Raw genomic sequence first — 57,671 nt, forward strand, 5'->3', positions numbered from 1 at the left:
ACATTGGGTACCGCAGAAGCTGCATATTCATAGCTGCTGAGAAGTTCCATCATAGATTTTTGATCCAGTTGCAGATATGACTCCCAGCTCCTGGCTACATTGTTGCCTACTGGAAATACTGTTTTTTCATGCATCTTAGATCCTACGATAATGGTATTACCATTATCATTTTGTGGTAAATGCAGTCGCTCCAATAGGGCTTTAGCTGCAAATTCTTTACCCAGATCGCGACCATTGAAAACGGTTTTGTTTTTCATATCTATATAGGTGATCCCAAAGATCACTCCTTCTTTTCCTATCCTCGGGATCAGTCTGATATCATCCCTTTTCAAAAGATCAGACAGTTCTTTCAGGGAACTGGGCCGTTTGGATTTCAGCGTAAAGAGCACTGCAGCAGCAAGCGTTTTTTTATGCAGCTGCCTGGTAATATTGTTTTTTATAAACCGCTTTTGAAGATTCTTTAAGGTAGCCTGATTATAAAATGAACTGGCCTTTACCGGCTTACCCACTGTTTGGCCATATTGATCTAATATCCGGTATTGAAGGCCATCATGCGCCAGTAACCGGCTCCCCTCTTCCCCAGTATCAACCCGCACATTATACAAACTTAATACAGCATTTAACTCGGCAATAGAAGTATATTTATACTGATCCAACACCTGTATTAGTACTGCAGATATAGCTCTTTTTGTAGGCAACCTACCATACTGAACCTTTCCAAAATCGGCAGGTTTTAATTCAAATGGCTGTTTCTTTTGGTCTTCTGCGCGTACCAGTCTATACTTAGTTTCGATCTCTTTTCTGGCAGGTTCTGACCTTTGAGAACCGATATTATGGAGGCTTATCCTTTCCCCATCATAGGTTATATTAGTGGAAACTATATGCATATGCTCATGACCACTATCCTTGTGCCGGTAAACCAGGTAAGGTTGTTTTTCAAACCCAATCTTTTCCATATAATCAGTTGCTATCTGACTCATTTTATCATCAGTCAGCCGTTCTTCAGGTGAAAAATTCAGAGATATATGGACTGTATTGGTCTTCACATCAGGTCTTGTTGAAGTTAATTTAAGTAACATTTTCAGCCTTAAATCAGGGCATTCGGCACACTTTTCTGAGGGCATATTGGAGACCTTTAGTAAAGAAGCATCCTCACTTTGTACCTTGTTTTCATTATAGAAAAAGGCCCTTCGCATAGACTTTCCAATACCAATTACAGCAACCATTTCTCACCCGTTTTGGACACATAATTACTGACCTCATTAATCTGACTGGCCATAAGATTCCACTCCTTTTCGCATGAGCGAACCCACAAACGCACACCTAAATCAGAACTGGTGGTATGCAACTTTTTAACCATCTGATTGTAGTTATTGGCAATACCATTCAGGTCATTTTGAAGTTTGATCAAGATCGCAAGCACTTCCTGCAAGGAAGCATTTCTTACTTCTTTAATCATGGGTTTGCCCATTAAGATCTTCCTTGAGTAGGTACTTAATTTCCGCTCACTGGTCTGTTGGAATTGCTTATTAAGCTTCTCATATTCTTCAGTATTTAACCGTAGATGAAGCCATTTGTCCCTGATTTTTTTTTCCTTTTCCATCACTATATCTTTTACACAAAATCAAAATATGTCTTAATAAAGACCTCCCCACGAGTTCCGAGTAAGGGGAGCAAATATCCCGATTGTGATACATCGGTACATCTTGCCGTTTCCGGGCGAAGACAGGGAAACCCAACGCAATAGATTTAATCATTAGCGCCCCTGCTATTTTACAAAGTTAGAATGCCTGTGATACAAAACCGAGTGTTAGCCGAATATCGGCTAACAGCAAAAGTCAAAAAATGATGACCTTTGCAAAGAACCTTAAATGTAGTGTTATGGAAAATAGAGAATGGAAATGGTTCTATCAGCTGATGCTGTCTGGGCCTGGTATGGAGGAAACGGTAAAACACAGCTTTGCCTTAAGCAGAAGTCTAACCTTATTGTTGTCCCATATTTTGGAGTCTGGACTAAAAGAGCGGAAGGGGGATTTAATTGAATGTTATCCCGAAGAATTGATTCAGGAACTAAATGAGTTAAGAATTAATTTGCTGGAAAAATCGAATCTTCTTAAGCTAACGGAAAAATTGGCTCAAAGAAAATGAGAAAGGGCGGGAACAAATGTTCCTGCCCTTTCTTATAAAATTATCAAATTATTCTATTGCTATTATTTTTGCATCTTGGAATTTTGGTTTGGCACTATATTTTAAGAAAAAAGTAAACCCAATATCGACCAAAATATCACTGCCAATGCAGTCCAATTTAAACAATGCTCTAAAATGAGGGTACATATTCCAATAAAGTAATTGGAGAAATGCTGCAGGCCTCCCATTCCGCGGCGGTTAAATCTTCTTGCGGCAATTATGAGCCTGACAATTATTGCTACTGCAAGAAAAAAGGTGTGTTTATTTGTGATCAATGTTTCCATGTCATTGCGGTTTAAGGTTACCTGCCTGTTCTTTTAGTTTGACCAGTTTTTCGTAAATATCCCGCCAGTAGTGCTGCCGGTATTTGTCATTTTCGTGTGGCGGAACATAGTGCATATCTTTAAAGTTCCCGGCCTGTTCTATTGCTTTTTCAAGATCGTCTACTACAATCTGAAAGCCATTCAGATCAATTATTTTCATATGCCTTTAATATTTCTTCGATTGAAAACTGATCTGTAAAAAATTCTTCGCTAGAATAATCCGCCCATCCTTTATAGGTTCCATTGCCGAAGGCATCAATACATATACAGCTGGTGCCTATTGTTGACTGTGGCGTATGCAAGTGGGCAATTTCATTTTGGGTGGCTTCCAGAAAACACCAACCCATTTGCTGTTCAAATCCCTCCACGATTTCCGAAAGTCCGTAGTCTGCATCAAAGAATTGAATTTCGGCATTGAAGAATTGTGCTGCATAAAAGGTGTTGCAGTTTTCAAACGCTTTAAAAAAACGGATTCGTTTAGCCTGTTCTTTTCGCCACTCAAGGGATATAGTAATTATCGCAAAGGAGCAGTTATCCCAGTCACTGTTTGTTTGAGCGCGAACGATTATATAATCAGTTGGAATATGTGATAAATTCATAGTTTTATTTTTAATGGTTACTTGATGTTTTAAGGATAATTAATACCAATGATCATAATTTCCGGTCCATACCATAATGGGATCAATTTTAGATTCAGATAAAACCCGATCTAGGTTTTTTCTTAAGGTTTTGCGATCATAATCCGTAGAAATATCAGGATCAATATACTTGGCTTCCGTATCTTCAATCCATCTACAAACTGCTATGGCTGCTATTGCCTCCTGTACAGTAGCATTATAACCGATACTGGCATGATAGGTACCATATTGTAGCCAGTGTAACCGCTGCGTTATTACCTCAACGGTTACAGGTCTGGGTACATCGGCAATAAAGTTCAAACCTGCTTTTCCTGAATTGGCATAGTCTACCAATTCCTGCAGATAATACCGGGGGTTAAATTTGGGCACTTTATCGCCGCGATATTGCTCTTTGAGCACTTGGTTCAATTCAATAATAAATGGTTCATTTTTATATTGATCTTTTAATTCAATTTTCATATACACTGTCATAGAAAATAGTTTTGTAACCTGCCAGCTTGAAAGGCTGGCAGGTAGGTGGATTAATTAAAGGCTAATACTTCGCTGCCATATCGTTCAAATCCAATACAGAGTTCAAAGGCTTTCTGTACCCTGTCTTTTACTGTACCGCCTAATACTATGTTATCGAGTTTGGCCTCATTACTGCCGAAATTGTGTACATTCTGATAATATCCTGTTACGGCATTATAGGCACCGAACAAAGTACCTTTTGTTGTATCCATCAATTGGCTGTCTGCGGTCATCGCATAGGCAAAGGCTTGGTCAACTGTATTTTTAAAGCGTGTAGATAATTCACCTTCTGCACCTTTGGCAAGATGTTCCAATGTTTCTTTATTAGGGCAAAGGACAATTTGAATTAACCTTTTTACGGCTTGGTCTGTGATCCGAACGGTTGACCAGTGGTTAAACAACACTTCCATTTCTTTTCCGTTCTTTGCGGCAATACCCATAATCCGATACGCCTCCTTTAGGCGGGATTGAGCATTTTGGGTATGCTTGATACGTACCACATTTGATTTGTTAGCCATCGCCGCATTTAAGGTGTTTTGGCAAACAATGCGTACATGTGTAAATGCCGCTGTTATACTTCCACTGCCATCATGAGAAGTGGTCAGGAATATGTATTGTTCGGTCAGATCGTCACCATTGCCCACGCGGATTGTATCAGGTAGTTTGGCAGTAATGAAAATGCGCTCCCCGTTTCCTAATACTCCTGCTGTTTCATACAATACGCCTTTACCCTCAGAAACTATCGCATCAAAAAATGCAAAGGCTTCTGTATTTTGTACCACATGATAATCCTTGCCTACCACACCTAGAGGAAATTTGTTATCTGTCCTTATTGTAGCGAATGCTTGCGGTACAGGTATACCACTATAATCAATTATGCTTCCGTCTTCTGATATACTAACCTTATCACTAACCGTTTGCAAGGGTATTTTTTCTACTTCGTAATCTAAGCCTGCGTAAATGATGGCCTCTTTACTGGAAGGATAGTTTTCGACAACTTGTCCCAGTCCGTGCCACGCTTTTTGTTTAACGGAAAAAAATGAGTGTTGTCCTGTGATGTTATTAAAATTGATATTATGTGACATGATAAAATGATTTAAGATGTTTAAAAAATGAAATTGAATTAAAACTGTAGCTTGTACTTCTGCCTGCCTTAAGGTTTGTCTCTGGCCCTTTTTAGGTAGTTCCCTTTTGGGTTTCTGGGAGTGGTTCCTGTGCTGTTCATTTTCTTACGTTTAAAAGTTTACATAATGTTTATTGGTATGCTTCCTTTTTTTTTGCCACCGACCCGCGGCTGTTTTTTTCAAAAGAAAAACCGAAAAAAAGAAAGCAAGCAAAGAATGGTGGGCGGCTAGCGAAGTGCTATAAGTCCCGAAGGGTGGAATGCGTAGCAGGCCATTATGCGCACGCAGCGAAGCAGAACAACATTAGCTTAGCTGCCCTTTTGGTCGGTTATTTTGAAAAAACATATCGAACCTTTCCACTCAAAATAAAAACAGCCCCCAATGGGGGCCGGTGAGTGCATTAGCTGATCTGTATAAAAACCAAAAACCAATTACAGTTGTTACTGCATTAACATTATTGGCTTGATATGGAAATCTGGCAACTGGAAAAATTAAGAGAAAAAGGATTCAAGGTCCTCTACCGGGACCGGGATAAAGATTATTTCGTTCCCCGAACTGAACCGTATGAATGGCTATTGGAAACCATAAATGAAACGCCTTTGCGGGAGGATGAAATTATTGAGATAAGCGGCGCAATAGAACATTACAAAGAGTATAAAGAACTATTGTCCTATATCAGGGTGGTGTACGTAAATGGGGAATTTGTCTGAATCCTGCTATCTGACTGCGCAGGTGAATTTTTAAAATTGGTTACGTTTTTCGTAAATTAGTATAGAGAGTATTTACATGAGCAATTTGTTTAGCCTTGAGCGCTTTGTCTGGCAAAAAGAAGGTGTAACCCTGAAGATCCGAGAATTAGAGGTAGGGTCAGAAACCGTTTTTCATATCATCTTTAGTGATGACAGGAAACCATTAGTACTTACCCGCATGAAGAGCTTTGCCGGTGCTTTATGGACAAGCATTCCCCAGGGCCGTAAAGAGGCAGAGGACATTGGAAAGATTATTGAAGATCACTTTAAAAAAGGATAGTTATGTGTTATTATAACGGACAGAAAGTAAGCCGCGCGGAATTTATCCGTTTAATGGATTTGGAAAAAGCAGTGATGAATTATGATTTCCTCAATAAGGATATCCATGATGGATTTTCCTATGGAAATATTGCAGTCATTAAGCCAACAGAAGATAAATGTAATTTCGATATTGTCCAGATGGAATGGGGTTTTATTCCACCATATACCAAAAACAGAGAAGCAGTCGATAAAATGCGATTTGGCTATAAAAATGCACATGGTCAATTTGTAAAGCCTTACACAACTTTAAATGCGAGGGGTGATGAATTGTTATTTGTTGATCCGAATACCGGAAAGGAAAAGATGTTCCGCAAAGCGGCCTTAGAAAGAAGATGCCTGATCCTTTCCTCAGAGTTTTACGAATGGCAGCATATCTATCCGACAAATAAACGAACCGGGGAACCGCTGAAAACTCCAAAGAAATACCCATATCATATTGGACTAAAAGATAAAGAGTATTTCTTTATTGCTGCTATCTGGCAGCCCTGGACAGATAAAGAAACTGGAGAAACCGTAGATACTGTCGCTTTGGTGACCACTGAAGCCAATTCTTTGATGAAGCAAATCCATAATTCTAAAAACCGGATGCCAACGATGCTTCCCGATGAACTGGCCTGGGAATGGATGATGGGTGACCTTTCTGAAGAGCGTATTACAGAACTGGCTAATTATCAGATCAGCGCAAAGGAAATGGAGGCATATACGGTAGAGAAAGACTTTAAAACAACCGGAACTCCCGGTAAAGCATTTGTTTACGCAGAAGTTCCGGAGTTACAATATGAAGTATAAAATTATATCATCCTATGGTTAGGTTCATCTTTTGTATTCCTGACAAGGCCGATACCGGCAAAAAAGAAGATCAAACCGATCACGCCCACTACCGCAAGGGTCGTGTAATCCTTGCTTTTACCGATCAGTTCATATCCGGTATATATTAAACCGACTATTCCAAGAATGGTCAATATTGTTCCAAATGTACGTTTGACGTTCATAGCTTGTGTTTTTAGTTTATAGTTAGGAATTTCTGTACCTTTTACTTCTGGTACTTTTCAATAACCTGTTTAAGGTTTATACCTTTACCCAATACTGGTTTAAAAATATCCCCTTCGCTATTCATCCGCTCAATGGCATTGAAGATATTAAAATCACTAATTTTTAAACCTTTCTTTACCTCGACCCAATGCAAAGGCATGGATACTGTTGCTCCCGGTTTAGGACGCACAGAGTATACTGAGGCAATAGTGGCATGAGGTCTGTTTTGAAGAAAGTCCAGATACATTTTCCCCTTCCGATCTTTTATAGCACGTTCCAAACTGGTGTAATCCGGAAGTTCCCTGTTTACCATAGTAACAATTACCCGTGCAAATTCTTTTGACTGTTCATAGGTGTATTTATTACCAAGGGGAATGTAAATATGCAGCCCTGTTGAGCCGCTGGTTTTACAGTAGCTCGGTACACCCATATCGTCAAGGATACTTTTGGTGACTTGTGCAGCTTCCACCACCTGATCGAATGAATTTTTATCAGGATCAAGGTCTATGATACAAAATGTTGGGTGCTCCGGCTTTTTTATAGTACTGTTCCAGGGATTCATTTCAATACAACCAAGATTCGCCATATACAACAAAGTGGCTTCATCTTTCCCGACTAAATAGTGCTTATCTTCTTCGTCTGTATCGCTATGGTAGAGATAAGTCTCTGCCCAGTCGGGTGCCGAATCTGTTACATTTTTAAAATAAAAGCCTTTTCCTTCAATCCCATTTGGAAAGCGGTTCATACTTTGGGGCCGGTCTTTTAAATACGGTAATATAAACGGAGCTGCCTGGTAGTAATAATTAATAAGGTCCCTTTTCGTTATTCCCTCTTTAGGCCAGAATACTTTGTCCAGGTTGGTAAATTTCAACTCATGACGATTTACCTTTCGTACCTGGGTTTTATCAGTAGGGTTTAAAAGCGTTTTCCGCTCTCCTTTACCTCTGGGGGTCACCAATTTATCCGAACTATCATCTACCAGTTTTTCTGTTGGGGCTTCCTGTTCCAGGATAACTTTTTTTGCGCTTTTATCCTCCCGCATGCCATCAAAAGAAGGGTGACGCATGATACCGTCACTTGTTAATTCAGTAAAGCTGACTTCACAAACAAGTTCCGGCTTCAGCCAGGTAACGGTAGCATGGGGCGGGTTGTGTCTGAAACGCGAAGGTTTATTCACATCAGGTTCGGCTGAAAAAGGAGCTTTGGATACAATAAGTGGCTTGAAAAGTTCCATCATTTCCTTTTGCAGCTTTTCATTAAATCCGGTTCCCACCTTCCCGGTATATATGAGATCTTTCCCTTCATATACGCCTACCAGGATGCTGCTAAATAATTTACTGGAATCATCATTTAGTGTATATCCACCGATGACCACTTCCTGCCGTTTATTGGCTTTAATTTTTAACCAATCTTTTGACCGGTTATGTACATGGTAAATACTGTCTTTTCTTTTCGCCATGATGCCTTCTAAACCCAGTTTCTTGGCTTCCGCTAAAAACTGTATTCCGGATGTCTCAAAATGTTCACTGACTAAGATACTGCTACTGACAGGAAGCACTGCTTTTAAAATGGCTTTACGCTCAAGAAGGGTAAGTTCGGTAAGATCCTGTCCGTTATACCACAGGATATCGAAGACATAATAGACCAGGTCTCCATCTGCCTCACTTCTCCAGTTCTGCAGGGAGCCAAAATTGGCCGTACCGCTTTCACTGAGCACAACAACTTCCCCATCGAGTATGGCATTTAATTCCAGCTCTTTGAGCGTATCATAAATGGGGTAGAATTTTTCATTAAAACTTTTATCATTGCGGGATTTTAATTCCACTTCGCCTTTGTTCATAAAAGCGACGGCACGATAACCATCCCATTTGACTTCATATATCCAGTCCTCATCATCAAAAGGCTTGTCAACCAGGGTAGCCAGCATAGGCTCAATATGAGAATAGAATTTTTGCTTCTTTGTATTTTTAAGTATACCCTCGATATCCTTATTCTTCGCTGTCTTTTCCGCTGGGACGGCTTCAAGCTGATCGTTGATGAGTTCTGCAGCTTTAGCTTTCGTTGTACGTTTATCTTTTACCGTACTGTCTTTTTTGATAATATTTTCTCCGTACACCTTATCCGGAGACTTTTCCATCTGGGCGATGGTCTTTTTAGAGATTACTGATTTATCTTTCTCTGTAATATCCTTGTCGCTGGCATATTTATCATCCAGCTTCATCAGGAGCCAGCCGTTTTCGCCCCTGCCATGTGCTTTTACTAAAGCGAATTCTCCCTTTAGCTTTTTACCATGTAGGGTAAACTTTAGCTTTCCGGAGTGCAGCTGGTGCAATAGTTCCTTTTCTTGCTTTGCAACATCAGTATCCTTCAACTCTACAGGCTCATAGGTACCTTCATCCCATACGATAACGGTACCTCCACCATATTGCCCTTTTGGAATGATACCTTCAAAGTTCCTGTAATCATATGGGTGATCCTCAACCATCATCGCGAGCCTTTTTATATCAGGGTCCGTAGAAGGCCCTTTTGGCACTGCCCAACTTTTAAGCACACCATCCATTTCTAAACGGAAATCATAATGCAGGTGTGAAGCATCGTGTTTCTGAATGACAAACCGCAGTTCTTTGCCACTAGGTTTTCCTCCAAAAGGTTCGGGGGTCTTTTCCTCAGAACGCTTTTCACGGTATTTAGATAAGCCCATAGCTGTAGTATTTAGAAGTTTTTAGTAAGTTTTGGATGAGTGGTGCTTATTTACCATGCTTTTTTTTCAGGTATTCGGTAAGCACTTTTCTGTCGTTTGAACCTGTTGCCCGAATCGCACCGGTAACAGCCTGGGAGGAAACACCCATCTTTTCCTTAAAATATTGGATTTCGTAATTTTCTGATCCGCTTACTTTATTGCGGTCGGAAGCTCCTTTTTTAGATTTATTATCTGCCATAAATTTTTATTAAAGTTCAAATTACCCTTCTCATAGTATAACACAGGCTGTCCTGCAATGGTTGGCTTAATTAGAGACAAGGGCAGAATTTACTCATGAAAATAAGTCTTAATGCCTAATAATAACTACTTAATCAAAATCTTACATTTTCTTTTACAGTTTAAAATTCAACCTTATAAAATTTAGATAAAAAAATCCACGAATTTATATTCGTGGATTTTTAAAGTATTAAAATTTTGAGTTTAATGTAAATCCCAAATACAGTGTTTTTGTTAAGCGTTCTTTATTTCAATTGCTTTTTTAAAACCTGTATTTTCATCAAAAATAATTAATGGCATGTCTGCTTTTGGCATCCAAACTCGTCCAAACTCAATTGCCGTTGCAATTGGCATTGCGGGGAAAATATTTAATTCCATTCCTGAACCGTACTTACTTTTTATTTCATTAAGTAACTTTCTAACTGCTACACTAAAGCTCGCAAGTTGACTTTTATTTTTTAAATAATCATTAAACGGCTCACCTATAGTCAATGTATAAATAGAGCAATCCTCTCCCATTACAGAAGTAATTCTATCATTTGTGATCGTTGCACTTAATGAAATATTAAGGGCAACTTTTGGACAGCTTGGTTTTTCAGGGTGTGCTACTATATATTCGCAATCCTCGCCGTGGTTAGATAGATTCCAAGATTTAGGATCTCTAACAGGTTGATGAACATCAATGTGTTGAATATCATTAAGCATCGTACCCAATTTAATTAGTAGCGGCATGGGAGCAAATGCAAAGAGAGACAAATGTTTAATTTCGTTCTTTCTCAGCTTTGGCCGGAGTTGTTCGTTAAATTGTGTCTCTAAATTGTCGGTTTCAGTTTGCCAGAAAATATCATTTCTATCACGCTGTGGACTATTTGACAATCCAAGATCTATCGCTGCTGGTTGCGCAGGATAATGAGTTGGAAGTAGAGATTCACGAACAGATTCATAAGTCAACATTGGCGTGTGTGCACCCACATTTGCCTTATAAGTTACTATATGACTTTGCATGTCATGAGATATATCTGCACATGTAGCAATACGTTTTTCATGCTCCTTTTTCATCTCAATTAACAATGATTCAGGATGACCTTCGACATCAATTTTGTCAATTAAGCGATGATGAGTGTCACAAAGCAACATCAGATTATTGATATCTTGCTTTAATTCGGCAGACCTTGTTAAATGGCCGCGGGGGCCACCGGGTTCATCAGCAACAATGTGGGCAATATAAGATTGATTAAACTCGCCTTTAGTCAGAGCATCTTCAAATAGAGAAGTATTACATCCTCTATATTGACATCTTCCGGCTGATTTTCCCCATAGAATAAATTTAACCGCTTGCGGAATATAAGATACACTCATAGTTTTAGTTTATTATTTTAAATCATCAATTTTTGTTTGGTTGTTATAAGGGTGAACTCCCCCGCCCTTCCAGTCATCGTCTGACCCAAGCCAAAGTTCGTAGTGGTATAACCATTCATAAGCCCATAAAACTACTGTTTTAGTAAGCGGCATTGATGGATTCCATTGTTTTCCGTCTGGATAATATAGACACAATCTTTGCTTCTTTTGATCGTATACGTGAGGAAGTTTCTTTGCGTTTTTCGACAATGGTAGAGGCAAAGGATGAATCACGTAAAAACGGGGTGGCTTTCCTATATCATATTCAAGTTTTACCTCGTACTGGTCACTTAAAGGAGATGGCTGTATTTTATGTTTCCAAATAAGCCCTTTGTCTCGTAAATTAGTTACTGTCGATTGTGGAAACATGCTTTTTAACATTCCCACTTGCACGCCGATACTAAGTTGTTTAATCTTATTTGCCATAGAATGTGTGAGGCTTAATTGCAGCTGCACCTAATGCTGTAATCCCGACATTGACATCAATTCTACTTTTGCCTTCTTCGGTCAATAAGCGAGCATTATCGGCAATGCTATTAAATGTTTTTTCCAGGAGTGGTGCACCTAAAGATTTTGAAAATGATTCCTGAATTCGGTGAAGTCCAGTTAAGCTTAAGGCCTCCTCAAGATCACTTTGGACTTGTATAATCCATTTGTAAAAATTCTGCTCCCTTTTGGGATAATCCGCCCATTTATCCGCAAAATTCTCTTCAGAGTTAACTGGATTTTTAACCCATTTAATATTTCTCCCATACTTTTCGGAATATTCTTCTGTTATTAGTCCAGCCATTTTTTGTGTAATGTTTAGTAACGCTTCGAGAATATCTGTTTCCTTTTGGTATGCCTTTGATGCAAGGGTTGTGATAAGAATTGAAATTGGCTTATCAATATCACCATCAAACATCATATCACGATGGCGTTTTAATATTTGAATTACTCTTTGTAATGGTAATTTATCTTTAGAGTATTTCGGAATCGGTTGAATTGATTCAAGGAGCAGTGCTGATTTTGAAAGTTCTAAACTAGCCTGATTGAAGAACCAGTTTGCATAACCAAAAGGATTACTTTTCATCCAATTTAAATGATTAGCTTCACTTTTGTAATTAGGTTCAAGGTTATCTGTTATCCTAAGGGCTAAACCGTTTGCTTCTTCCATATCGTTATCAGAAAAGGCTTTTTCTAATAATACGCGGTATCCGCTGTCAACTATACATGGTAGAATATCAAGGTGATAATTCGCATCTTCAGAATAAACTAATGTCCAGCATCTTCTTCCTTCTGGACTTTTCAACATCTTTTTATAGGTGCCATGCGCCTTTAACTGGTCGCCAACTGCTTGCTTTAAGTCATATTGTGTCCATGACTCCTGTTTGCCGACCAATTGGCAAACCAAATCAATATCCAAATCATCTTTTTCATGGACGGGTTGAATCATTGTGCCAAGCATAAATGATCCTTGAGGAAGTATTTCTGGCGCATATTTACCAAGTAATGATTCATGTTTAGCCAAATGGAGGCCAACTGCGTCATAACTCTTTGAAATTGCATTATGTTGAGATTCGCTAATATCAAGATTTTTGCCTAACTCCTCTAGGATATTGTTAAATTGAAGTTTTTGTTGAGATGTAAGTTTTCCAATCATAAAATTTTTAATTGATTAAATATTTGTATATCAAAAAAATATCCACTTACGTTAATTAGTCATTTTGTCATGAATTAATTGTAATACTTTAATCTTCTTTGAAAAAAAGATTATTATTATAGTTGTAATTTTTGACAATATGGCGCAAAAGAAAATTAAATACTCCTCGGATCAGCTTTCAGGGGCATCTTAGCACATTGGCTAACCTCAATGGCCGGACAACCAAATTCTGTTACCACTTTGCCTTCGATCAGGTATAGCCCCCATCCGCGCAAAGGATATTTAGCCATTGACGGGGGAAAATGTACGGTATCAAAAAACACACCGCTTTCATCGAGGAAAGTGCCGAACTTCATATACGTTCCATGTTTTGTCCGCACGGTCTTATCGGTTACAAAATCACCCACCATCCGTATGGTCTGTCCTACATACTTACCCAGATCTTCCGCTTTACAATGGCCTCGGAAGGCAGACCGCGCCAGGTCAAAAGATGTTCCGGACACAATAAAGCCAATCAGTTCAATTTCATCATAATAATCCTCCAGCACGGAATGCTCCAGTTTTGGAAGTATGGGTTTGCGGCTCATGGACTCAAAAAGCACCATTCCCTTTTCCGGTTCTTTTTTTTCTTTGCTCAGCAACAAATGCGCCTCCCAGAGCAGTTCCTTCTTATTGACTCCTAAAAAGCGGAAAGCACCTACCCGGATCAGGATCACAATCTGCTCCAGACCTGCTCCTGTCCGTAAAGCAAAATTTTCCAGACTTGTGTACGGGCCATTCCTGTGCCGTTCCTCACTGATCATTTTGCCAACTCCGGTCTCCATATTCAGCAGGCAATCAAATCCGAGGTAAATATCCCGACCTTTAATGGTCGTCTGGTAATAGGAGGTATTTACACAGGGCAGGCAGATGTTTGCGCCGGATACCCGCGCCTCGTTGATATACACCTTCCGGTTATAGAATCCCCCATAGTTATTCAGTACAGAAACCATAAACTCCAGTGGGTAATAGGTCTTTAAGAATAGACTCTGGTAACTTTCTACCGCAAAAGAGGCAGAATGCGCTTTGTTAAACGAATAGCCCGCAAAGCTTTCCATCTGCCGCCATATTTCCCTGCTGACGGTTTCGGGATATCCCCTTGCTTTACAGTTGGCGAAGTACTTATCTTCGATTTCAATCAGGTGATCCTTACTTCGGTACTTGCCGGACATCATACGGCGCAATACATCGGCATCGGCCATATCCAGGCCCCCATAAGCATTTGCGATCTTCATCACATCTTCCTGGTAGACCATAACACCATAGGTTTCTTCCAGCTGTTCTTTAAATACCGGGTGCGGGTATTGTACCAGCGTGGGGTCATGATGCCGTTTAATAAATTCAGCCATCATACCTGATGAGGCTACACCGGGCCGGATAATGGAAGAGGCCGCAACAAGGGTCAGGTAATCATCACAGCGCAGTTTTGTAATCAGTTGCCGCATTGCCGGACTCTCAATATAAAAACAGCCAATGGTCTTCGCACTGCGGAGCTGGTCTGCAATTTTCGGGTCTTTAAAAAACCGTTTTGGATTGTCTGTACTGATGGTTTCCCCGCGGTTCTCCAGGACAAGCTTTCTGCAATCCTTGATATGGCCGAGGCCGCGCTGGCTTAAGATATCAAACTTTTCAAAGCCTATTTCTTCGGCTACGTACATATCATATTGAACGGTCGGCAGGCCCTTTGGTGGATAATCCAGTGCGGAGTAACAAGTCAGGGGTTGCTGCGAAATCAGCACCCCTGAGGAGTGAATCGTCCTCTGGTTCGGAAAGTCTTCCAGGCGGTTATAGACACTCAGGATCATATGGGTCACCTCATTTTTATTGAGCATGTTGGCCGGTTCATGGACAAGGCGGTCAATTTCGGCTTTAGGTAAACCGTAAATCTTGCCAAGTTCCCGAAGAATACTCCGATCACGGAACGTACTCATGGCCCCCATTAGGGCCGTATTGGAACTTTTATACCGTTTGAAGATGTAGGTGTAGATATCGTCGCGCTCATTCCAGGCAAAATCAATATCAAAGTCTGGCGGACTTTGCCTTTTGGGGTTCAGGAACCGTTCAAAGGGAAGATTGAGCTCTATCGGGTCAACGTCCGTGATGCCCAGGCAATACGCTACCGCGGAGTTAGCGCCTGATCCCCGGCCTACATAATGAAAATCCCTCCCTTTGGCATACCGGCAGATATCATTGGTAATAAGAAAGTAACTGGAAAAATGGAGATTTTCAATGATATCCAGTTCTTTGGCAATACGTTCAGTGGCTACCTTATCGTCCTTACGGTACCGGTTTAGAAATCCGTCACGGGTAAACTGCAGCAATAGTTCTTTATCACTGTACCGGCTCCCGGTGAAGGTTTCCATGTTCTTGATTTTCTTAAAGTCCATATCAAAGGAACACTGCGCCATTAACCGATTGGTGTTCGCAATCAGTTCGGGTAACTGGTTATACAGTTCCAGTAATTTCGCCCTGGGAATAAAGACTTCATCCTTTGCTGCGGCCTGATGGGGCTGTAACTGGGAGAACAGGATATTGTGATCAATTGCCCGCAGCTGGCAGTGCAATTTAAATTCTTCGGCAGGATAGGTCACCGGGGCCAAAATCACATACCGCTGGTAATTAGATTTCGGTTCCAGAATAATCAAGTTCCGCTCGGATGGCCGGATACCGATGTATTCATAATCCCGAAGCTCTTTAACGGGTATCTTTCCGAAGGGATAAATGATAAACACGTGATTAAACTCCGGCGCACGCTGCGGTATACTGAATTCCTTTTCATTGGCTTTGGTCCGATATTCGTTTATCTCCATGAATCCGGCTGTATTTTGGGCAATGGCGACAAAGCGTAGCTCATCACCCTGTCTGAATTCCATACCTGCCAATAAGTTAAGCCCGGATTTCCTGCCTTTCTGGATAAAGTCAATGGAGGCTGAGCTGTTGTTGATATCGGTCAGTACACCGCAGTCATAGCCGTTGGACATCATTTGGCGGATCAGCTCTTCCAGGCTGATCGTACCATAGCGCAGGCTATAGTTACTATGTAAATTGAGTAGCATGTTTCCCCCCTTTTCCTTCTAAACAAATGCCTTTCATTATATACTCCACCCCGAAACGTTTGCGGATATGATCCATTGCCTGCATCAGGTGCATCTCTTCCAGGGTATCATTGAAAATATCAACCTGGTAATTGCCAGTGATCAGGTTGCTGAACTTTACTCCGATCAGGCGGATCAGCATCCTGCGACTGTAAAGCTTTTGAAACAATTCCATTACTTTGGCGGTAATCTGCTTATCAGAATTAGTATAGGAGATTTTCACCTGTTGTGTATGGGTATCAAAATTGGAATAGCGGATCTTTAAAGTAATGCAGCCGGTAAGCTTCTGGTCAGTTCTCAGCTCAAAAGCCAGTTCATCGACCATGCTGACCAGTGTTTTACGGAGTAAAGCCATATCCGTCGTATCGGCCTGGAAGGTGGTTTCCTTACTCATTGACTTCTGTTCGCGGAAGGGTACCACTGGACTTTTATCCAGTCCGTTTGCTTTGTTCCAGATGGTTACGCCGTTTTCACCCAGTACTTTCCGCATGGTAAATACTTCCATCTCCTGGAGGGTATAAATCTGGGATATACCCATGTTGCGTAGCTGGGTATAGGATTTTTCGCCTACCATAGGGATCTTACGGATGGATAAAGGAGCAAGAAATGACTTTTCGCAGCCATCATCGACTTTCTTTTCCCCACAGGGCTTAGCTTCCCCGGTAGCTATTTTTGATACCGTTTTATTTACGGACAGACCGAAACTAATGGGCAGACCCGTTTCCTTTATGATCTTACCGCGCAGTTCCTGGGTCCATTTCCAGCACCCGAAAAAGCGGTCCATACCGGAAATATCCAGGTAATGTTCGTCAATACTGGCTTTTTCTACTACCGGGGCGACCTCCTCGATAATTTCGGTAACCATATTGGAGTACTTACTGTACTGGTCATAGTCTCCCCGCACGAGAATGGCTTCGGGGCAGAGCTGTCGTGCCAGGCGCATCGGCATGGCCGAATGAACGCCATAGCGCCGGGCCTCGTATGAGCAGGAAGCTACTACTCCCCGGTCACCCGTACCCCCAATTAATACCGGTTTGCCCATTAACTCCGAATTGAGCAACCGTTCTACAGATACAAAAAATGTATCCAGATCACAGTGAACAATATGCCTATCCATAATTTTAAAACATTTTTTTATTACTTTTGTTCAAATAATGAACAAATTTGATGTTGATAATATAAACATGTAAAAATGAATACACAAAAAATATATTTTTTCTCTAATATGAGATTTCTAAGAGAACGCCGCAAACTCACGCAGGAACAGCTTTCTACAATTTTAGGTGTAAACAGAATAAAATATACCAATCTGGAAAATGGTAAAACAAAATCTCCGCACATGGAAGATTATTTGAAGCTATCGAGCTATTATCGGATCGGTATTGACACGCTCTTAAAGGTTGATCTGTCCAAAATTGGGGAACTGAAACTCAGGGAGCTTGAAGGCGGTGACGATATTTACATAAAAGGGGGCAATATTCGTGTCGTGGCGATAACGGTGGATCGGGATAATAGAGAAAACATTGAGTACGTGCCTGTATCTGCCAAGATGGGATACAGTTCCGGGGGATACGCTGATCCGGAATTTATTAAAAATGAACTTCCCAAATACAGTATGCCTAATATGCCGCGAACTGGATCATTTAGAACCTTCACCGGTCAGGGAGACTCTATGTTACCTATTCCAGACGGTAGCGATATCACGGGTAAGTATATTGAAGACTGGTCAAGGTTGCCCCCGCGCACGGCAGCTGTTGTCGTATTGAAAGCGGAACAGGATCTTGTGTTTAAGTTTGTGACCATCCGGGAAGATGGAACCGTACTACTGGAATCTTTGAACCCAGTATTTGAACCCTATACTGTTCAAATCAATGAAATCGCAGAAATCTGGCAGTTTTACTGCTTTACCTGCAGACAGATACCCGAACCGCAAACTGATCTGAATATCGTATTGCGGGAACTGAAAGATCTGCGCTCTGCCGTTATTGATAAATAAATAAGATCACACCAGGAAGCATGGCATCCGGTTCTGCATTATTGCGTCCTTGCTAAAATATCTGTAGATTAGATGGAATAATAGTTTCATGTACAAATAAGCTACGTTATGATGAAGATATTGTTTGGCATGATCCCTCTTATAGTAGGATCTTGTAATGATGTAAATGATTTTTACCAGGGCCAGGTAATTGATGAGCACAATAAACCGTTGGAAAATGTGCTTGTTTCTGAGGATAACACGAAAAAGGGAACCCAGACTAGGACAGATAGAAACGGCTATTTTAAATTAGCCCGCACACCGCAGTGGCTGGGTACGTTGATTTTTTATAAAGCCGGTTACGAAGTGGACTCTATTCCTACCGTAGCACGGCAATCCGGGGAAAGGGTTAATTACAGCTTTATCAAGAAAGACGATACCACAACCATTGTCCTGGAACAGGTCAAATAACTGTCGGGTTCAATTATGAAACTGAATTTATAGCTACAATATGAGAACGGAAGTTTTAGAACTAAAGGTAATGGGCAGAATGCCCAATGAGTCGATGAACGACGATGAACAAACAGATAAGCTTGTTGAACAATATGACGAATTGTTATCTGCCATAGAAAAGCCACTGACCCTTCAGGAAGGCGAAGTTTTAATTTCCCTATTTCCCGACAATACATTTTACGATTTGCACTGGGATCTGCTGCAACTGATCGAAAGCCTTTATGGCAAAGTCGATAATGAACAGTATCTTAATTTAATCAATACCTGCCCCAGTGCAGAATGGAAAGAAGCACTCCAGTCCAGGTATCAAAATGCGCAAAGTAAATCCTAAGTCTATACACAGTGCACATAGTTCTTTTGTGCGATCTTGTTATTCTACCGGAATAGCTACCCACTCTTTAAAAGCTTTGGCTTTAAGTTGGCTGACAACCGTATTTACCGGGGGCACCGGCTCAACCAGCACTTCTAATTTACCGTATTCCTTTGGCTGATAACTATTGCACGTATCCTTTCTGGCAATCAGTTGCCGGTTTAACCGGAAAAACAGTGTTTCACTTAAGAGTTTCTCCAGTTCATCCAGGGTATAATCAGTAATCAACTCTCCCCTGCCAGGCACGTTTACCACGACTTTCCCCCCTACAATATAGGCCATTTGTATATCATCTCCTTTGATATGGAGCACGCTTACCCCGGAGTATGCTTTAATTAAATTGTCTATTGCTATTTGTTCCCCTTCCCCGGCTGGTACACTACCGGCAAACTCTTTTTCTTTCTGTAACCTGTAGGCATGGACAAAGTAAGGCACCAGGATAAACAACAGATTGAGCAAAATCAGCAGAACAACAACCAGCGGAAAGACAAAAACAAGGTAGTCGGTCTTAAAAATGTTTACGTTATTGATGGCAAAGTATAAAGCGGCCATCAGGAATACTAAAATACAGGGAAGGATTAAACCACAGATGACCTGGAGTATGATCCTCATACCGGTATGGTTATGCAAAGGATAAGTTTTGCTGAGCCACTTATTGATTCTATATACCAGTTCCGTTACCGTAAATGCAATAAGGAAGGTAACGCCAAATTCGTAATAGAATTCAACAGTCAATAATCGCTCGAAGATACTTTTGATACTGCCCAGCTCAGAGACGTACAGGGATGCGGCCAGTACAGCAATAATTCTAAATGAAAATCGGTCTAAAATTGTGGTTTCTTGGGTCATAGCCAACCCCTTGCAAACAAATTGCCAAATTGTTATATTAGTATATTTAATAATTTAATATAGATCTTAATTATGCCTAAACTAACACCAGCAGGGGTAGCCGAAGTTACCGCATCCCTTTATGCCCTTACAAATGCCGAACTCATTGTACAAACAGACCTGATTGCCGGAGATTACGTGTCCTGGATGCAGGACAAATTCGATCTTTTGCCCAGTGAATTAGAATACATCACTACTGCACCAATTGAAGTAATCAAATTCTGGGGTTATTCCTTTGCATCTGCACTGGTGACCCGTGGTCCGATAACCTTTCCTACCTTACCCTCCAATCCTGAACCACGCCGTGCAAAGGAACTCCGCGAAAATATGATCGGAGACCTTAAGTATGATAATGCGTCAAAGCAGCTAACGGGCGCAGTACAAACAACAATATCTTTTAGGCTGTTATAGCACAAGAGCCGGTTAATCCCGGCTTTTCTAATTTATACCACAGGTAATCAACATTTTACAGAAAACAACCTAAAATATAATTGCATTTAACGAACACTATTGCCATATTTGAGTTGTAAATGCTACTGCCATACCTGTTCTACAGGAACCTAAGATATTCCCATTTAATTGCCGCTGCAAAACAGGAAACCATTAATCCTTAATCATCATTATAAAATGAGCGCGCCCATTTTACTTCATGAAAAAGACTTAATTTACCGTATTAAGGATGGTGACCAGGCAGCCTTTGAGCAATTATATTTTCATTATGCTAAACGACTAAGCCTACGGTTGCTACATCTGCTTAAATCCGAAGAACTTGCCCAGGACATCTTACAGGATGTTTTTCTAAAGGTTTGGGAAGTTCGGGATCGAATTGATCCCGAACTATCTTTTGGAGCCTTTCTTTATACTATTGCCGGTAACTATTGTAAGAATAATTTCAGGAAAGCACTATTACAGCAGGTGTACCATACTCAGGCGGGATTTGAGGAAGCCTACTCCCCCATTGAGCAACATCTCAATCAGAAGGATGCAGCCAAAGCTCTGTCCGTTGCTATGGAGAAACTCACTCAGCGGCAAAAGGAAGTCTTTACCCTACACAAGATCGAAGGCCGCACTTACAAAGAGATCAGCGAACTATTGGGTATCAGTCCGAATACCATAAACCAGCTAATTCAACAGGCCAACAAACAATTAAAGGCGAGCCTCCTTGGTCATTCCCTCCTTATAGCCGCAATTTTATTGAGCTAATTTTCAGACTATTAGAAATTATTTTCACTTTTTTACCATTTCATATAGCTAATTGATCAGAGATGTTGGTATTGCTTATATATACCTAATCAGAAGATCATGGAACCAAATATCAAAGTGCTATTTGACAAATACACTGCCGGTAAGGCAACCAGCCAGGAGATCCTTGAGCTTCATGATCATTTTGGTTTGGAACAAGGAAGTACAGAACTGGGTAAGTTAATTGCCGAGTACATTGTTTCAGAAAATACGACAGAAAACGATGAGGAGCTGCAGGTTGCCGACCGAATGGTTCATGCCGCCTGGCAAAACATCCATACGGTTATTGGATCACCTGCAATTGCAAAGAAGAAAAAGCTACCGTTTAAATGGCTGGCAGCAGCTGCGGCACTCCTGATCTTTGGTACAACAATGGTGTACTTCATGCAGACTAAAAAAACGATTGAACCACAGTTAACCAGTATATACGGTAATGATATTATGCCGGGGACAAATAAAGCCACTTTGACGCTATCCAATGGTCAGCGCTATGAACTAAAGGATTTAAAGGAAGGATTGCAGATTAACGAATCCGGAATTAGTTATTACGACGGTGAGGCCATTGCAGCTACCGATCAGGTTATTAATGCCTCTATTCATGTCCCTAATGGCGGTAACTATAAGGTGAATCTACCGGATGGAACAAAGGTTCAGCTTAATGCCGGAACTGATTTTATCTACCCAATACGTTTCGATGGCAAAGAAAGACTTGTTCAGCTATCTGGTGAAGGATACTTTGAAGTTAGTCATGATGCAGCAAAACCATTTAAAGTATTATCCGGGGATCAGGTCGTAACCGTACTCGGAACACATTTTAATGTACAGGCTTATAAACATGAAGCTATAGAAACGACCTTACTGGAAGGTAGTGTATCGGTATCTTCCTCAACGAATATAGACAATAAGGCTATGCTTGTTCCCGGTCAACAGGCAAGTTATCTGAGCGGAAGGATTAAGGTAAGAAAGGTTCCTGCAGAGGACTATATAGGTTGGACAAAGAATCTGTTTATATTTAACCACCTATCATTACCTCAGATTTTTACACATCTTGAAAGATGGTATGATGTTGAAATTATTTATCCATCAAATTTATCTAAGGAAACATACTTAATGGAAATTCCAAAGGATAGAAAACTATCTGAAATTCTGGAACCTATTACCGATCTGACAGGAGTTTCTTTTACAATACAAGGAAGGAGGATTACGGTAAAGCAGCGATAAAGACGTTTCATATGTTTGCCAGGATACCATAAAAATGCCGGATGCTGTTAGCGCAGCCTCCGGCGGGTATCGGGTAAAAAAATAATAATTCTGACAAACTAACATTTTAACCCGGATACAAACTTACTCATTGTTGTCTTTATTGTCAACATCGAAAAGCCGTATCCATTAACCAAAAAATTATGAATGGTTTATTTCATTCTATGGGTGGAAGGTTTTTCAACCTCCAACAAAGCAAACAGAAGGTTCCCTCCTATGCTCAATCGTTCAGGGTACTCACCCTTTGTATTTCTTTATTTGCAGCGAGCACCACTGTAAAAGCTCAGGATATTAATCTGACGGTCAAAAATGAGCCTTTAGAACAGGTTATAAAAAAGCTTCGGGAACGAACTGACTATATCATAATGGCACCTTCCTCAATAATGTCAAAGACAAAACCTGTTACTATTAACCTTAAAAGGGTCACGATTGATCATGCCATGCGGGAGATTTTTAAAAATCAACCGGAAGACCTTGATTATGAAATCAAAGGAAAGAATATCATTATTCGCCAGCGAGGGTATATAAAGGACAAAAAAGTAAAATCAAATGAGGCCCAAAAGCCAATTACCGGTAAAATACAGGATAAAAATGGTCAGGCTATTTCCGGAGCTTCCGTTCATTTGCCGGATGGCAGTATCGTAATTACCGATTATGCTGGGTTCTTTTCTATTGCAGAGCTGACCTCGGATGAAGTATTCATTACAATGCTGGGATTTGTAGTACAAAAAGTAATACTTAAAAATGATAGAGAAAATATCATCGTACTAAAGCCAAGTCAATCTATCCTGGATGAAGCTGTAGTAATGGGGTATGGCGTAACTTCTAAAAGGTTCAATACCGGCTCAATTGAACGTATCGGGGCAGAAGAAATCTCGACACAGCCAGTTTCAAACCCTTTAGCAGCTCTTGCCGGTCGAATTCCCGGAATGACCATTACGCCAACTAATGGCAATCCCGGATCTGGTTTTAAAGTACAGATACAGGGGCAAAATGCTATGGCCATCGGAGCAAATAAAAATACTGTAAACTCTGAACCCTTGTACATAATTGACGGGGTTCCTTACGCTCCCAATAATAGCGCAGTAAATCAGGGTACATCTGCCATCTCAAACAATGGGGCTGGATTAAGTCCATTCAATTTTCTCAACCCTTCCGATATTCAAAGCATCGAAGTATTAAAGGATGCCGACGCTACAGCAATTTATGGCTCCAAAGGTGCTTATGGTGTAATCCTTATTACTACTAAAAAAGGTACGGTTGGTAAAACCCAGGTTAACCTTAGTATTTCTTCTGGATTTAGCAAAGTTCCGAAGATGTTAACATTTCTAAATACTGATCAGTATTTAGAAATGAGAAAAGAGGCATTTGCAAATGATAATGTTACTGCCGATGAGAACAACGCGCCGGATCTCCTTCTTTGGGATCAACACAAATACACTAATTTCCAGAAAGAATTTATTGGGGGCACAGCTCGTTACAATGATATTCAAGTTTCTGCAACAGGCGGCAATGCTACAACTCAATTCTTAATCAGTGGTGGACAACAAAACCAAGGAACAGTTTATCCAGGCTCAAAAGGAGACAAAAAATCAAGTGGTCATTTTAACCTGAATCATAAATCCGAAGATGATCGTTTCCAGTTATCGTTGACGACAAGTTATGTGCTGGATAAAAACAATAATATTAGTTCGGATCTTACAAATCTGGGCGTAATAATTCCTCCAAATTACCCCGATCTATTTGATTCAAATGGCAATTTGCTTTGGGAGTATAAAGGAGTTCCCTTGTATTATGATAATCCTTATGCCTATCTCAAAACATCTTATACTGCCAAATCCTCAAATTTAAACTCCAGCTTAAATCTAAGCTACCGGGTCTTACCAGAGGTAAAACTGATGCTAAACGGTGGATACAATGCCATTCAGATTAATGAAACATCGCTGTATCCTATAACTTCAATGAATCCGCTATATAATCCAACCGGGTATTCAACTCTTGGTAATAATGCACTCAAAAGCTGGATTTTAGAACCACAGGCAGAATATAAGCTTGCAGCAAAAAGTAGTCAATTTACGATTCTATTAGGATCAACCTTTCAAAAGAACTGGTCAGAGGGCTCATTTATTTCGGCCTACGGGTACCCTTCGGATGATTTATTAGGCTCCATTGCGGCAGCCACATCCTCAACACTGACCAACAATAATTCTGATTACCGATATAGCGGTGTATTTACGAGACTTAACTACAGTTACAAAAATAAATTCATTGCTAATCTTTCCGGTAGACGCGATGGCTCAAGCCGTTTTGGCCCCGGAAACAGGTTCGGAAACTTTGGGGCAATAGGTCTTGCCTATATTTTTACGGAAGAGCATTGGGCTAAATCAAACCTTAAGTTTTTATCCTTTGGAAAGTTACGGTCAAGTTACGGAATAACAGGTAGTGACCAGATCGGAAATTATCAGTTTATGGATACATGGAAGGTTAGTACCAATCCTTATGGTTCTATAAGTGGCTTATATCCGACCCGTCTGGCAAACCCCAATTTCAAATGGGAAAAAAACAATAAATTTTCTGCAGCACTTGAATTAGGTTTTCTTAAGGACAGATTGATTTTCACAACGAACTATTACAATAATATCAGCGGAAACCATCTCTTGTCTTCAACAATTCCTTACACTACCGGATTTACAAGCATCCTGGAGAACTTCCCTGCAAAAGTTAAGAATTATGGATGGGAGTTTTTGATAAACTCAAACAATATTAAAAACAGCTCCTTTTCCTGGAGTACTACTGCTAATCTAACAATTCCACACAATAAGCTACTTTCCTTCCCTGATTTTGAGCACTCTGCTTACTTCAATACCTATGTTATAGGAGAACCTTTAAACATAATCCGGGGATATGCGGTGAGTGGTGTAAATCCACAAACGGGTGTATTTGAATTAATGGACGTACCCACTGGTCAAACTACAGGAACGAATGACTTGATTAATCTGGGAACAACAGATCCAAAATTTTACGGCGGTTTGGGCAATACATTTAATTATAAAGGGATCGGTCTCAACCTGTTCTTTGAATTTAAAAAGCAAACAGGAAAAAGCTTGCTATATGATATATACACGAGCAGCTCATGGCCTGGGATGATGCAAAATTTTCCGACGGAAATTCTCTCTCGCTGGCAGAAACCCGGAGACATTACAGATTATCAAAAATACTCAGCAAATTACGGAACAGATGCGGCTGTTGCCTCGGAATTAATGTCACGTCCTAACAAATTTACCTATACAGATGCATCATACATACGTTTAAAAAATGTAGAGGTATCCTATAATCTGCCACAGAATCTTTTGCAGGCCATTCGGCTCAATCGTTTGATGGTCTTTGCAAGGGCACAAAACCTGTTAACTATATCGGGGTATAAAGGTCTTGATCCCGAAACACAGAGTTCAATGACATTGCCAACTCTACGTACCATAACATTTGGACTCAGTGCATCATTTTAATGCTACCATTATGAAAAAGTTTAATAAATATATTTACTGCTGTCTGGTAACAACAGTTATCTTACAGGCAAGCTCCTGCTCTAAATTCCTGGAAGTAGAAACACCCGTCGGAGAAGTATCTTCATCAACTGTATTCAATTCTGAAAGTTCAGCTCAGGCGGCAGTTGTTGGTCTTTATAGTCAGGTGATGGTTACAAACAATTATTTTCTCAATGGCGGTTTATCATTATATGGAGGGCTCTATGCAGATGAGTTATATAATACATCAGCAAATTCGAACTACGATCCTTTTAAATCCAGCAGTCTTACCAGTGCAAATTCCATTGTTTCCAATAATTTATACCGCTTTGCGTATAACTACATCTATCAGGCCAATCTCATTTTAGAAAATCTGCCTGAAGCCCGTATTTCAGATAACAATAAACTGCGCTATACCGGCGAGATGTTTTTTATGCGTTCACTGTGCTATTTTTACCTGGTTAACCTATGGGGAGATGTCCCCTTAATACTTAGTACCGACCAGGAGGTTAACAGGATAGCAACACGAACAAACAAGCTTGATATATATAAGCAACTGATCTCTGATCTTTTACAGGCTGAGATTCAGTTAAAAGACCAAAGTACGGATGTCGAAAAATCCAGGCCAGATCTCTATGCTGTTAAATTACTACTTTCAAGGGCCTACCTCTATCAAAAGGACTATCGAAATGCCTTTGCAAAAGCCGACGAAGTAATTCAATCCGGCAAGTATAGTCTTGAACAGGACTTAACAAAAGTATTCCTTGCGGGAAGTAAAGAGACAATTCTTCAATTCAGACCTCTAGGACCTAACTTTAATACTGCTGAGGGATTTACTTTTCTGCCCTCCAGTTCGACTGCAAGTCCAACGATTAGTCTGTTTGCAAATTGGATGAAAACCTTTGAAAGCACGGACCAAAGGCAAACACAGTGGGTAACAAAAAGAACCTCCGGTTCTGTAAACTATTATTTCCCGGCAAAATATAAGATTAGATCAAATGCGGTTAAAACGGAATTCAATATTGCTCTGCGACTGGCTGAGGCTTATTTGATCCGCTCTGAATCCAATTTCAGATTAAACAATTATGAAAACGCGATTACCGATCTTAATGTGATCCGTAAAAGAGCCGGACTGACTGATCTGCCTTTGGATTTACCCGCAAACCAATACGAAGAAACATTAATGCAGGAACGATCTCATGAATTTTTTGCTGAGTGGGGACACCGCTGGCTTGATTTAAAACGATGGGATAAAGCTGCTGTGATTCTGTCCTCTGTCAAAACTGAGTGGAATGCTTACAAAGAGTTATTTCCAATACCCAATTATGAAATAATCCGAAATACTAAAATGACTCAAAATGAAGGCTACAATGATTAAAACTATAATATTGGCTTTAATGATATTAAGTGCAAATATTCTTTATGCTCAAACAAATAATAAACTGGGGCCGGGGGATACACTTCCCGGTACAATATTTCCGATTCGCAATTATTCATCTTCTTCCATAAACCTCGATGACTTTAAAGATAAACTCATCATTATTGATGTATGGGATGTTACCTGCGGTGGTTGCATACTTGGTATGCCTAAAATGGAGCAATTACAGGAAAAATATAAAGACAAAATAAAGGTGATCCTCCTAAGTGACGATAGCTGGGAGGCAATAGAAAAACTGAAAACACATGCTGATATTGTAAAGAACACAACACTCCCCATGATCACCGGGGAATCTAAGCTTTTGTCGAAAATCAACTACGTGTATCTGCCAACTTATATTTGGATTAAAGATGGGAAAACAATATTAAATATTACAGATAGCAAAACATTTTCTGAAGCCAAAATTGAGGAGTACTTAGCAACCGGACAATTAAAAGCCGAAAACAAAAAGGAAATCGATACCAAAACGAATAAAGGCCCACTATTAAATACTTTGTATCCATACATAAATGAAGACTTTGCATTTTACAGTTTCTTATGGAAACAAGGAGAATATCGTACACACACTGTAATTACTATATCACGTAATGATAAAAATAGAAATCTAGTCGAACGAGTAAAAATTACGGGAAATAATATAAGGACTTTGTATCAAAATGCTTATGACAATAATTTTAAAAATAAATCTTTCAGACGTATAGTTTTTGATGATCCAATTAAGGAAAAAACTGACACTGCTGAATACTCCTATGAAATGATTTTTGGCGCTCCAAGACCAGATACGGCTGTATTTAATTTAATGCGAAGGCAATTGGATTTAAACCTGGGCTTGACCAGTAAAGTGGAGAACAGGATGCAAGATGTTTATGTTTTAAAAAGAATAAAAGGTATTGCGCTATCTAAACTAACTTCAGAAAAAAAACATATTACCAAAGGATTAGGAATAAATGACAATACTAACATTTTGGCAATTAAAGATGCTACATGGGTTTGGGCTACAGAACTTATTTCTAAAGTACACATAGTCCCTCCATATGAAATGATTGATGAAACTGGAATTGATATAGAAACAGTTGTAAATTTCATCATACCCCAGGACTTAAGCCTTGAAAACTTAGGTGCTGTAAACAAAAAACTGAAAGAAGTGGGTCTTGAAATAGAGTTTACAAAAAGGCCATTGGATGTAGTTGTATTGTACCAACAGTAAAAATTTAGGGAAGCAATTTTAGTATTGCTTCCCTAAAACCAAATTAACCGGAGTTTAATTTCTATCGTAAATTCTTGTATCCGGACTGGCAACCTGAGCTGGTTTAATACCAGCTGAAGGATTTCCTGGTGAATTTAGCTGATCATCACGATAACCTCTTTCGCATTCCGGTTTTGTTGGCGCACCATCACAACCGGTCAAAGCTTGTTCGTCACTTTGAGTTCCAGTATTTTGGAACACAGGTGTTGAACCAGACATTTTGTACCAGTGCAGGGTACCTGCAGAATTTGTGTTTACTTCTGGTTTTGCTTTGGTTTCAGGAGTACCTGCAAAAGAGAATGCGGAGGCCAGCATTAAAGCGGCGGCTGATAATACGATACGTTTCATAATTTTAAATTTTTTGGAGTTAAATAATAAATGAAAGGCTCCGGCCAGTAATTAGGAAACTGGGTTTTCGGGTAAGAAATGCTGCCTACTTTTTTCTACAGGTTTTCGGCTTTGCCTGTTTGTTTACTTATTGTTTATGCTATCACAAGGGTTAATGATTATGGGACTGGCCACTGCATTTGGAAATCGGGGATCTATTGATTCCATTTTCCTGAACTCTTCACAGCTCATATTGTCCGGCTTAAGAAATACCATAATAGCGATTAAAACACCGAGTAAGACAACTGAAATAGCAATAACTTGCAATCCTGATGGATCATCCTCATTTTTACTACTTTGAAATGGCTTTCTTTTTAGCATGAACACATAATTAATTTAGGATTACCTCAATATGTATATTATTTCTCACTATTGTTATTACAAAGTTAACGAAATGCTAATCACTAAAAATTCATCTAACTTTAATGGTCAAAGCAAGCCTTGAATAAACGCCAGTTAAACCCTTATTTCCTTTCTGCTCCGGAAGTAATAATCCGGCATCAGATTTATGCTTGAGTCCTGATCCAATTTGGGGAATTGGGATAGAACTTAAATTTATTATTATGCATGCTGACCTAGTTCCAAAATGACAACATGAGATTTTGAATTTTGATAAGAAGCCGGCCATTAACCGGCTCCAGATCAGGTTAATTATTTTTTGCAATTAAAAATATAGGACGTATTGGTTGTACCACCAAGCGTAGGATGATCTGTACTTTTAGCTCCCTGTTTACGTCCTTCCTTTTTAAATGTAAAAGCAGTTTTTACACTAATACGAGATTGTTCGTTTTGATTTTTCATTGTGTTTTTAATTAAGGTTTGTAGAACAAATGTACAACCCTACTACACTGCAATTTAGATAAGTTGACGAACCACCCTTTTAAGATAGTTGAACTGCATTTTAGCGACGGTGAGCACCTAAAATTGAACCATTATGATTAAGAAATATAGCCCCATTTTAGCTCATATTGCCATAATTTTTATTTTTATTACAATAGAAAGTTCAAAATACCTGATTGGAAAGCAGAAAGTTGACGTCCTCATACTTACGCTGTACTACATATATGATATTTCCTTTTTCTACTTTTCCTCGTATGTATACCTGCCCTTTATATACCGGAAAGTTTCACAAAAATATATAAGAGTAGCTGTTTCATTTTCTGCAATAATCCTTTACTGGTTAATGATTATGCCTTACAGCGCTTTCGTGCAGTTTTGCAAAGGCTTACCTATAACAAAATCTTTCTCTCCTGAAGTATTAAGCCTAGTTTTATATCGTGCACTGCTAATCCTGGGTTTTGCCTATGTGCTCTGGCATAATAAATACATGTTAAAGATCGAAAAGGAGCGAAATAAAGAAAGAGAGCGAAACCTTCGGTTAGAAAATGATCTTTTGCGTGCCCAGTTGAATCCGCATCTTGTAAACAATGTACTTGGATTAGTGCATGAGCATCTGATTGAAAAATCGCCTAAAGATGCGCAGATACTGGAGATCCTGGCTGATATAACAACAGATGCTTTTATGAAATCTAAATTGGATGGAACGGTTCCACTTCTTTCTGAAGTTGGGACAGTGAAGTCTTATTTACAGCTACATAAATTAATCAAGGAGGGCAACTGCTATTTGGACTTTACCAGTAATGTGGGTGAATTGGAAGCACATAAGATATATCCTTTCCTATTACTCGAACCGGTCCTTAACCTTTTAAAATATGGAGACCTTTCCGACAAGCAGCAACCAGCACGCATAGAAATTGTTATTTACAATGGAATACTGGTTCTTAAAACCTGGAATAAAAAAGCCGGGCAAAGTGCCAGATCAACCCATCATTTCGGAATGGATAACCTCAAAAGCAGGTTAAATGCCTACTACATCTCAAAGCATGATCTTCATGTAATAGATAATCAGTCCTCCTATTCTCTAACCCTAGAAATTGAATTATGATACTGAACTGTATGGTTATAGATGATGATGCATACATCATAAGATTATTAAGAAAGTATATTGAACAGAGCAAAAGCCTTCAGTTCTGTGGAGGATTTACTGATCCCGGCGAACTGATGGAAGACTTAAGTGGAAATAGTCTGACTGCAGATATTATATTCCTGGATGTTGCACTGAAGGGAAGTTCCGGACTTGATATATTACCCAAACTAAGCCAGAATGCCATTGTTATCCTTATCAGCGGAGATCCGAGTCATGGGCCAGCAGCGTTTGAATTAGGTGCCCAGGGATATCTTACCAAACCTATATCATATGATAAATTCATTAGTGCAGTAGAAAAGGGCCGGAAAATTTACAGAGAACAAAAAGCGATGTTGCTTACGCCACCGCTACCCTATTATTACATCCCAGGCGAAGGACGGGAAGTAAAAACGAGGATAAAAACAGATGAGCTGATTTATATTGAAGCAGTAAGAAACTTCTCCCTCTTCCATATTTCAAAAAGTAAGTTTCATATCAGTAAGCTCACCCTCAAAGAGATTGAATCATTATTACCTGCCCCCCATTTTATGCGCATCAGCAGATCTAATATTGTCAATATGGCAAAAGTAGAACAATATGATGCTCATGATGTTATCCTGGAAAATGATATAGTGTTGTCTTTTGGCAGTACATACCGGGACAAATTTATTTGGCAAATAAAAAATACCGGTATGCTCTACTGATACCGGTATTTTGATTGCTTTAAAACAGCGATTAAAAGGTTATAAATAAGCATTTCGTGTGCGCGCTGCTGATCAGTAAATAACCTGTTTATGTGCATATGCATCAGATCAGTAAAGAAGGGAGCTTGCCGTTCTGGTGGACAGGCCTTAATAAGTTCGATTATTGATATAACCATTTTGTCTGTCCCTGGCATCATATCCGTATGTTGTACCACGCTATAGATATCCTTTTCTTTATAATGCTGGTTTACACGTTTGAATTTTTCTCTATCCATTTCATGTTCTTCGCTTAAATGGTTCCGAATGTTTTCCATCCAGCTGTTAAAACGTTCTTCTCCTATGACGTCCGCTTTCTTTACGGCCAGAAATAACTGCAGACAATGAATATAGCGGAGGTCTTCATCAATATCATTGTCAATAATATCAAGTACGAATACACTGTCAATTTTGAAGTGTTGTTCAACCTTTTCAATTCCTGCAATATCATATCGTTCCATTTCCCGATTATAGGTTCTTAAACTGAGATCACTGACCAACCCTCTGTTATATAATGGTTCCAGCTGGCAGTGTACCATATCCATAACTTCTTCTCTGTATTTTCGGTGTTTGAGCTGCAATCTGAACCTCAGATGATCACCATTTTCGTTATAACGGATGAAAAACCAGCATTTGATCTGCTCTTTGAATTGATCCAGCACTCGGCTTAAAGGTCCCGTCAAAATATCATCGGCTCCTGCAGGGTGACCATAAATTTCAAGTGATAACCAGTCCTTTCCTGGTAAAAATGCCCGTCTCTTTGAGGAATCGATATTTGTTATGCTTCCACTACCATAATATACTTCCTGTTGATGTACAAGGGGGATAATAACCTGGTTTAAATATCCTTGTCCCTGCTTATCAATGATAAGAGGTTGTTTTGGTAAAGGAAACTCCTCAATATATAGGCTTCCTTTCTTATGTATTTCTACCAGTAGCAATTCAATTTCCATTTTACGGGAGCAATCGATAACTAAAGGTTCCTCTCCGCTTAGAATTTTAACCCTTTCCCCTAATTGAAAATGGTTGATTAAACTTTTCAGACAACTTATTTTGTCTTGTTGAGATCCTCCTTCAATAACCTCCCTCGTAATTTTAATCTTAGCCAGGGAAAGTATGATATTTCTAAACTGGAACCTTGGATAGTATTCCTTTCCAGGAAATAAGGTTAATGCATCAAAGCCTAAATCCGGCCAGATACCATAATAAGAGAGGTCATATAAAAATCGAAATACCGGCAGATCTGATCTTCGGTAATTATAGGCTGATGACATTCTGGGTATCATCCGCTTAGCAATTTTTTTTGATCGCAGTACAATTTCTTTACCCGATACAGATATATACAGGTCATCAAGCGTTACAGGATCTTCTGATTCAGTATAGTTTATCAGATTAAGCTCATAGTCATAGACCTTTTGCCTCCTATTGACGTTATCAACGGCAACTTCAGCATTATATGCAATATCAAAAAAGATAACATCAGAATTGGCATTTTGTTCTATTTCAGTAATGCTCTTGCAGGTTTCCAGGATATCATTATTTAATGCAGTAAATCGGCCAGCAAGTTGCGTAAAAGAATGTCCTCCAATTCTTTCAACAATTAAATGGTCATCAACTATACTTCCGATCAGAGAGCAGGAATTCGGAAGGGCCTTCTTTCGTATCGTTGCTTTATCTTCCTTTTGAGAGAATTCTATGTAAATTGTTTCACCTATTCGAAAATGTCCATACTTATTAAGGAAGGATGTTTTATCTTTCTGTTGGTTGGTTTTTTCTTGAATCACTCTGGCAAGTAAATTATCGGAACTATCTTTATTATGCAACTTCCCGTAGCCAACCCCAAGTTCTGGATCTAATGCTATCATAAGGGGCACATCACTCCGATCAAAGCGTTTGGAAAACCGCTGCCTGAAATCAATAATATCTTCACTATCCTCTGGTTCGGGTAAAATGTCTGTGAGTAGCTCAATTAAAGCCGGGATATTTTTTGTATATTTTTGTTCAATACTTTCATTATCAAAGGTGTGTTGAAAGATATGATAAACTCCAGCGTTCGCACTTTGCTTATATCCTATCCTTTGAAAATAATCCCTACCGATCAGATTTGGATCAAGTTCTGTTATGATCAGTCCACAAAGAATCAAATCTTCCAACAATTGAAATATGGATTCTTTTGAACAATCAGTAGTAAAGAGATTCAATACTTCACTGATTTTTATTGGCCTTCGGCAACTTATTAAAAGATTGCAAATGGTAAGATCCCTTTCAATTTCAGCTAATTCAAACCGTTCGCCGATCCTTCTTACATATCGGATCTGATTGCCAACTGAATAATAAGTACTATTTGTAAAAAGCTTAAAATCCCCATTAAGTATATCGCTAAATGAGTATTGAATATTTTGAATTTCTTTCCAATCGGCTAATTTATGGACAGTCCACCTTTTAATGACTAACTCCGTATTTACGTCTTTACAAATGGAAGCCATCCCTACAGAAGAGAAAGTACCAAATGGTACACATCTATATTTGGAACGGTTAAGATATTTTAAAATTGATGATTGTATCTTTTCAGGTTGACAGGAAATGTCTTCCTCTTCGACCCCCCTTATCAATTCAAAAAAATCCATAGAGGAAATTTTAATGGACTTTTTTAATTCTTTCCAGTTCTCATTTAAAGAAGCTGAAAAAGGGAATTTTGGCATCCTTACAATAATTTGGTTATATGTTTTCATACTTGTAGACTAATAAGTGCCTAATCTACGTTTTACGAGAACTCAATTGGAGGTAAAAACCTGAATTAGGGTTTATAGAGTATGAATAGCCATTTTAAATAGCTGAACCACTTGTAAAATGGCTTACAGGTGTTTAAATAAAAAAAGCAGAAGCAAGAATGCTTCCGCCAGGTTTTTCATTTACTCATTAATCCAAACTCTTATAGTTTAAGGCCTTAGTCAAGTAACAAGCTAATAACTTCTTAATCTTATCTATAAACCCGATTTCAAAACCAGCTTTTGGCAACGGGTTATTACCATTCAAACGGTTTATTAGATAATTCTAAATCCCCTGATAAATCATTTCGAAAAACAAGTATTCCCATTGAATTCCATTTATGAATTAGTGCGAGTTTTAATTTCGGATGAATTTCTCTTCTTACAATATTTGTTTTCCTGTACAAATATTTCTTAAAAACTTTATTGGGAGCTACTTTATCGAGTTTACTTTTTATTATAGGATCTACTCTATAAAAGTCTATTTCTTTAGATTTTTGACTAGAAAGTTTAACTAATGTTGGTATCCTATCCAATTCAAAATTATTGTCAACAAACTCAATATTCGCAGGCATGACATACTGAATAATACCACTCGAATTTGAATCTATAATTTGTACGTTTATACTTAAATACATAGTTGTTCCAGATTCAACATTTTTGAAATAATAACCTATATAAGAATTCAAAACAGAGTCATTTCTTAAATGATAAATTCCGAATTTGTTTTCCTCTCCAGCCTCTCCATTGTTCGTGCTATTTTGTGAAAAAGTAGTTATAGTAATGAGAAGTAATAATATCGCAAAAGTGTATTTTTTCAAATCTAAATATTTTTAAAGTCTATAATTTTTGAATCAATAAGAATAATCAGGGACGAACTTTGTAATTCCTTTCCTTTGCCTTTCTCCCATTTTGATATTTCTAAGTGAAGCTTGACAAAAAACCAGTTAATTAAACCTCTGTTCTTCTATGTCACGATAACGAAACTTTCAAAAGTTGTTTACCGTAATTAACAATATAACCAATTACAAGCTAAGGGAATTATTGTAATACTGAATCTGTATTGTTTTAAAATACAGATCATACTTTGATGCTGTATGGTCATTTATAGCCTTTAAATAATTGTTTTTTTCAATTAAAAATTCCGAATGGTTAATCAATCCTGATTCAAATCTCTTTGATGCCGCATAAAATGCTTCTTCCGAGTATTTCTTCCTACTGCTGTTTGCCAAGTATCTTTGGTAGGCTATGTTATATTCAATACATATTTTATACACTGCTTGTTTAAGTTTTTCGGAAGACTCATACTCATAGGTAATCTGTTTTTGAAATTGGAGCTTATTCTGTTCTATATTTTTTTTTGATTGCAGGTTGTTAAAAACAGGCACTGAAATACCTATCCCTAAATATTGAGATAGATTGTTGCCAAACTGCTTTCCAAAAGGCATTGTAACCGTTTCACCATTTGGCAATGTCTCAAAATAAGAACTTGAATAGTTAGTGCCGGTAGAGCCATATATCGAAAATTGTGGCAAAGTTTGAGCCTTTGAAATTTGTAAATTTTTAGCGGCAATTTTCTTTTGGGTGGATGTAATCTTAATTTCTGGCAAATGAGATTTTGCAATCTCATAAATTAGTAAAGGCTCTAATTTTTCAACACTTAAATTATCAATATTTTCAGGTATTACTAATTCCATTTCATGTTCTAAAGAGAAATTCATGATTGCCTTTAGCTCAAGTTCAGATTGCTTAAAGTTTAATTCGGCTTGAAAATAATCCGCACTATCAACTGATAATTGATTTAAAGCTTGTGCTAATTCCAACCTATTGCTTTTACCTACTTCAAAATACTTTTGAATTTTATTTTGATTATTCTTGCTGATTTCTATCTGCAATTCTGAATTGCTGATTTGTTCTTTAGCTAATAATACACGTAAGTAGGCGGTAATAACGGTAAGCTCGACTTCATTTGAAACTTTTTCTTTTCTTAGGCTTTCAAGTTCAGATGATAAATAAGTAGATTGGATATTTTTCCTTTTTTGGAACCAACCAAATAAAAGTACATTGGTATTGAAACCCAAACCTAGAGATGAAAACCGTGTATTTTCAAATTGATTCGTAGTTGGATTTATTGATCTGCCAAAATTTGTACCATAGTTAGCTGTAGGAGATAATGAGGGGTATAACTCAAATTTACTGTACTGGTAGTTTAATTTTGCCATCCTTTCATCAATCTTTGCAATACTCATTTCTATATTGTTTTCTACAGCATATCTTACACAATCAGCTAAAGTAAATTTGGTCTTTGATTGACAAAAGGTACTTTGGTTAATTAAAAAAGTAGCAGTTATCGTTAGAAAACCAATAGTTTTAATCATAATCTATTTTTTAAGCTGTTTGACAAAATCATAATACAGTCTTTCTGGTAGCCGCATATCCTTTGTAATAATCTCTGCATTTGCCAATAATCCTTCTTTAAAGCCAAGATTTATACTATAATTACTGATTAAGCTGTTTGGTAAACTAATACGTGCCAAATAGTAGCCACTGTCAACAGGTATATCACTTATATAATCAATTTTCCCTTTAACAATACCAAATTGCTGCCATGGGTAAGCATCAAACTTTAGGATTACCATTTGTCCCAAAGAAACTTTGCCAAAATTATTCTGAGAAATTTTCATTTCAAGAAAGACATTTTGCATCGGAGGAATTATATATGCGATAATTACTCCCTGTTCTAAATATTGACCGGGCTGATAGAAACTTGAAAAATTAATTTTGCCCCCGTTTTTTGCAACAATTAAGTAGTTTTTTTTCCATTCATATATCTGGCTTTGCATGTTCCCTAAAGCCTCTTTAAATAATATCCTATTATTGTTTTCTTGGTTTTCAAGTTCCAGTAGCTCTTTTTGAATGCCGTTGGCTTGCCCTTTATTTGACAAATGCCCTGTTTGAAGTTGGGCGTGTGAAGATTTTTTGTTTAAATCCAAACTCACAAGTTTTGTATACTCCTCTTCTGAAATAAGCCTTTCTTCCAATAGTTTTCTATTCTTTATAATTGATGTTTGACTAAGTTCTAAATCCTGTTTATTAATTGATTCTTGCTTTTTTAGTATTAATTCAGATTCTCTATAATTGATCAGGTCCATGCTTAATAACTTTTTCTTATCACTGGAATAATTTCCAAGTGTATAATTTTCAAATGGAATATAGGCTTGCATCAAGCTAGAAAATGAGGGTTGAAGTTCTCCTAAATCGCGAAATTTATATTGCATGAATTTCTTGATTTGAGGCATGTCATTCCTTTCCATATAGAAGTTCAGGCTATCCAGAATTTTTGAAAGCAACAATACGTCCCGATAGTTTGCTGATGATTCAAGTGTTGCAATTATTTCCCCTTCTTTAACCTCTTCTCCACTTTGAAAGTTAATTGACGATATTCTTCCGGAAATAGGAGCGATAAGTGGCTTTGGATGTGCAGTCCCTCCTAATCTTGCTTTTGCATTAACTGTATCAGGATATTTGATAAACCATGATCCAAAGGCAAAAATTAGAATAATTGAGGCCGTTAACCATGTGCCATTTCTGGCTAGCTTGCTTGGCTTAATTTGATGCATATTAATTAATTTCCCAGTTCTAATTGATTTTTTACTAATTCATAGTAGTCATTCTTGCGTTCACTAAGGCTTGTGTGTGTTCCTTTTTCAACAAGATGCCCATTTTTCAAAACGACAATTTGGTCTGCATTTCTAACTGTACTTAATCTGTGTGCAACAACCACAACTGTTCTACCCTGAAAAAAGCTTTGTAAGTTATTTAGTATCACCTTTTCATTGTTAGCATCAAGTGAGTTAGTCGCCTCATCAAAAAACAATAATTGGGGATCTTTGTAAATTGCTCTTGCAATCAGGATTCTTTGTTTCTGCCCCATACTTATACCCGATCCTTCCATTCCAATTTTAGTATTAAAACCTAGGGGAAGATTTTCGATAAAGTCTAAAATGTTTGCCATTTTTGCTGCATAACTAAGACGTTCATTATCTGGTTCACCGTCACCTACGGCTATATTACCTGCGATGCTATCATTGAAGATAAACCCATCCTGCATCACACTTCCGATCATTGATCGCCAATTCCCTGGAACAATACTTCGCAGTTCTTTTTGATTTTCAGAATTATTAAATGAGACCTTTATGTTGCCTTTATAATTTTCATCATAGAATTTTTGAAGAATTTTCAGCAAAGTAGTTTTGCCACTTCCACTTACACCAACAATAGCTGTTACCTTGCCAGCCGGAATATGCAAGTTTAGATTTTTTATTATTCTATCCTCTTCAGAGGAGTAAAACCCGAATGACAAATTTTCAATTGAAAGTTCTATGTTAATTTTGTTTGAGTCGTTATTCTGAAGATCGACTTGCTTTTCGTCTTTTTCTTTATGTATTTCATTCAATCGTTCAAGTGAAATTTTTGCATCCTGAAACTCCTGGATAAATCCTGTCAATTGCTGAACAGGATTATTTAATGCCCCAAGAATATATTGAATTGCAAGCATTGCACCTAATGTTAGATCACCATTAATAACTGAAGTTGCAACTATACCCGTAACAAGAAGATTTTTCCCTTCATTTAAAAACAATGCGCCAGCGCTTTGCATCTGGCCTATTGATAAGCTTTTGAATCCAATAGCGAACAAGCCTCTTTGCATATTCTCCCATTTCCATCTAAAAGCCTGCTCTGCATTTGATAACTTTATTTCTTGCATTCCTTGTACCATTTCAAGGGTGGCACTATTCTCTTTTGCAGCCAGGGAAAATTGTTTATAGTTTAGTTTTCTTCTTTGCTTTAAAAATATCATGATCCATAGCGTGTATAAGATACTACCTGTGAGAAATATGAGGAAAATGGGAATACTATACAAAAGCATAGCAAATGAATATACTATCAGGTTCATTAGTGAGAACATGATGTTAATGCTATTGCCTGTCATAAATTTTTCAATTCTGTGCTGGTCACCAATTCTTTGAATTATATCACCCGTTTGCTTAATGTCAAAGTATGAGATAGGAAGCCTCATTAATTTTGACCAAAAGTCAGTTAATAATGATAGGTTTATCTTGGTACTGATGAATAACAATAGGCCCTGCCTCGAAAATTCGATAACTGTACGACCAATCATAAGTACAAATTGGGCTATCAATGCTATATAAATGAAATTGATGTCATTAGCGTTGATTCCTTTATCTACAATTCCTTGTGTAAGAAAAGGTATTAATAACTGGAACATGCTTGCAGCAAAAAGGCCGATTATGATCTGGAAAAAATATTTTTTGTGTTGCGATAAGTAGGTAAAAAGCTTAGTCCAGGTAATTTCCTTTGAATCTTTTGTACTTAAAGATGACTCATTATTTTCAAGAAAAGCCGGTCCAGGTTCCAAAAACAAGGCTATCCCTTCATTAAATTCATCACCATGCCACATATCTTTGAATGTAGAATAATCAACTTTAATCAACCCGTCGATTGAGGGATCGGCAATCAAAAACAACACTTTGTCAAGTTTGCCATTAATTTTGTAAACCTTGTGTAACACAACAAAATGCCCATTTTTCCAATGTAAAATGCAGGGTAAAGGAGCTTCCCTAAGAGCGTCAATATTACATTTTACACCAAGAGAATTTAATCCAATACTTTCAGCAGCTATACTGATTGATTTTAAACTTACTCCTTGCTTTCCTGTTTCACAGATTTTCCTTAAATAATTTATAGTAAGCTCCTTGCCATATTGTTTTGCAATAATTTTTAAGCAAGTAGCACCGCAATCCATAAAATCAAGCTGCCTATAGAATGTATATTTCAAATTAAGGTATTTTAAAAGTTATAAGGCGTAGATTTACTTACAGTCCTTCAAAATGGTAAGAAATCTTTTATTAGCTAGGAAAGTAGCTTGTAATTCATTATCAGAAAATGGGTAAATAAGCGTGAATTGATCCCTGATTAGAAATTTATCATTATTATTCGTTAATGAATAGGTCATTTTCAAATAGCTATTATCCAGCTTTTCCAGGTGTATCAATTTGCGGAAGCTATCTATTCTTTCTTTAACATCAATTGGTTTTGTAAACTCTACTATGGCCGGTTTATCTTCGTATACCGAACAATTGTAGATGAAGAAATAGTTTGATGTTCCATAAATCCTCCCAGAGAAATTGGGGTTTTGATCGTTAAGTTGTGCAAAATCGTAATTATCCAATTCACCACATTTTACCGCACTTAAACATATCTCATCTAGCGCTTTATTATAAATTAATCCTTTGTAATAACTGCTAAGGATGTCATAAATAGCTTTATGCTCATTAATTAATGTATCATTTTTTGTTTCAATTCCCAAAATTTGTTCAGTCGGAAAACCATTATCATTTATGAAGCTTGTAAATGAGTTTATAAGGTGAGCGTATTGAACGGTTAATAGTGGACTTTCCTTAAAATTTTTGCGTGTTTTATTAGATATCAATTCCCTATGCATATCTAATAACTGATTAAATCTTTTTCGATAGGCTGCATTTTCCAATCTTTGATTGTCAGACCGCTTCCTGCAATTATTTAATAACCGTTCCCACCATTTTTTCTCTTTTGCTAAGCATTTAGCTAAAGTGATTGAATTTGTAAAGTACAAAGAGTTAATGCCCAGATTAGATAATTTCCATGCGTATTGTTTAGCTGCTTTTATATTGCCCAATGAAATTGAAGTATGTAGGGCATTATGTAAGTTTAATGCTGAAATTTTGTTGAAGTTTTCTGTTGCTTTATTATATTGGTAATGGGCAGCTTTGTAATCATTTTGTATCAATGCTAACTCAGCTAAATTGATATGATTACGATATGAGACCACATCGACTCTAGCGTATATAGCAAAAGGCATTATGGTTAAAATCAAAATTATGCAAAATATGTACCTCATGTTAATTTTCTAAATTGTAATAAGCAATCGCCCGTTTTTTTTCTGGGTCATTGAACCATTCCTCCCAATTTTGACTTTCAGGTTTAAATCCACATTTAAGAGGTGCCGAGTATATATCTGTTGGATCTTCCAAATATGCCCTGCAATCAGAACAGGCATTTCTAAATGCGCATTCATTACATTTTTTTATTTCCTGCTTCCTTATATGCCAATACTTTAGAAATTCACCTTGTACAATAACATCATGTAAATTTGTGTTACTGGCATGCCCGTACGATTCTATCATGCTAGGGCAATTTTTTATCAATCCGTTTTCATCAATTGATATTTTCCGGTTAAGGCACGTATTGAAATTTTTCGATTCGGTATAGAAATTTATGGTGGCTGTAAAATATCTTTGATCAATTTTTCCGCAGCTTGAACAATTATTAATTTTGGATACGCTGTAGTCAATTGTTGCTATTTTACCTTCAACTGATTTAGTTTCTTCCTTTTCGGCGTTGAAAACTGTAATCCCAGATAATCTAGGATATTTAAAAAGGTAACTCAGGTTGTCAAATATTATTGAATCCTTATGCGGCATTAGAACATCTACAGAAATAATAGTAGATCCATCCAGCGATTTTAGTATGTGCTCAACAGCCGTTAAATCTTCAATTTCAAAAAACCTTAATTGTATATGTTTGCATTGTAGAACACTTAATTCATTTAACACCTTAATTACATCGTAGGAAGGTTCATATCTAAAGTCCATAATGGCAGAAAAAATTGCTTCTGGAGCATACCAAGTTTCTTCAATTTCAGGAAATTGTTCAGGCGAGGTTGTAAAGAAGATATAGTCGTTCTCAAATAGGAAACTGAAGTATGAATCCAAAATTGTGGATTCATCAGGGGTATATAGCTTTTTAATTTCCGAAATTGACATTCCCTGATTTTCCTGAAGTACTGTCAAAAGACTATTCGGTATTGGCTGAATTCCCTGGTTTTCAAGATCAGAAATTGTACTAAAATTTTTTCCCGCTGTCAACTTACAGTTGGCAAATAATTTAAATGGAATGTTTTCAGGATAACTCATATCATTTTAGAAATTGGTTTTGGACTTTTGTATACCAGACATTTCATAGATTGGAAAAGATCAATCCTAACATATAGATCTAATTTTTCAGAATTTTTGTGACTAAATGCCGTTAAATAACTAAACGATATAGGTAGTTTCTTTAATGCTTCCTTAGTAACATGTTTGATTAGCGGCTCGTGCATGTGAATTTTCAACTTTGTTTAAGTAATCGGCAATTTTTTTTTCGATATGAAAATTGCCAGCTTTTGATAAAAAACCAAATTGACCAAATGGATTTACTTCTAAAAAGTATATCTCATCATTTGGTGTTACGATCAAGTCAATAGAACCATAATTTAGTTTTAAATTGTGCATCAGTCTGTTTAGTATTTTTTGATATTGAACATCTAGGTTGTACGGAACTGTCCTTAGTTTTTCGCCATTCCTAAAATCGATCATTGCCGACCTATCACGTTGTGAAAATATAGCAACGGAATGAACTTCATTGTCAAACCAAAAAACACGTACTTCAAAATTTTTAGGTATAAGTTTTTGAATCAATGAAGGAGAAAAATCATTCGATAGGCGCTCCATATCCGACCGCGTTATTTCTTCAGTTCTTTGACCGCTTATGGAAAATTCACCTGCTTCAATTTCTGCTCCATTCCCAATACTCTTTGTTATAATTCTTTCCCATTTGGAAAAGTAGAATTCTAACTGTTGTTTTGAGTTTACAATTGCTGTTGGTGGCACCATTAATCCACATTCTTTAGCAATTCTAAGTACCGTTAGCTTATTTATATCAATTGGGAAATTCCCGAAGCCTTTCTCTGGGAAACCTTTGTAGAAATGGGCGTATAATAACTTGCTCTCCCCAAACAAATATTTGTTTATCCCCATACCAAAATTATCCATTTTCGTTAACGGCGAGTTTATTTTTACTGTACCGCCATTTAAATAGAAGCTGCTATATATACTTCTAATTTTCTTCTCATTGTTCCCCAGTATGTCTATCCCTTTTTCGCTTTCAGAGATTGAATTGAAAAAGTCATTGATGAAATTTATTCTTTTGAATGGAATCCCATAACTGGTAAGCCAGGAAACAACTTCATTTGCTGTTTCATCTGCAAATCTGGAGTGTATTAAGACCATTATGTTTATTTACATCCTTTAATGTTATTTATAAGCAATACACTTGATTCAAGGAATGACTTTTCTGAAGCGGAATTTCCAAAACTTCCTATTGAACTTATATGCTCCTTGAACCTAAAACTTGATCTTGGGTTTTCTAGTTTGTATTTAATTTTTACTAGAGATTGCTCTACATTTGGCATCCAGTATAGCTCTCTTAGGCTATCTATTTGTACAATTTTTTTTGAATCTGTAAATTCATCTGGAATATATATGGCACATTTATATTTTACAAAAAGGTGAGAAGTTCCGAAAAACATATTACCATTTGCAGGATTTGCGTCACGCATATTGGCATAAATGTAGGGATGTAGTAATCCTTTACTTAGTGACTGTTTGCATACCTGATTAAATAGCGTATCAAATTTTTGTTTTCCCTGAAAATTATGCCGGATTATAATGTAGAATTGTGGCATGGATAGAATTGTGGTATCATTTTCAGTTTGAATTCCCAGGTCAAATTCACTTGATAACCCATTTTCCACTATTATATCATATAGCTTTTTTGATATCGAGTCATCAATTGAATTTAGCATTTGTTCATCCAACGTAGGATCTTTTCTTAAATTCCGGAAGTGAGCTTCTTGGTCTTTTGTAAATAAATCAAAAAGCTTTTCATTTAATCCCTTGTTTTTTGTTGAGAAATAATTTTGTCGATTTTTTGCAACAGCTATTAGGTTCATCCATTTTCTATTGTTATATTTCTTCAAACAATGAAACTCTGATTTTTTTTCAAAAAATTGATTACCTATACCTTTTTCTGCCAGCATAAATGATAATTGATAGGCAGCTTTGAAATCTTCTAAATCCAAAGCGAGCAATGCCGCATTGTAAAGATCAAGAGCATAATGATTAGTATTTATCTTAAATGCTTTCTTGTAGGTATCTAATGACGTTTGGTTCTGTCCATGGCAAATAAATAATTCTGCTTCATTAGTCAGAGCATAGTAGGATTTTAGATCTTTGGTTGTATTGCCATATCCAGTAACAGTAAGTAACAATAGCAAAATAGATATAATGAAATTTGGCATATATTATTTTTTTGAGAATGGTTTGCCAACAAAACATTTGTTGACAAACCATATTTCTTAAATTATAACTAAACGGGCTGATAGATAGTTTCATATCCAACACCAAAATAGCACACCTCGCCAGATTCAAGATCAACAGTATCGCTCTCAAATGATCTGTAAGTATGATTGTATCCGATGATTACGCCTCTGCTATCGTAAACTTCCTTAGTGTATGAAAGTGATCTTGCTCCCTTACTCGGCTCAATCGCTCCACCTGTAACTTGGTTTAATTGGTTTGAAGGGATTTTCTTGAATTTTTGGGGATCTAATGTCTGTAAATTCATTCTAATTAATTTTTGAAGTTAGTAAATTAATGATTGAAACCTATTCTTGAGTACCAGTCCAGTACCAATCAGTCCAAATGTCTTCAACACCGTAAAAACACTCATCTTGTCCTATTTCATCGGACGAGTAGTACCGAATAAGGTCTCTTTGATAAGTTGCAATTCCCCCTTGGGTCGCCTTTTTTACGGTTTCATGTTTAATGGTAAACTGACCTTTTCCTGTAGCTTCACCTCCAAGAATTTCGGCCATTTGGTTTAATTCGAGTTTCTTGAACTTACCCGAATCAATAGCTTCTAAACCCATAACGGTATATTTAAAGAATTCTCCATGTCTTAACGCCATTGGAGATAATGTTCAGCGTACCCCATTTTTTTTTCGGAATAGGTGTATAAACCTCAATTCGTAGCTACTGAATATTTTAAATGGCTTTTACTTGCTATATTATAGAACTGAAATAGTTGATTTAACAGTTAGCGGTGAAAGATATTATTACTTCCTTTTAGATCTTTTTGGGTTTAATTTATTTGGTGCTTTATTCTTATTGATTCATAATAGAATCTTTCTTAATCTCTTCCAGATTTTTCTCTTTCAGCTCTAATTCATCGAAATTATTAATATCAACAATTGACATTTCGGGAAAAACACCCATTTTTAAATGTAGCTGTTTCCCCTTTTCTTTAAGTTTAAGATGAATTGAGTAAGCAAAAAGAGTAATTGAGAGAAGCAAGAAAATAAAGCACAAAACGAATAACTTTAAATAATTCATAATGCAAAATTTACCGATACATTCGAATAATTAAACATAAAAAAATTGGGTTAGTGGGTTTAAAATGAATTGGCATACCCCAACTTACAGTAATCAAAATTATTTTTAATTATTAGCATTGGATTTAATAATTAATTGTAGGATTGCACTTTAACCGCAACTACAATTAATAGCAGAGATATTGATATAATAAGTTTTCTCATAATAGTTTCTTCATTTCAGTTGATAGTGTCCCGAATGTTGTGTAGAAGATGAATATTTATTTCACTATAATGAGCAATAATATAACTTAATTCCTAATATACTAAAATTTTTAGTACAAATTATTTCGGTTTAACCTTATCTTTGTTCGGAAAAACAGAAACTATCATGAATATCAATAAGTTAGCAGCATCCCATATTAAGGAAATACGCAATAAACTTGGTTTTACGATTGAATATGTTGCATCAAAATTGGACATTGCAAAATCTACATATAGTAGCTTTGAAAATGGTCATACAGATGTACATCTTTCCCGAATTGTTGCTTTAGCGGAAGTATTTGAAATGCCATGGACTGATTTGCTCCCTATAACCAACAATAGCCAAAATTTTAACGGTCATAATGGAGTAAACGGTAATCACAATACCAATACAACTCTAAATAATTTTTTTTCTGATTCAAATAATATTTCAGCAATCATGGAAAAAATTCAAGATGCCATTACTCCTAAAAAGTAAGACTTAATTATTTGGGCCAATTGAATGATAATTTTCTATAGCTATAAATTGAATCAAAATACTATCCTGGAACTCGTTAAAAGAAATAAATTAATAAACACTTTTATTTCACATTTTTGTGCAGTATTTTAACCTTAAAATCTCCTGATTCACCCAATTTGAAATACTAAAGCCTTGATTTTCAAAAGGCAAAACTACAGATTTGAGCTGTTAATCATTTAGCACCCAAATCGAAGGTTATGATAGAAATTGCACAAAAGCTTCACCAGGAACTTAAACAGCACATTCATGAGTTGGACTTCAATGGCATTTCCGGGTTGGACTATTATAAAAGATGTTACCAATTATCCTGCAGCATTCTTAAAAGATTAAGAGCCGCTTTATCAGAGTACAAATTTAAAAATCCAGAGAAAGAAATAGAGTTTTTCAAATTCATAAAGCCACGATTGCATTCTGAAGTACTGTTCTATCTGGAATTGTATCGAATGGAACTTAATTGCCCTTCAAATAGGGATAAAAAGGCTCAGTTATCTTACCTAAAGCAGCTATCCGTATACTATGCACAGCTACTTAATAATAATTGCTTGCTCAAACTCTATTTTCTTACTGAACGATGTGAGGAGGATAACATGCTTTTTTTGAGAAGTAGCAGTATAAATAGTTTTATACCTTTCGATCCCCTACAGGAATTCGATTCCTTATTTCCACCTGCAAGTACAGAGTTTGCACGGATCATCGCCTACCAAAGGGTATTGGATGAAATAAGTGAGAAAACGACAAGCTTACGGAAGGGATCAAAAGAAATTCCCCGTGCCATGACAGCCCTTACCTGGACTGGAACAAAGATGGAATTGGTAGAATTAGGATACGCACTGCATTCTGCAAAAAGCTTAAATAACGGTAAAGTGGAATTAAAGAAGATTATGATGGGCCTTGAGCAGCTTTTCAATATTGAGATCGGTCAATATTCCAGATATTATCAAAATCTACTAATACGGAAAGGAAGCCGCACACCCTATACCGAGAAATTAATCGAGGATCTTAGTCAAAGAATGGAGGATTCTGATTTAGGCAAGTAATAAATTTTCAACAATACAATTCTTAACAGTGTCATTGATAACTTATTCAATGGCACTTTTTTTTTTGAAAAAAACGATAAAAATAAGGCTTTACAATTTTTTTTTATACAAAAACATCACGAATGTAATTACATGGGATTACATATACAACTCGAATACAAATCGCTGGAAATCAACCAATTTAAAGGTTTTTCATAATTAATATTAGTCTTTAATCAACCTTAACGCTCTAAAAACTCCCGTTTTTTAAGCTTTTTGTAATTACATCAGACTGTAAATCAAGCCTCTATTTTCAAAGCAACTTTGCAATAGAAACAAACAATAATGTTAAACCAAAAATTGTAAAGCGATGCTACAAAACATTTCATGGGGGCAATACCTCTCGATATTAATACTCCTGGTCCTTATTTACTACGTGTGGTACTTTATAAAATATTACCAGGATGGAATAATCAAAAGACTATCAAAGGATAAGTCAGATGATGATATAGAAGTATATAATCCCTTTCCTGAAGAAAAACCATCGGAAGACTTAGAAATCGAGCTACTCGAAAATATGGTCAATGAAATAAGGGAATTCATATTGGATAAGGCAGGCAAACAGGTTGACAAAAATGAGCTGGCCCAACAGCTGGAGTCTTATGTCGCAAACTTTAATGGGTTACATAAGCCTGCCTTCCGATATGCCCTTACTAATTATATAATACAACAGGCAGAAATCAAATGCGGGGTAGTCTTTGAGGAAAGAGAACTGGAGGCTATGTGGGATAAGCTATCCCGCTAACATTTTACAACACTAAAATTCAAGCATTATGAAATTTTTATCTATGGTAATTGCAATAGGAGCATTAGTAACAAGCTCCTGCAAAGAAAAAATCTGGGATGTTACCCTACCCACGGAAAAAGTAACAAATCCCATCAATGAAAATGGTGAGCTATCAGGTTCTCTTCCATGGAAGGCTTTTAACTCCATGAAGGAATTTGAGCAAACAATGTTAACTCTTCATTCCCTCCATGAAGATGAGCTATTAAACTGGGAAAAAAGCCAAAAGGGTTTTATCTCATGGCTTTCTAAAACCAAAGCTCAAAACGATAGTGTTGCTGAGATCCCAGACATTCAATTAGCTACTATTCTCGACAAAGAGGGAAGAATACAGGTGGCCGACACTATTTATCAATTTGTGCCGGGAATTAAAGAAGGAATTGGTTACGCAATTCCGGCTAGGTACAAGGACCAGATTTTAAAAGGGCAGACCGACTTTAGGAATTGGAAAGGAGTAGCAACATACAGTATTTCCTTAACCTTAATGCCATTTCCAAAATGGTTAGATCCCGATCAAATCATAGATAAACAACCCGGAGTTTCCATTTGCGATTTTCCAAACTCCTTTCTTTTCCCCTGGTGGGGACATAAAGGTGATCAGATCTTCCATAGTGACACTGGAAATTTATTACCAAAAGATAATGGGCGAAGTGTCCGAATAGATTATCACCGCTGGCGCGTTGGATTCCTATTTTACAGTTCCGCTGGAGTACGGGTAAAGGCATGGAAAGATACAAGAATTGGAGGGTGGATGTCTACCATAAAAATGGATAACGTCCAACTTGAAAGCTGTATCAAGGGTAAAGTTGTAATACCAGGTTTGTTTCCACAAAACTTTCATGAATCCGTGAGTATGTACGCAACAAATACAAACAAACTTGAAAAAACGCTAATCTGGGCTGCAGCCCCAATGCATGTAGAAGTTCTACCGGAGCATTTTAATATAAAGTTTAAAGTAACCTACAAGGGTCAACCTATTAGCCGATCCGTTCGGGAATAATTAGACCCAACCGGGGAATAGATGATTGGGAAATGTGTGACGGAACTTCCCCGGTTTATTTATAAACATCAAACGGAGGGCGGTATTAAGTGAAATGGAAATCAAGTGAAGAGAGAGATATTACCCCCTCCTATCATAAAATAGATACAATGAAAAAGGTTTTTACGATAAGTGCGGTTGGGAAGAGAATAAAAACAAACCGCTTTTCATTAATCATGCTATGCCTCCTGTTAGCTGTAGGAAACAGTTATGGACAGGATGGTTCAGCTGGAATTCAGGCAGCCAATACCCAGGTGCGCTCCTACTTCGATGGAGGTACTCAATTAATGTATGGCGTAGGCGCTTTACTTGCCCTTATCGGTGCAGTAAAAGTATATCAAAAATGGAACGCCGGCGACCCGGACACCAGTAAAGTTGCAGCATCCTGGTTTGGCTCCTGTATATTCCTAGTCGTAGTAGTAACCATAATCCGAAGCTTTTTTGGATTGTAAAATAGAAAACTCATGCACCAGCAATTAAAAGAAAAACTTTGGGCTTATATAGTCCACAATAATCCTGAACTCATGTTCACCCTACAGGAAGACTATAATGTAACCCAATACCTGGAAGACAAGGTAAGCGGAGTAATGCCAACAGCCTTGAAACTTCTTGAAGAAGATAAACCAGGTTATGCAATTGTAGAGCTATGTATGGAGGAAATGACTGCTCAGCTAAGACCTTCAAAATATAATTACCTCACCTCTATTTTGGCTTCAGATTTTGAGGATCAATATTCTACACTTAAAGAAGCCGGGCTATTAACTTATGAGGCAGTGAACCTCATCGATTATTGCCAACCAGTATTTGAAAAATACGGCTTCACTGAAGACAATGAAAATAGTAGTTTACTGCGAGGCGCTATAGAAGATAAAATTTCCGAATACCTACAAGAAATGTAAGCTGGGCGACCAGGCATTAGTGAAAACGAAATAGTGAAGAAATGGCTTATAATGCTTTACAAAAATTATCCGATAACATCGGAGCACTGGAAATTGCTCTATCCCTAACCGATCAGGATGTGCCAACCCAACAGCAGCTGGATCAACTGAGAAAGTATTCAGGCTTCGGTGGCATAAAGGCCATACTTTTCGGCCAGGGTTCTATTAATAGTTGGAAAGAAAATGGCGCAGCTCAAGCAGATTTGCGATTACATGAGCCTGTACAACGATTGTACCAGCTAATTTCGACGTACTATGACAATAATGATTTCCATAAAATTTGCGAATCATTAAAAAACAGCACTTTAACGGCATTCTATACCCCGGATTTTGTTCCTGAAACTATATATAGAGCATTGACCGATATTGGTTTCCATCCGAAATACCTTTATGAACCTTCAGCTGGTACGGGCATTTTTATCGAACAAGCAATTCGCAACTTTCCAAACCTTATCCAGATAAAAGCGATTGAAAAGGACTCTTTAACTGCCAGGGTATTAAAAACAATAAGTAAAAGCTGGAAGCACAACACGGAGGTACAGCCAATAGGGTTTGAACAAACTGCGGAAGCAGAAGAAGAAATGGTAGATCTCATGGTGAGCAATATTCCATTTGGAAACTTTAGAGTTCATGATCCCTTGCTTATCGGAGAACATGCAGTAATTCGGGAACGTATTCACAATTATTTTTTCGCTAAAGGCATTTCAAAAGTAGCAGATGGAGGCCTGTTGGCTTTTATTACCACAGATACTTTCCTAAATAACCCTGCAAACCTGGAAGCCAGAAAATACTTGTTCAGCAGAGCAGATTTTATATCCCTGTCTGTGCTGCCTGAAAACCTGATGAGCGATACCGGTGGCACTGACGCACCAACCCATTTATTGATCGTTCAAAAAAACAACGGCAAAACCATATTGAATGAAATAGATAATATCCTCATTCAAACCCAAAAACAGGAACAAGATGATGGAACCTATTTCATAAATAACTATATCCTTAACCATCCACAGATCCGCATGGGTGACCAAATTGCCCCAGGTAAAAACCAATATGGCCAAGCCCACCTGAAAATTAGGCAATCCGGGCCCATCGAAGCAATTGCAGAAAACCTTAATAATATTCTACGCACAGATTTTTCGAAGAATTTAAACCTTCTTAAACTAAATCAGGCCTATAAAACTATACCGCAACCAAATCACGAACTTGCTTCTGATCAATCCTCTTACAGAATTGATTATATCCCTGCCCCCTATATAAACCATCAAGAAGAAGTATCTTTTCAACTGGGCCTATTTGAAGCGCTACCCAATGAGCAGATAAACCGCGCTCAGGCATACATCAGTGTAAGAGACGAACTCTTTGTTCATAAAGCTTCGGCAAAAGTACTTGCTACAATTTCCACTAAAGATAATCCCAATCATGATCTGGCAGTGCTCATTGCTTCAAAAAGGCAAGGCACCAACCGTTTTATGTATAAAGTATATGTAAATGCTTTTGGAAATTGGACCACCGAAAAATGGCAAAATGCAACTGGCATTAAACAAGAATGCGCCACGTTGACCAATAAGTTGAATCAATATAGTCATGAATATAATATTCATGCTGATGATCAGATTCATAACCTATTCCCTTTAAAAGGCAATAACCTTGAATCAAAACTGGACATAAAACCATTTTACAGCTCCGGAACCCTTATCATCCATGAAAATGCACTATATACCATAAAGGAGATCAATAAAGACAGGACCACCGCCACCTTAAACAAAGTTTCCGGCGAAGATGAACAGCTTGATTTCTTTATGCATTATATAGCGTTGAGAAACACTTATTATGAATTATATAAGCTTGAACATGCAGGGCAAAGCGATTCGGGAACATTGAGATCTGATTTAAATAGGCATTATGACCAATTAACCAATGGTTTTCCGTCCTTAAATGATACAACATTGTCCAAGAGGATAAGGATTGATACTGCACATGGCAACAATATATTATCCTGCCTGGAGAAGAAGACCAGAGAGGGATTTGCCAAAGCAGATTTTCTTTCTTACAACATTTTTGCACCAAAAGAAGCATTTACTACCGAAGATGCAAAGGAAGCCCTCGCCTATTGTCTGGCAGAAAAAGGAACTGTAGACCTTAACCTGATCAGTACTATAATGAATAAAGGGCAATCAGAAGTACGGTCAGCACTTAGAGATGAATTATATCAAGATCCTGATAATGGAAATTGGTTAACAGCGGATCAATATCTAAGCGGAAATGTAGTAGAAAAGCTGCAGTCTGCTATGAAAATACTAAAAGCAGCGCCTGATAATGCCGAATGGCAACACTGTGTCCAATCGTTAAAAGGAGTTCAACCAGAACCCATTCCATTTGAATTACTGGATTTTAATTTCGGGGAACGATGGATTCCTTTGGATTATTATGAAGATTTTGCTACTTATCTTTTTGAAACTCCAGTCAAAATAGCCTACCTAAGATCAAGAGATGAATTTAAGGTTAAGGCAGAAAGTTATAACGCAAAAATTACGCAAGAATTTGCTATTAAACCGATTAGTGGCAAAAACATGTATGGAATTACCCTGCTGGAAAATGCCCTGGAAAATACGGCTCCATTTTTTACCTATACGGTAAAAGATGCAAGTGGCGCTGATCGTAAGCTCCCGGATAATGAAGCCACCCAGCTGGCGCACCAGAAGATTGAAGCTATTCGATCGGCTTTTATTCAGTGGTTGTCAGAACTACCTCAGCAAAGACAGGACTATTTGGTAAAGATATATAACAACACCTTTAATTGTTTCCGACTAAGGGAATATAATGGTGCACACCTCACCTTTCCTGGCCTGGATAAAGCAGCACTTGGAATTGATGACCTATACGAATCGCAAAAAAGTGCTGTATGGAGAGTTCTACAAAATAGAGGAGCTTTAATTGACCACGAAGTTGGTTTAGGCAAAACCCTCACCATGATTACCGCAGCACAAGAAATGCGCAGGTTAAGTATAGCGCAAAAGCCGGTAATCCTGGCTATGAAAGCAAATGTTAGCCAAATAGCTGAAACATACCGCAATGCGTATCCTAATGCAAAAATTCTCTTTCCAGGAAAGGAGGATTTTACTCCGAAAGAACGAGGTCGCATTTTCAACGAAATAAAAAATAATGATTGGGATTGCATCATTTTAACGCATGACCAGTTTTCCAAAATAGAACAGTCGCCAGAAATAATGCAGCAAGTTTTAAGCCAGGAACTATCCAATGTGACTGCAGATCTGGTCACAATGCAGGAATTACGAGGAAATAGCAGTAAAGGGGAAATTAAGGGACTTGAAATACGCAAACAAAATCTCATAGCACGCCTCAAAGAGACGGAACATAAAATTGGCCAAAGAAAGGATAGTGATATAGACTTCAGAAGTATGAATATTGACCACATCTTCTTAGACGAAAGCCACAAGTTCAAAAACTTGACCTTTACTACCCGTCACAGTCGAGTTGCGGGTTTAGGTAACCAAGCCGGTAGCCAGCGCGCTTTAAATATGCTTTACGCAGTTAGGGACCTGCAACAACGTTTCCAAACAGATCTATGCGTAACGTTTCTCTCCGGTACTCCTATTTCTAATAGCCTTACCGAACTATACCTGATCAACAAATACCTTCGGCCCCGTGAAATGGAACGCCAGGGGATTGAACATTTTGATGGATGGGCAGCCGTTTATGCCCGCAAGTCAACAGATTTTGAATTTAGTATAACCAACGAAATTATTGCCAAAGAACGTTTTAGGGAATTTATAAAAGTACCTGAACTGGCAACTTCTTATGCCGAAATAACCGACCATAAAACCGCTAAACATATCAATTTAGACAAGCCAGAACTCGAAGAAATACTGGTTCCGTTAAAACCAAGCGAAGAGCAGCAGGCATTTATTGAAAAACTCATGCAATTCGCACAGACCGGTGATGCCACCCTTCTTGGCCGTTTACCCCTATCCCCAACAGAAGAAAAAGCCAAAATGCTTATTGCAACTAATATGGCTACCAAAATGGCAACGGATATGCGATTGATCGACCCAGTTTTATTCAGCGATCACCCGGACAATAAGGTAAACTCATGTTGCCGGAAAGTGGCTGATATTTTTAAAGAAAGCCAATTACATAAAGGAACACAAATTATCTTTTGCGACTTGGGCACACCTGGAACGGAAGGATTTAACCTCTATGAGGCCATTCGACAAAAACTGGTCACTGACTTTAATATTCCGGCAGCTGAAATCACTTTTATTCATGATTGGTCTGATGCAAAAAAACCTGAATTGTTCCAAAAAATGAACAACGGAACCATCCGTTTGCTTATTGGATCGACAGAAAAAGCTGGAACCGGCCTAAATGTCCAAAAAAGGATAGTTGCGATGCACCATCTAACTATCCCCTGGAAACCTTCTGAATTTGAACAGCGCAATGGTAGAGGTGCACGCCAGGGAAATTGGTTGGCTAAGACACATTTCGAAAACAAAGTCCGCAATTACATATACGCTACAGAAAAATCGTTGGATAATTACCGATTTAACTTAAATAAAAACAAACAGGTTTTTATCAGTCAATTGAAAAATAACAGCCTGGCAGTGAGAAAAATTGACGAAGGAGCACTCGACGAACAATCGGGAATGAATTTCGCAGAATATATTGCAGTTCTCTCTGGCGATACCACTATGCTGGAAAAGGCCAAACTTGATAAGGAAATCTTAAGCTTGGAAAGTCTAAGAGCTGCACACTACAAAGAAATCGCACGGTCGCGGGCTACTTTAGAACGGCTGACAAAGGATAATGAACAAGAGCAAAAGACTTTAGGTTTATTGGAAAATGACGCTACTTTTTACCTGGATCAGCTCAGTTATGGAAAGGATGGAACAAAGGAAAATCCAATAAAGCTAATTGGTGTAAAAAGTAATGAAGCAGAAATATTAGGCCATCATATCATTGATCTATATCAACACTGGAAACCGACGGCCGGGGCTTCGGGAGTTCAGCGAATTGGTTCTCTATATGGTTTCGATCTTTTTATTGAAAAAAAGGAAAACCATTCTCTTACAGGAGAAAACGCCTATCATAACAACCTATTTGCAACAAGAACCGATTCTGGCATTCGGTACGATTATAATCATGGGACGCCAAATGTTGATAATCCGAAATTGGCTGCACGCTATTATCTCAATGCCATTGACCGAGCACCCAATATTGCCGAACAGTACCGTGCCCGGATTGATAAAAATTCCCAAGAAATTAAGCTTCTTTCTATCATTTCACAAAAGGCTTTTGAAAAGCAAAAACTATTAGATGAAAAAAAGAAGGCAGTAGCACAATTAGAGCAGGAGATTACAAAAGCAATTCAAGACAGGCAGTTGGTATTAAACGGTACTGCCCATAATGAGGTACACATGGAAGACAAACTTCCAGACAAACCAGAAAATAGTATAACGGTGGCTAAGGTTTTACCCATTACCAGGCCGGAGATTGTTCATTCACGGAGAATGGGCTTATAATGAACATTAAATATTTGAAAATATGTCTAACAGTATTTATAAAATAAATAAGGGGATTAATACAGCAATAGAATTTAGAGGCCTTAAAGCTCAATATATATGGTACCTCGGAGCCACAGTACTCATCCTGATGATCCTGTTTGCCACTTTATATTTAATAGGGATGAACCAATATCTATGCATCGCGTTAACCGGTATCCTGGGTATTATTTCTATAAATAAAATATACGCCATGAGTAAACGATATGGGGTTCATGGACTGAGCAAATTAATGGCCAAAAGGCTAATGCCGGATGTAATCAAAACTAAAAGTCGATTAGTGTTTATGAAAAAATCCAAATCTTAAAAATTAAAACGGATAACAATGAACGAAGAACCAAAATTCCTTATTGGAGAGCATATCTATAGAATTAATAATGTCCTGGAGTTTATCAGCCAGGTTGGGCAACCTGAAAACAAAATTTTGTTTGAGCAATTAATAGAACACGACCATAGTTATGAAATGAAGGTCAATATTGGAAACGGACAATTAATTCCAAAGAAAGAAAACGCTGAATCTGTGCGGATACCAAAATCAATATTTGAAGGTTACGCAGAACAATCAGTATTTGCAGAACGCTTTAACCATAGTTTTTCTGAAAAAATGGGCATCAGGCTCATTGATAAAGCCAACTACGAAAGAATCCAAAACCTGGACATACGATTACCAGAAGTTACATTCCCGACAATTGAACTGGATGGGTTCAACTATGAAATAGATGTATCGTTATTCGAATTAAGACAGGTTGAACAGCCATTCAATACAGTGTCCATAAGAGACCTGGAAATTGAAAATGGCAAGTACCAGCTGTTCACAGATAATGATGGTGTACTTGGTAACTATGATTACTTACCCAACCTCCATCAAATTGACCAATTAGTAAAATTGGCTCCCGAAGAAGTAGCAAAAGTATATGGTATTTCCAAGGATAGACTACCCCATAACGATAAGGATCTCAGATCACACCCGGATTTTATAGTTGAGCGGATCGAAAAGGGAAAGTTACCTATAATCAGGATAGTGGATGAAGACTATTACATCGATGCCAGAATGGAGGAATTACGATCATGCAGTGATCCATTTAAAAGAATAATCCTTGACGAAAACAGTCCAAGAAGGTTTGATGAAAATGATAATCGCTTTGTTTACTTCTACGATGTATTGAACCGGAAAGTGGACTACGATTACGGAATGTTGACAGAACTACCCAAAAACCATGTATTTATCATCCTACCGGATTTGATTACGCTCGATCCTGTTTCGGCCGGTAGAAAATACTGTAATGACCCAACGGCATTGTTGAATAGCTATCCAATTCAGAATAGCATGGAGGCCCGGATTGTATTGCCTGAAAAGACATTTCTACCGGAACTCATTAAGGAAAACAAAATAAGTGAACAAGAAAACAGCCAGAAGAAAGAAAATCACCTTAAAAATCCTGGCAAAAGAAATGGATTAGGCATGTAATTATTAACAAGGAAATCGTGAAGAATGGAAAAGTGGTTAAAGGATATATTTCCAATATTGGATATTGAACATGATTGCATCTTGTCGAAACAAGGTGATATTACTGTAGTTTATAAGGTAAATCTTCCTGAGATATTTACCCTAAGCAATAGTGAATATGAAGCATTTCACCAGGCCTGGGTGAAGGCCATTAAAGTACTACCAAATAATAGTACGTTGTGTAAGCAGGATTGGTTTACGGAATCTGGCTTTAAAGCCGACTTTGAAAAGTCAGACTCAAGCTTTCTCTCTCGATCAAGCGAACATTTTTTTAACGAAAGACCATATTTGGATCACCACT

The 57,671-nt window shown here is 37.8% G+C and carries 55 protein-coding genes (2 of these 55 only partly in view); 25 read left to right on the forward strand and 30 right to left on the reverse strand.

The annotated features are described in order from the left end of the window. On the reverse strand, positions 1–1,226 hold the 5' portion of the coding sequence (locus B3C94_RS17600; protein WP_293906052.1) for a relaxase/mobilization nuclease domain-containing protein. 34 nt of this gene lie to the left of the window's left edge; only the first 1,226 of its 1,260 coding nucleotides appear in the window; it begins with the start codon at positions 1,224–1,226; its stop codon lies beyond the left edge, outside the window. Next, complete coding sequence (locus tag B3C94_RS17605; protein WP_293906054.1) at positions 1,214–1,603, reverse strand: plasmid mobilization protein; 390 nt, start codon at positions 1,601–1,603, stop codon at positions 1,214–1,216. The genes B3C94_RS17600 and B3C94_RS17605 overlap by 13 nt, the downstream gene beginning before the upstream one ends. Before the next feature lie 278 nt (positions 1,604–1,881). Between B3C94_RS17605 and B3C94_RS17610 the strand changes: the two genes are divergently transcribed. Next, positions 1,882–2,148: a hypothetical protein gene (locus B3C94_RS17610; protein WP_293906057.1), complete on the forward strand. Its 267-nt coding sequence runs from the start codon at positions 1,882–1,884 to the stop codon at positions 2,146–2,148. A gap of 324 nt (positions 2,149–2,472) precedes the next feature. On the opposite strand, the gene B3C94_RS17615 is transcribed toward B3C94_RS17610, so the two are convergent. The 4 genes from B3C94_RS17615 to B3C94_RS17630 form a co-directional block, all read right to left on the reverse strand. Continuing rightward, on the reverse strand, positions 2,473–2,670 hold the full coding sequence (locus B3C94_RS17615) for a 3-isopropylmalate dehydratase (protein ID WP_293906059.1): 198 nt from the start codon (positions 2,668–2,670) through the stop codon (positions 2,473–2,475). Then, positions 2,657–3,109, reverse strand: a complete 453-nt coding sequence (locus B3C94_RS17620; RefSeq protein ID WP_293906061.1) for a hypothetical protein — start codon at positions 3,107–3,109, stop codon at positions 2,657–2,659. Before B3C94_RS17620 ends, B3C94_RS17615 begins: the two co-directional genes overlap by 14 nt. A gap of 39 nt (positions 3,110–3,148) precedes the next feature. Beyond that, positions 3,149–3,607 (reverse strand): hypothetical protein, encoded by a 459-nt coding sequence (locus tag B3C94_RS17625; protein ID WP_293906063.1) that lies wholly within the window; start codon positions 3,605–3,607, stop codon positions 3,149–3,151. Between the two features lie 62 nt (positions 3,608–3,669). Further along, positions 3,670–4,743: a DUF932 domain-containing protein gene (locus B3C94_RS17630; RefSeq protein ID WP_293906065.1), complete on the reverse strand. Its 1,074-nt coding sequence runs from the start codon at positions 4,741–4,743 to the stop codon at positions 3,670–3,672. Positions 4,744–5,249: 506 nt separating this feature from the next. Between B3C94_RS17630 and B3C94_RS17635 the strand changes: the two genes are divergently transcribed. From B3C94_RS17635 to B3C94_RS17645, 3 genes are all read left to right on the forward strand, one after another. Beyond that, the gene (locus B3C94_RS17635) at positions 5,250–5,492 is read left to right on the forward strand and encodes a hypothetical protein (protein ID WP_293906066.1); all 243 of its coding nucleotides are present in this window, start codon (positions 5,250–5,252) and stop codon (positions 5,490–5,492) included. 76 nt (positions 5,493–5,568) lie between these two features. Beyond that, positions 5,569–5,811, forward strand: a complete 243-nt coding sequence (locus tag B3C94_RS17640; RefSeq protein ID WP_293906067.1) for a hypothetical protein — start codon at positions 5,569–5,571, stop codon at positions 5,809–5,811. Between the two features lie 2 nt (positions 5,812–5,813). Then, a complete protein-coding gene (locus tag B3C94_RS17645; protein ID WP_293906069.1) occupies positions 5,814–6,641 on the forward strand; it encodes an SOS response-associated peptidase in 828 nt (275 codons plus the stop codon). A gap of 2 nt (positions 6,642–6,643) precedes the next feature. On the opposite strand, the gene B3C94_RS17650 is transcribed toward B3C94_RS17645, so the two are convergent. From B3C94_RS17650 to dinB, 8 genes are all read right to left on the reverse strand, one after another. Then, positions 6,644–6,844, reverse strand: coding sequence for a hypothetical protein (locus B3C94_RS17650; RefSeq protein ID WP_293906071.1), 201 nt, complete (start codon positions 6,842–6,844; stop codon positions 6,644–6,646). Positions 6,845–6,885: 41 nt separating this feature from the next. Further along, positions 6,886–9,585, reverse strand: a complete 2,700-nt coding sequence (ligD, locus tag B3C94_RS17655; RefSeq protein WP_293906073.1) for a DNA ligase D — start codon at positions 9,583–9,585, stop codon at positions 6,886–6,888. Positions 9,586–9,631: 46 nt separating this feature from the next. Beyond that, positions 9,632–9,823, reverse strand: coding sequence for a DUF3606 domain-containing protein (locus tag B3C94_RS17660; protein WP_293906075.1), 192 nt, complete (start codon positions 9,821–9,823; stop codon positions 9,632–9,634). Between the two features lie 272 nt (positions 9,824–10,095). Beyond that, positions 10,096–11,220, reverse strand: coding sequence for an SAVED domain-containing protein (locus B3C94_RS17665; protein WP_293906077.1), 1,125 nt, complete (start codon positions 11,218–11,220; stop codon positions 10,096–10,098). 12 nt (positions 11,221–11,232) lie between these two features. Next, positions 11,233–11,685: a hypothetical protein gene (locus tag B3C94_RS17670; protein WP_293906080.1), complete on the reverse strand. Its 453-nt coding sequence runs from the start codon at positions 11,683–11,685 to the stop codon at positions 11,233–11,235. Beyond that, complete coding sequence (locus tag B3C94_RS17675) at positions 11,675–12,901, reverse strand: nucleotidyltransferase domain-containing protein (protein ID WP_293906083.1); 1,227 nt, start codon at positions 12,899–12,901, stop codon at positions 11,675–11,677. The genes B3C94_RS17670 and B3C94_RS17675 overlap by 11 nt, the downstream gene beginning before the upstream one ends. Before the next feature lie 155 nt (positions 12,902–13,056). Next, positions 13,057–15,996: a DNA polymerase III subunit alpha gene (locus B3C94_RS17680; protein ID WP_293906086.1), complete on the reverse strand. Its 2,940-nt coding sequence runs from the start codon at positions 15,994–15,996 to the stop codon at positions 13,057–13,059. Beyond that, positions 15,977–17,152, reverse strand: a complete 1,176-nt coding sequence (dinB, locus tag B3C94_RS17685; RefSeq protein WP_293906088.1) for a DNA polymerase IV — start codon at positions 17,150–17,152, stop codon at positions 15,977–15,979. The genes B3C94_RS17680 and dinB overlap by 20 nt, the downstream gene beginning before the upstream one ends. 108 nt (positions 17,153–17,260) lie before the next feature. On the opposite strand from dinB, the gene B3C94_RS17690 reads away from it, so the two are divergent. The 3 genes from B3C94_RS17690 (at position 17,261) to B3C94_RS17700 (ending at position 18,854) form a co-directional block, all read left to right on the forward strand. Next, on the forward strand, positions 17,261–18,031 hold the full coding sequence (locus B3C94_RS17690) for an XRE family transcriptional regulator (protein WP_293906090.1): 771 nt from the start codon (positions 17,261–17,263) through the stop codon (positions 18,029–18,031). A 108-nt stretch (positions 18,032–18,139) separates the two neighbouring features. Then, a complete protein-coding gene (locus B3C94_RS17695) occupies positions 18,140–18,481 on the forward strand; it encodes a carboxypeptidase-like regulatory domain-containing protein (protein ID WP_293906092.1) in 342 nt (113 codons plus the stop codon). Between the two features lie 40 nt (positions 18,482–18,521). After that, on the forward strand, positions 18,522–18,854 hold the full coding sequence (locus tag B3C94_RS17700) for a hypothetical protein (RefSeq protein ID WP_293906094.1): 333 nt from the start codon (positions 18,522–18,524) through the stop codon (positions 18,852–18,854). 39 nt (positions 18,855–18,893) lie between these two features. Here B3C94_RS17700 and B3C94_RS17705 read toward each other — a convergent pair whose 3' ends face one another. Next, the gene (locus B3C94_RS17705) at positions 18,894–19,742 is read right to left on the reverse strand and encodes a LytTR family DNA-binding domain-containing protein (RefSeq protein WP_293906096.1); all 849 of its coding nucleotides are present in this window, start codon (positions 19,740–19,742) and stop codon (positions 18,894–18,896) included. Between the two features lie 72 nt (positions 19,743–19,814). Between B3C94_RS17705 and B3C94_RS17710 the strand changes: the two genes are divergently transcribed. The 6 genes from B3C94_RS17710 to B3C94_RS17735 all read left to right on the forward strand — a co-directional run bounded on the left by B3C94_RS17710 (position 19,815) and on the right by B3C94_RS17735 (position 28,452). Then, positions 19,815–20,192 carry a hypothetical protein gene (locus B3C94_RS17710; protein ID WP_293906098.1) on the forward strand — a complete coding sequence of 126 codons (378 nt, stop codon included), beginning with the start codon at positions 19,815–19,817 and terminating at the stop codon, positions 20,190–20,192. A 216-nt stretch (positions 20,193–20,408) separates the two neighbouring features. Then, positions 20,409–20,984 carry an RNA polymerase sigma factor gene (locus B3C94_RS17715; RefSeq protein ID WP_293906100.1) on the forward strand — a complete coding sequence of 192 codons (576 nt, stop codon included), beginning with the start codon at positions 20,409–20,411 and terminating at the stop codon, positions 20,982–20,984. Positions 20,985–21,083: 99 nt separating this feature from the next. Next, the gene (locus tag B3C94_RS17720) at positions 21,084–22,244 is read left to right on the forward strand and encodes a FecR family protein (RefSeq protein ID WP_293906102.1); all 1,161 of its coding nucleotides are present in this window, start codon (positions 21,084–21,086) and stop codon (positions 22,242–22,244) included. A gap of 182 nt (positions 22,245–22,426) precedes the next feature. Then, positions 22,427–25,789 carry a SusC/RagA family TonB-linked outer membrane protein gene (locus B3C94_RS17725; protein ID WP_293906104.1) on the forward strand — a complete coding sequence of 1,121 codons (3,363 nt, stop codon included), beginning with the start codon at positions 22,427–22,429 and terminating at the stop codon, positions 25,787–25,789. 10 nt (positions 25,790–25,799) lie between these two features. Continuing rightward, a complete protein-coding gene (locus tag B3C94_RS17730) occupies positions 25,800–27,185 on the forward strand; it encodes a RagB/SusD family nutrient uptake outer membrane protein (RefSeq protein ID WP_293906106.1) in 1,386 nt (461 codons plus the stop codon). Next, positions 27,166–28,452, forward strand: coding sequence for a TlpA family protein disulfide reductase (locus B3C94_RS17735; RefSeq protein WP_293906109.1), 1,287 nt, complete (start codon positions 27,166–27,168; stop codon positions 28,450–28,452). Before B3C94_RS17730 ends, B3C94_RS17735 begins: the two co-directional genes overlap by 20 nt. 54 nt (positions 28,453–28,506) lie before the next feature. Here B3C94_RS17735 and B3C94_RS17740 read toward each other — a convergent pair whose 3' ends face one another. The 3 genes from B3C94_RS17740 to B3C94_RS17750 form a co-directional block, all read right to left on the reverse strand. After that, a complete protein-coding gene (locus B3C94_RS17740) occupies positions 28,507–28,839 on the reverse strand; it encodes a hypothetical protein (RefSeq protein ID WP_293906112.1) in 333 nt (110 codons plus the stop codon). 123 nt (positions 28,840–28,962) lie between these two features. After that, positions 28,963–29,199 carry a hypothetical protein gene (locus B3C94_RS17745; RefSeq protein ID WP_293906114.1) on the reverse strand — a complete coding sequence of 79 codons (237 nt, stop codon included), beginning with the start codon at positions 29,197–29,199 and terminating at the stop codon, positions 28,963–28,965. 330 nt (positions 29,200–29,529) lie between these two features. Beyond that, positions 29,530–29,679, reverse strand: a complete 150-nt coding sequence (locus tag B3C94_RS17750) for a hypothetical protein (RefSeq protein WP_293906116.1) — start codon at positions 29,677–29,679, stop codon at positions 29,530–29,532. 526 nt (positions 29,680–30,205) lie between these two features. On the opposite strand from B3C94_RS17750, the gene B3C94_RS17755 reads away from it, so the two are divergent. Both B3C94_RS17755 and B3C94_RS17760 read left to right on the forward strand, forming a co-directional pair. After that, positions 30,206–30,823 (forward strand): histidine kinase, encoded by a 618-nt coding sequence (locus B3C94_RS17755; protein ID WP_293906118.1) that lies wholly within the window; start codon positions 30,206–30,208, stop codon positions 30,821–30,823. Next, positions 30,820–31,548, forward strand: a complete 729-nt coding sequence (locus tag B3C94_RS17760) for a LytR/AlgR family response regulator transcription factor (RefSeq protein WP_293906120.1) — start codon at positions 30,820–30,822, stop codon at positions 31,546–31,548. The genes B3C94_RS17755 and B3C94_RS17760 overlap by 4 nt, the downstream gene beginning before the upstream one ends. Here the strand turns inward: B3C94_RS17760 and B3C94_RS17765 are convergent. The 12 genes from B3C94_RS17765 to B3C94_RS17820 form a co-directional block, all read right to left on the reverse strand. Next, positions 31,542–34,316, reverse strand: a complete 2,775-nt coding sequence (locus tag B3C94_RS17765; protein WP_293906122.1) for a lantibiotic dehydratase — start codon at positions 34,314–34,316, stop codon at positions 31,542–31,544. The genes B3C94_RS17760 and B3C94_RS17765 overlap by 7 nt on opposite strands. Positions 34,317–34,609: 293 nt before the next feature. Beyond that, the gene (locus B3C94_RS17770) at positions 34,610–35,173 is read right to left on the reverse strand and encodes a hypothetical protein (protein WP_293906124.1); all 564 of its coding nucleotides are present in this window, start codon (positions 35,171–35,173) and stop codon (positions 34,610–34,612) included. A gap of 204 nt (positions 35,174–35,377) precedes the next feature. Further along, positions 35,378–36,730: a TolC family protein gene (locus B3C94_RS17775; RefSeq protein WP_293906127.1), complete on the reverse strand. Its 1,353-nt coding sequence runs from the start codon at positions 36,728–36,730 to the stop codon at positions 35,378–35,380. 3 nt (positions 36,731–36,733) lie between these two features. Beyond that, positions 36,734–37,972, reverse strand: coding sequence for an HlyD family secretion protein (locus B3C94_RS17780; RefSeq protein ID WP_293906129.1), 1,239 nt, complete (start codon positions 37,970–37,972; stop codon positions 36,734–36,736). A gap of 5 nt (positions 37,973–37,977) precedes the next feature. Beyond that, complete coding sequence (locus B3C94_RS17785) at positions 37,978–40,212, reverse strand: peptidase domain-containing ABC transporter (RefSeq protein ID WP_293906131.1); 2,235 nt, start codon at positions 40,210–40,212, stop codon at positions 37,978–37,980. Positions 40,213–40,245: 33 nt separating this feature from the next. Further along, on the reverse strand, positions 40,246–41,274 hold the full coding sequence (locus B3C94_RS17790) for a hypothetical protein (RefSeq protein WP_293906133.1): 1,029 nt from the start codon (positions 41,272–41,274) through the stop codon (positions 40,246–40,248). A gap of 40 nt (positions 41,275–41,314) precedes the next feature. Beyond that, positions 41,315–42,388: a grasp-with-spasm system SPASM domain peptide maturase gene (gene gwsS, locus B3C94_RS17795; protein WP_293906135.1), complete on the reverse strand. Its 1,074-nt coding sequence runs from the start codon at positions 42,386–42,388 to the stop codon at positions 41,315–41,317. A 153-nt stretch (positions 42,389–42,541) separates the two neighbouring features. After that, entirely contained in the window at positions 42,542–43,285 is a 744-nt protein-coding gene (locus tag B3C94_RS17800) for a hypothetical protein (protein WP_293906137.1), read from the reverse strand. 242 nt (positions 43,286–43,527) lie between these two features. After that, a complete protein-coding gene (locus B3C94_RS17805) occupies positions 43,528–44,592 on the reverse strand; it encodes a hypothetical protein (RefSeq protein ID WP_293906139.1) in 1,065 nt (354 codons plus the stop codon). Between the two features lie 68 nt (positions 44,593–44,660). Then, on the reverse strand, positions 44,661–44,918 hold the full coding sequence (locus tag B3C94_RS17810; protein WP_293906141.1) for a hypothetical protein: 258 nt from the start codon (positions 44,916–44,918) through the stop codon (positions 44,661–44,663). Positions 44,919–44,958: 40 nt separating this feature from the next. Continuing rightward, complete coding sequence (locus B3C94_RS17815) at positions 44,959–45,261, reverse strand: hypothetical protein (protein ID WP_293906143.1); 303 nt, start codon at positions 45,259–45,261, stop codon at positions 44,959–44,961. 196 nt (positions 45,262–45,457) lie between these two features. Beyond that, a complete protein-coding gene (locus tag B3C94_RS17820; RefSeq protein WP_293906145.1) occupies positions 45,458–45,685 on the reverse strand; it encodes a hypothetical protein in 228 nt (75 codons plus the stop codon). Between the two features lie 369 nt (positions 45,686–46,054). Between B3C94_RS17820 and B3C94_RS17825 the strand changes: the two genes are divergently transcribed. From B3C94_RS17825 to B3C94_RS17870, 10 genes are all read left to right on the forward strand, one after another. Continuing rightward, a complete protein-coding gene (locus B3C94_RS17825) occupies positions 46,055–46,405 on the forward strand; it encodes a helix-turn-helix domain-containing protein (RefSeq protein WP_293906147.1) in 351 nt (116 codons plus the stop codon). A gap of 239 nt (positions 46,406–46,644) precedes the next feature. After that, positions 46,645–47,484 (forward strand): RteC domain-containing protein, encoded by an 840-nt coding sequence (locus B3C94_RS17830; protein WP_293906149.1) that lies wholly within the window; start codon positions 46,645–46,647, stop codon positions 47,482–47,484. Between the two features lie 349 nt (positions 47,485–47,833). Continuing rightward, positions 47,834–48,268 carry a hypothetical protein gene (locus tag B3C94_RS17835; RefSeq protein WP_293906151.1) on the forward strand — a complete coding sequence of 145 codons (435 nt, stop codon included), beginning with the start codon at positions 47,834–47,836 and terminating at the stop codon, positions 48,266–48,268. 28 nt (positions 48,269–48,296) lie between these two features. Then, positions 48,297–49,307, forward strand: a complete 1,011-nt coding sequence (locus B3C94_RS17840; protein ID WP_293906153.1) for a hypothetical protein — start codon at positions 48,297–48,299, stop codon at positions 49,305–49,307. A 215-nt stretch (positions 49,308–49,522) separates the two neighbouring features. Then, positions 49,523–49,798, forward strand: a complete 276-nt coding sequence (locus B3C94_RS17845; protein WP_293906214.1) for a DUF4134 domain-containing protein — start codon at positions 49,523–49,525, stop codon at positions 49,796–49,798. A gap of 12 nt (positions 49,799–49,810) precedes the next feature. Continuing rightward, a complete protein-coding gene (locus tag B3C94_RS17850) occupies positions 49,811–50,245 on the forward strand; it encodes a DUF1896 family protein (protein ID WP_293906155.1) in 435 nt (144 codons plus the stop codon). A 41-nt stretch (positions 50,246–50,286) separates the two neighbouring features. After that, positions 50,287–55,824, forward strand: a complete 5,538-nt coding sequence (locus tag B3C94_RS17855; RefSeq protein ID WP_293906157.1) for a DEAD/DEAH box helicase family protein — start codon at positions 50,287–50,289, stop codon at positions 55,822–55,824. Between the two features lie 22 nt (positions 55,825–55,846). Beyond that, on the forward strand, positions 55,847–56,170 hold the full coding sequence (locus B3C94_RS17860) for a DUF4133 domain-containing protein (protein WP_293906159.1): 324 nt from the start codon (positions 55,847–55,849) through the stop codon (positions 56,168–56,170). Positions 56,171–56,188: 18 nt separating this feature from the next. Continuing rightward, positions 56,189–57,331, forward strand: coding sequence for a hypothetical protein (locus tag B3C94_RS17865; RefSeq protein WP_293906161.1), 1,143 nt, complete (start codon positions 56,189–56,191; stop codon positions 57,329–57,331). A gap of 24 nt (positions 57,332–57,355) precedes the next feature. Further along, on the forward strand, positions 57,356–57,671 hold the 5' end (the start) of the coding sequence (locus B3C94_RS17870; RefSeq protein WP_293906163.1) for a TraG family conjugative transposon ATPase. It continues 2,153 nt past the right edge of the window; 316 of the gene's 2,469 nt are visible here — the first part of the coding sequence; it begins with the start codon at positions 57,356–57,358; its stop codon lies beyond the right edge, outside the window.

This window comes from Sphingobacterium sp. UBA5670 (assembly GCF_002420705.1).
Lineage (GTDB): Bacteria > Bacteroidota > Bacteroidia > Sphingobacteriales > Sphingobacteriaceae > Sphingobacterium.

What these genes read in the sequence shown, in the direction of transcription:
- B3C94_RS17755 (WP_293906118.1), top strand. Translation starts at nt 30,206, where the DNA reads ATGTTAAAGATCGAAAAGGAGCGAAATAAAGAAAGAGAGCGAAACCTT.
- B3C94_RS17845 (WP_293906214.1), top strand. Translation starts at nt 49,523, where the DNA reads ATGCTATGCCTCCTGTTAGCTGTAGGAAACAGTTATGGACAGGATGGT.
- B3C94_RS17610 (WP_293906057.1), top strand. Translation starts at nt 1,882, where the DNA reads ATGGAAAATAGAGAATGGAAATGGTTCTATCAGCTGATGCTGTCTGGG.
- B3C94_RS17800 (WP_293906137.1), bottom strand. Translation starts at nt 43,285, where the DNA reads ATGGATAATTTTGGTATGGGGATAAACAAATATTTGTTTGGGGAGAGC.
- B3C94_RS17725 (WP_293906104.1), top strand. Translation starts at nt 22,427, where the DNA reads ATGAATGGTTTATTTCATTCTATGGGTGGAAGGTTTTTCAACCTCCAA.
- B3C94_RS17840 (WP_293906153.1), top strand. Translation starts at nt 48,297, where the DNA reads ATGAAATTTTTATCTATGGTAATTGCAATAGGAGCATTAGTAACAAGC.
- B3C94_RS17805 (WP_293906139.1), bottom strand. Translation starts at nt 44,592, where the DNA reads ATGCCAAATTTCATTATATCTATTTTGCTATTGTTACTTACTGTTACT.
- B3C94_RS17720 (WP_293906102.1), top strand. Translation starts at nt 21,084, where the DNA reads ATGGAACCAAATATCAAAGTGCTATTTGACAAATACACTGCCGGTAAG.
- B3C94_RS17830 (WP_293906149.1), top strand. Translation starts at nt 46,645, where the DNA reads ATGATAGAAATTGCACAAAAGCTTCACCAGGAACTTAAACAGCACATT.
- B3C94_RS17745 (WP_293906114.1), bottom strand. Translation starts at nt 29,199, where the DNA reads ATGCTAAAAAGAAAGCCATTTCAAAGTAGTAAAAATGAGGATGATCCA.
- B3C94_RS17635 (WP_293906066.1), top strand. Translation starts at nt 5,250, where the DNA reads ATGGAAATCTGGCAACTGGAAAAATTAAGAGAAAAAGGATTCAAGGTC.
- B3C94_RS17660 (WP_293906075.1), bottom strand. Translation starts at nt 9,823, where the DNA reads ATGGCAGATAATAAATCTAAAAAAGGAGCTTCCGACCGCAATAAAGTA.
- B3C94_RS17715 (WP_293906100.1), top strand. Translation starts at nt 20,409, where the DNA reads ATGAGCGCGCCCATTTTACTTCATGAAAAAGACTTAATTTACCGTATT.
- B3C94_RS17810 (WP_293906141.1), bottom strand. Translation starts at nt 44,918, where the DNA reads ATGAATTTACAGACATTAGATCCCCAAAAATTCAAGAAAATCCCTTCA.
- B3C94_RS17710 (WP_293906098.1), top strand. Translation starts at nt 19,815, where the DNA reads ATGCCTAAACTAACACCAGCAGGGGTAGCCGAAGTTACCGCATCCCTT.
- B3C94_RS17695 (WP_293906092.1), top strand. Translation starts at nt 18,140, where the DNA reads ATGATGAAGATATTGTTTGGCATGATCCCTCTTATAGTAGGATCTTGT.
- B3C94_RS17760 (WP_293906120.1), top strand. Translation starts at nt 30,820, where the DNA reads ATGATACTGAACTGTATGGTTATAGATGATGATGCATACATCATAAGA.
- B3C94_RS17825 (WP_293906147.1), top strand. Translation starts at nt 46,055, where the DNA reads ATGAATATCAATAAGTTAGCAGCATCCCATATTAAGGAAATACGCAAT.
- B3C94_RS17820 (WP_293906145.1), bottom strand. Translation starts at nt 45,685, where the DNA reads ATGAATTATTTAAAGTTATTCGTTTTGTGCTTTATTTTCTTGCTTCTC.
- B3C94_RS17740 (WP_293906112.1), bottom strand. Translation starts at nt 28,839, where the DNA reads ATGAAACGTATCGTATTATCAGCCGCCGCTTTAATGCTGGCCTCCGCA.
- B3C94_RS17750 (WP_293906116.1), bottom strand. Translation starts at nt 29,679, where the DNA reads ATGAAAAATCAAAACGAACAATCTCGTATTAGTGTAAAAACTGCTTTT.
- B3C94_RS17630 (WP_293906065.1), bottom strand. Translation starts at nt 4,743, where the DNA reads ATGTCACATAATATCAATTTTAATAACATCACAGGACAACACTCATTT.
- B3C94_RS17675 (WP_293906083.1), bottom strand. Translation starts at nt 12,901, where the DNA reads ATGATTGGAAAACTTACATCTCAACAAAAACTTCAATTTAACAATATC.
- B3C94_RS17835 (WP_293906151.1), top strand. Translation starts at nt 47,834, where the DNA reads ATGCTACAAAACATTTCATGGGGGCAATACCTCTCGATATTAATACTC.
- B3C94_RS17690 (WP_293906090.1), top strand. Translation starts at nt 17,261, where the DNA reads ATGAGATTTCTAAGAGAACGCCGCAAACTCACGCAGGAACAGCTTTCT.
- B3C94_RS17620 (WP_293906061.1), bottom strand. Translation starts at nt 3,109, where the DNA reads ATGAATTTATCACATATTCCAACTGATTATATAATCGTTCGCGCTCAA.
- B3C94_RS17625 (WP_293906063.1), bottom strand. Translation starts at nt 3,607, where the DNA reads ATGAAAATTGAATTAAAAGATCAATATAAAAATGAACCATTTATTATT.
- B3C94_RS17765 (WP_293906122.1), bottom strand. Translation starts at nt 34,316, where the DNA reads ATGAAAACATATAACCAAATTATTGTAAGGATGCCAAAATTCCCTTTT.
- B3C94_RS17700 (WP_293906094.1), top strand. Translation starts at nt 18,522, where the DNA reads ATGAGAACGGAAGTTTTAGAACTAAAGGTAATGGGCAGAATGCCCAAT.
- B3C94_RS17680 (WP_293906086.1), bottom strand. Translation starts at nt 15,996, where the DNA reads ATGCTACTCAATTTACATAGTAACTATAGCCTGCGCTATGGTACGATC.
- B3C94_RS17790 (WP_293906133.1), bottom strand. Translation starts at nt 41,274, where the DNA reads ATGCCTTTTGCTATATACGCTAGAGTCGATGTGGTCTCATATCGTAAT.
- B3C94_RS17860 (WP_293906159.1), top strand. Translation starts at nt 55,847, where the DNA reads ATGTCTAACAGTATTTATAAAATAAATAAGGGGATTAATACAGCAATA.
- B3C94_RS17665 (WP_293906077.1), bottom strand. Translation starts at nt 11,220, where the DNA reads ATGAGTGTATCTTATATTCCGCAAGCGGTTAAATTTATTCTATGGGGA.
- B3C94_RS17605 (WP_293906054.1), bottom strand. Translation starts at nt 1,603, where the DNA reads ATGGAAAAGGAAAAAAAAATCAGGGACAAATGGCTTCATCTACGGTTA.
- B3C94_RS17615 (WP_293906059.1), bottom strand. Translation starts at nt 2,670, where the DNA reads ATGAAAATAATTGATCTGAATGGCTTTCAGATTGTAGTAGACGATCTT.
- B3C94_RS17670 (WP_293906080.1), bottom strand. Translation starts at nt 11,685, where the DNA reads ATGGCAAATAAGATTAAACAACTTAGTATCGGCGTGCAAGTGGGAATG.
- B3C94_RS17730 (WP_293906106.1), top strand. Translation starts at nt 25,800, where the DNA reads ATGAAAAAGTTTAATAAATATATTTACTGCTGTCTGGTAACAACAGTT.
- gwsS (WP_293906135.1), bottom strand. Translation starts at nt 42,388, where the DNA reads ATGAGTTATCCTGAAAACATTCCATTTAAATTATTTGCCAACTGTAAG.
- B3C94_RS17865 (WP_293906161.1), top strand. Translation starts at nt 56,189, where the DNA reads ATGAACGAAGAACCAAAATTCCTTATTGGAGAGCATATCTATAGAATT.
- B3C94_RS17735 (WP_293906109.1), top strand. Translation starts at nt 27,166, where the DNA reads ATGAAGGCTACAATGATTAAAACTATAATATTGGCTTTAATGATATTA.
- B3C94_RS17705 (WP_293906096.1), bottom strand. Translation starts at nt 19,742, where the DNA reads ATGACCCAAGAAACCACAATTTTAGACCGATTTTCATTTAGAATTATT.
- dinB (WP_293906088.1), bottom strand. Translation starts at nt 17,152, where the DNA reads ATGGATAGGCATATTGTTCACTGTGATCTGGATACATTTTTTGTATCT.
- B3C94_RS17640 (WP_293906067.1), top strand. Translation starts at nt 5,569, where the DNA reads ATGAGCAATTTGTTTAGCCTTGAGCGCTTTGTCTGGCAAAAAGAAGGT.
- ligD (WP_293906073.1), bottom strand. Translation starts at nt 9,585, where the DNA reads ATGGGCTTATCTAAATACCGTGAAAAGCGTTCTGAGGAAAAGACCCCC.
- B3C94_RS17645 (WP_293906069.1), top strand. Translation starts at nt 5,814, where the DNA reads ATGTGTTATTATAACGGACAGAAAGTAAGCCGCGCGGAATTTATCCGT.
- B3C94_RS17780 (WP_293906129.1), bottom strand. Translation starts at nt 37,972, where the DNA reads ATGCATCAAATTAAGCCAAGCAAGCTAGCCAGAAATGGCACATGGTTA.
- B3C94_RS17650 (WP_293906071.1), bottom strand. Translation starts at nt 6,844, where the DNA reads ATGAACGTCAAACGTACATTTGGAACAATATTGACCATTCTTGGAATA.
- B3C94_RS17850 (WP_293906155.1), top strand. Translation starts at nt 49,811, where the DNA reads ATGCACCAGCAATTAAAAGAAAAACTTTGGGCTTATATAGTCCACAAT.
- B3C94_RS17815 (WP_293906143.1), bottom strand. Translation starts at nt 45,261, where the DNA reads ATGGCGTTAAGACATGGAGAATTCTTTAAATATACCGTTATGGGTTTA.
- B3C94_RS17775 (WP_293906127.1), bottom strand. Translation starts at nt 36,730, where the DNA reads ATGATTAAAACTATTGGTTTTCTAACGATAACTGCTACTTTTTTAATT.
- B3C94_RS17855 (WP_293906157.1), top strand. Translation starts at nt 50,287, where the DNA reads ATGGCTTATAATGCTTTACAAAAATTATCCGATAACATCGGAGCACTG.